At 40.4% G+C, this 57,671-nt stretch carries 48 protein-coding genes (1 of these 48 running past the window's edge); 22 read left to right on the forward strand and 26 right to left on the reverse strand.

The features are described from left to right. The 4 genes from C4F40_RS21570 to C4F40_RS09705 form a co-directional block, all read left to right on the forward strand. The coding region (locus C4F40_RS21570) for a hypothetical protein (protein ID WP_231389984.1) at positions 1-254 on the forward strand (254 nt) is incomplete at its 5' end. Between the two features lie 134 nt (positions 255-388). Further along, positions 389-937 (forward strand): dihydrofolate reductase family protein, encoded by a 549-nt coding sequence (locus tag C4F40_RS09695; protein WP_196939120.1) that lies wholly within the window; start codon positions 389-391, stop codon positions 935-937. A gap of 559 nt (positions 938-1,496) precedes the next feature. Further along, complete coding sequence (locus C4F40_RS09700) at positions 1,497-2,954, forward strand: DUF6794 domain-containing protein (RefSeq protein WP_196939121.1); 1,458 nt, start codon at positions 1,497-1,499, stop codon at positions 2,952-2,954. Positions 2,955-3,092: 138 nt separating this feature from the next. Then, positions 3,093-3,446 carry a hypothetical protein gene (locus tag C4F40_RS09705; RefSeq protein WP_196939122.1) on the forward strand — a complete coding sequence of 118 codons (354 nt, stop codon included), beginning with the start codon at positions 3,093-3,095 and terminating at the stop codon, positions 3,444-3,446. Between the two features lie 34 nt (positions 3,447-3,480). On the opposite strand, the gene C4F40_RS09710 is transcribed toward C4F40_RS09705, so the two are convergent. Then, positions 3,481-4,344 carry a hypothetical protein gene (locus C4F40_RS09710; RefSeq protein WP_196939123.1) on the reverse strand — a complete coding sequence of 288 codons (864 nt, stop codon included), beginning with the start codon at positions 4,342-4,344 and terminating at the stop codon, positions 3,481-3,483. A gap of 111 nt (positions 4,345-4,455) precedes the next feature. Continuing rightward, positions 4,456-4,821, reverse strand: a complete 366-nt coding sequence (locus tag C4F40_RS09715; protein ID WP_196939124.1) for a winged helix-turn-helix transcriptional regulator — start codon at positions 4,819-4,821, stop codon at positions 4,456-4,458. 145 nt (positions 4,822-4,966) lie between these two features. Between C4F40_RS09715 and C4F40_RS09720 the strand changes: the two genes are divergently transcribed. After that, positions 4,967-5,647, forward strand: a complete 681-nt coding sequence (locus C4F40_RS09720; RefSeq protein ID WP_136819998.1) for a YceI family protein — start codon at positions 4,967-4,969, stop codon at positions 5,645-5,647. Positions 5,648-5,761: 114 nt separating this feature from the next. On the opposite strand, the gene C4F40_RS09725 is transcribed toward C4F40_RS09720, so the two are convergent. Next, positions 5,762-6,748 carry a quinone oxidoreductase family protein gene (locus C4F40_RS09725; RefSeq protein WP_196939125.1) on the reverse strand — a complete coding sequence of 329 codons (987 nt, stop codon included), beginning with the start codon at positions 6,746-6,748 and terminating at the stop codon, positions 5,762-5,764. A gap of 155 nt (positions 6,749-6,903) precedes the next feature. Here C4F40_RS09725 and C4F40_RS09730 point away from each other — a divergent pair, with 155 nt between their 5' ends. Both C4F40_RS09730 and C4F40_RS09735 read left to right on the forward strand, forming a co-directional pair. Continuing rightward, on the forward strand, positions 6,904-7,239 hold the full coding sequence (locus C4F40_RS09730) for a winged helix-turn-helix transcriptional regulator (RefSeq protein WP_231389985.1): 336 nt from the start codon (positions 6,904-6,906) through the stop codon (positions 7,237-7,239). After that, entirely contained in the window at positions 7,239-7,592 is a 354-nt protein-coding gene (locus C4F40_RS09735) for a hypothetical protein (protein WP_196939126.1), read from the forward strand. Before C4F40_RS09730 ends, C4F40_RS09735 begins: the two co-directional genes overlap by 1 nt. Before the next feature lie 176 nt (positions 7,593-7,768). Here C4F40_RS09735 and C4F40_RS09740 read toward each other — a convergent pair whose 3' ends face one another. From C4F40_RS09740 to C4F40_RS09780, 10 genes are all read right to left on the reverse strand, one after another. Continuing rightward, positions 7,769-8,620 carry a nucleotidyl transferase AbiEii/AbiGii toxin family protein gene (locus C4F40_RS09740; RefSeq protein ID WP_196939127.1) on the reverse strand — a complete coding sequence of 284 codons (852 nt, stop codon included), beginning with the start codon at positions 8,618-8,620 and terminating at the stop codon, positions 7,769-7,771. Further along, positions 8,617-9,255, reverse strand: a complete 639-nt coding sequence (locus C4F40_RS09745; RefSeq protein ID WP_196939128.1) for a type IV toxin-antitoxin system AbiEi family antitoxin domain-containing protein — start codon at positions 9,253-9,255, stop codon at positions 8,617-8,619. The genes C4F40_RS09740 and C4F40_RS09745 overlap by 4 nt, the downstream gene beginning before the upstream one ends. Before the next feature lie 532 nt (positions 9,256-9,787). Next, complete coding sequence (locus C4F40_RS09750) at positions 9,788-10,327, reverse strand: dihydrofolate reductase family protein (RefSeq protein ID WP_196939129.1); 540 nt, start codon at positions 10,325-10,327, stop codon at positions 9,788-9,790. 71 nt (positions 10,328-10,398) lie between these two features. Next, the gene (locus C4F40_RS09755) at positions 10,399-11,133 is read right to left on the reverse strand and encodes a helix-turn-helix transcriptional regulator (protein WP_196939130.1); all 735 of its coding nucleotides are present in this window, start codon (positions 11,131-11,133) and stop codon (positions 10,399-10,401) included. Between the two features lie 114 nt (positions 11,134-11,247). Continuing rightward, positions 11,248-11,697, reverse strand: coding sequence for a putative polyvalent protein kinase domain-containing protein (locus C4F40_RS09760; protein ID WP_313785381.1), 450 nt, complete (start codon positions 11,695-11,697; stop codon positions 11,248-11,250). Beyond that, on the reverse strand, positions 11,691-11,852 hold the full coding sequence (locus C4F40_RS21575; protein ID WP_231389987.1) for a hypothetical protein: 162 nt from the start codon (positions 11,850-11,852) through the stop codon (positions 11,691-11,693). The genes C4F40_RS09760 and C4F40_RS21575 overlap by 7 nt, the downstream gene beginning before the upstream one ends. Positions 11,853-12,839: 987 nt before the next feature. Beyond that, positions 12,840-13,346 carry a hypothetical protein gene (locus C4F40_RS09765; protein WP_231389988.1) on the reverse strand — a complete coding sequence of 169 codons (507 nt, stop codon included), beginning with the start codon at positions 13,344-13,346 and terminating at the stop codon, positions 12,840-12,842. A 12-nt stretch (positions 13,347-13,358) separates the two neighbouring features. Beyond that, complete coding sequence (locus C4F40_RS09770; RefSeq protein ID WP_196939132.1) at positions 13,359-13,826, reverse strand: DUF5367 family protein; 468 nt, start codon at positions 13,824-13,826, stop codon at positions 13,359-13,361. Next, positions 13,771-14,613 carry a Rossmann-fold NAD(P)-binding domain-containing protein gene (locus C4F40_RS09775; protein ID WP_196939133.1) on the reverse strand — a complete coding sequence of 281 codons (843 nt, stop codon included), beginning with the start codon at positions 14,611-14,613 and terminating at the stop codon, positions 13,771-13,773. Before C4F40_RS09775 ends, C4F40_RS09770 begins: the two co-directional genes overlap by 56 nt. Before the next feature lie 74 nt (positions 14,614-14,687). Further along, positions 14,688-15,566 (reverse strand): helix-turn-helix domain-containing protein, encoded by an 879-nt coding sequence (locus C4F40_RS09780; RefSeq protein WP_196939134.1) that lies wholly within the window; start codon positions 15,564-15,566, stop codon positions 14,688-14,690. 321 nt (positions 15,567-15,887) lie between these two features. On the opposite strand from C4F40_RS09780, the gene C4F40_RS09785 reads away from it, so the two are divergent. Then, positions 15,888-16,877, forward strand: coding sequence for an aldo/keto reductase (locus tag C4F40_RS09785; RefSeq protein ID WP_196939135.1), 990 nt, complete (start codon positions 15,888-15,890; stop codon positions 16,875-16,877). Positions 16,878-17,009: 132 nt separating this feature from the next. Continuing rightward, a complete protein-coding gene (locus tag C4F40_RS09790; protein ID WP_231389989.1) occupies positions 17,010-18,251 on the forward strand; it encodes a YaiO family outer membrane beta-barrel protein in 1,242 nt (413 codons plus the stop codon). Here the strand turns inward: C4F40_RS09790 and C4F40_RS09795 are convergent. The 4 genes from C4F40_RS09795 to C4F40_RS09810 are packed head-to-tail and all read right to left on the reverse strand — an operon-like array spanning position 18,248 to position 27,009. After that, the gene (locus C4F40_RS09795; protein ID WP_196939137.1) at positions 18,248-21,670 is read right to left on the reverse strand and encodes a sulfatase-like hydrolase/transferase; all 3,423 of its coding nucleotides are present in this window, start codon (positions 21,668-21,670) and stop codon (positions 18,248-18,250) included. The genes C4F40_RS09790 and C4F40_RS09795 overlap by 4 nt on opposite strands. Further along, positions 21,667-22,740 carry a HEAT repeat domain-containing protein gene (locus C4F40_RS09800; protein WP_196939138.1) on the reverse strand — a complete coding sequence of 358 codons (1,074 nt, stop codon included), beginning with the start codon at positions 22,738-22,740 and terminating at the stop codon, positions 21,667-21,669. The genes C4F40_RS09795 and C4F40_RS09800 overlap by 4 nt, the downstream gene beginning before the upstream one ends. Further along, entirely contained in the window at positions 22,740-23,096 is a 357-nt protein-coding gene (locus C4F40_RS09805) for a response regulator transcription factor (RefSeq protein WP_196939139.1), read from the reverse strand. Before C4F40_RS09805 ends, C4F40_RS09800 begins: the two co-directional genes overlap by 1 nt. A 1-nt stretch (position 23,097) precedes the next feature. Next, positions 23,098-27,009 carry a response regulator gene (locus C4F40_RS09810; protein ID WP_196939140.1) on the reverse strand — a complete coding sequence of 1,304 codons (3,912 nt, stop codon included), beginning with the start codon at positions 27,007-27,009 and terminating at the stop codon, positions 23,098-23,100. A gap of 497 nt (positions 27,010-27,506) precedes the next feature. On the opposite strand from C4F40_RS09810, the gene C4F40_RS09815 reads away from it, so the two are divergent. The 9 genes from C4F40_RS09815 to C4F40_RS09855 all read left to right on the forward strand — a co-directional run bounded on the left by C4F40_RS09815 (position 27,507) and on the right by C4F40_RS09855 (position 34,871). Continuing rightward, positions 27,507-28,088 carry a Crp/Fnr family transcriptional regulator gene (locus tag C4F40_RS09815; RefSeq protein ID WP_196939141.1) on the forward strand — a complete coding sequence of 194 codons (582 nt, stop codon included), beginning with the start codon at positions 27,507-27,509 and terminating at the stop codon, positions 28,086-28,088. Positions 28,089-28,182: 94 nt separating this feature from the next. Further along, positions 28,183-28,362: a hypothetical protein gene (locus C4F40_RS09820; RefSeq protein ID WP_196939142.1), complete on the forward strand. Its 180-nt coding sequence runs from the start codon at positions 28,183-28,185 to the stop codon at positions 28,360-28,362. Continuing rightward, entirely contained in the window at positions 28,359-29,234 is an 876-nt protein-coding gene (locus C4F40_RS09825; RefSeq protein ID WP_196939143.1) for a pirin family protein, read from the forward strand. The genes C4F40_RS09820 and C4F40_RS09825 overlap by 4 nt, the downstream gene beginning before the upstream one ends. An 89-nt stretch (positions 29,235-29,323) precedes the next feature. After that, positions 29,324-29,623, forward strand: coding sequence for a GNAT family N-acetyltransferase (locus C4F40_RS09830; protein ID WP_196939144.1), 300 nt, complete (start codon positions 29,324-29,326; stop codon positions 29,621-29,623). A gap of 75 nt (positions 29,624-29,698) precedes the next feature. After that, complete coding sequence (locus tag C4F40_RS09835; RefSeq protein ID WP_196939145.1) at positions 29,699-30,613, forward strand: pirin family protein; 915 nt, start codon at positions 29,699-29,701, stop codon at positions 30,611-30,613. Between the two features lie 77 nt (positions 30,614-30,690). Continuing rightward, positions 30,691-31,716 carry an Atu2307/SP_0267 family LLM class monooxygenase gene (locus C4F40_RS09840; protein ID WP_196939146.1) on the forward strand — a complete coding sequence of 342 codons (1,026 nt, stop codon included), beginning with the start codon at positions 30,691-30,693 and terminating at the stop codon, positions 31,714-31,716. A gap of 336 nt (positions 31,717-32,052) precedes the next feature. Beyond that, a complete protein-coding gene (locus tag C4F40_RS09845; RefSeq protein WP_196939147.1) occupies positions 32,053-32,424 on the forward strand; it encodes a hypothetical protein in 372 nt (123 codons plus the stop codon). A gap of 50 nt (positions 32,425-32,474) precedes the next feature. After that, on the forward strand, positions 32,475-33,485 hold the full coding sequence (locus C4F40_RS09850) for a TQO small subunit DoxD (RefSeq protein WP_196939148.1): 1,011 nt from the start codon (positions 32,475-32,477) through the stop codon (positions 33,483-33,485). Positions 33,486-33,605: 120 nt separating this feature from the next. Next, entirely contained in the window at positions 33,606-34,871 is a 1,266-nt protein-coding gene (locus tag C4F40_RS09855; protein ID WP_196939149.1) for a hypothetical protein, read from the forward strand. Positions 34,872-34,965: 94 nt separating this feature from the next. Here the strand turns inward: C4F40_RS09855 and C4F40_RS09860 are convergent, their stop codons facing one another. The 3 genes from C4F40_RS09860 to C4F40_RS09870 all read right to left on the reverse strand — a co-directional run bounded on the left by C4F40_RS09860 (position 34,966) and on the right by C4F40_RS09870 (position 38,802). Then, a complete protein-coding gene (locus C4F40_RS09860; RefSeq protein WP_196939150.1) occupies positions 34,966-35,904 on the reverse strand; it encodes an endonuclease/exonuclease/phosphatase family protein in 939 nt (312 codons plus the stop codon). 97 nt (positions 35,905-36,001) lie between these two features. Beyond that, a complete protein-coding gene (locus C4F40_RS09865) occupies positions 36,002-38,503 on the reverse strand; it encodes a phosphocholine-specific phospholipase C (protein ID WP_196939151.1) in 2,502 nt (833 codons plus the stop codon). Positions 38,504-38,529: 26 nt separating this feature from the next. Next, on the reverse strand, positions 38,530-38,802 hold the full coding sequence (locus C4F40_RS09870; RefSeq protein WP_196939152.1) for a SusD/RagB family nutrient-binding outer membrane lipoprotein: 273 nt from the start codon (positions 38,800-38,802) through the stop codon (positions 38,530-38,532). Positions 38,803-39,002: 200 nt separating this feature from the next. Here C4F40_RS09870 and C4F40_RS09875 point away from each other — a divergent pair, with 200 nt between their 5' ends. Beyond that, positions 39,003-40,028 (forward strand): energy transducer TonB, encoded by a 1,026-nt coding sequence (locus tag C4F40_RS09875; protein ID WP_196939153.1) that lies wholly within the window; start codon positions 39,003-39,005, stop codon positions 40,026-40,028. On the opposite strand, the gene C4F40_RS09880 is transcribed toward C4F40_RS09875, so the two are convergent. After that, positions 40,020-41,384, reverse strand: coding sequence for a tetratricopeptide repeat protein (locus C4F40_RS09880; protein WP_196939154.1), 1,365 nt, complete (start codon positions 41,382-41,384; stop codon positions 40,020-40,022). The genes C4F40_RS09875 and C4F40_RS09880 overlap by 9 nt on opposite strands. A 61-nt stretch (positions 41,385-41,445) precedes the next feature. Then, a complete protein-coding gene (locus tag C4F40_RS09885; protein ID WP_196939155.1) occupies positions 41,446-47,364 on the reverse strand; it encodes an alpha-2-macroglobulin family protein in 5,919 nt (1,972 codons plus the stop codon). Between the two features lie 154 nt (positions 47,365-47,518). On the opposite strand from C4F40_RS09885, the gene C4F40_RS09890 reads away from it, so the two are divergent. Together C4F40_RS09890 and C4F40_RS09895 are read left to right on the forward strand one after the other, a co-directional pair. After that, positions 47,519-48,481, forward strand: a complete 963-nt coding sequence (locus C4F40_RS09890) for a helix-turn-helix domain-containing protein (protein ID WP_196939156.1) — start codon at positions 47,519-47,521, stop codon at positions 48,479-48,481. An 89-nt stretch (positions 48,482-48,570) separates the two neighbouring features. After that, positions 48,571-49,776, forward strand: a complete 1,206-nt coding sequence (locus C4F40_RS09895) for an MFS transporter (RefSeq protein WP_196939157.1) — start codon at positions 48,571-48,573, stop codon at positions 49,774-49,776. Position 49,777: 1 nt separating this feature from the next. On the opposite strand, the gene C4F40_RS09900 is transcribed toward C4F40_RS09895, so the two are convergent. The 3 genes from C4F40_RS09900 to C4F40_RS09910 all read right to left on the reverse strand — a co-directional run bounded on the left by C4F40_RS09900 (position 49,778) and on the right by C4F40_RS09910 (position 53,918). Continuing rightward, positions 49,778-51,952: a hypothetical protein gene (locus tag C4F40_RS09900; RefSeq protein ID WP_196939158.1), complete on the reverse strand. Its 2,175-nt coding sequence runs from the start codon at positions 51,950-51,952 to the stop codon at positions 49,778-49,780. A gap of 41 nt (positions 51,953-51,993) precedes the next feature. Further along, positions 51,994-53,478 carry a glycoside hydrolase family 76 protein gene (locus tag C4F40_RS09905; protein ID WP_196939159.1) on the reverse strand — a complete coding sequence of 495 codons (1,485 nt, stop codon included), beginning with the start codon at positions 53,476-53,478 and terminating at the stop codon, positions 51,994-51,996. Positions 53,479-53,621: 143 nt separating this feature from the next. After that, complete coding sequence (locus C4F40_RS09910; RefSeq protein ID WP_231389992.1) at positions 53,622-53,918, reverse strand: DUF3823 domain-containing protein; 297 nt, start codon at positions 53,916-53,918, stop codon at positions 53,622-53,624. 498 nt (positions 53,919-54,416) lie between these two features. Here C4F40_RS09910 and C4F40_RS09915 point away from each other — a divergent pair, with 498 nt between their 5' ends. Further along, positions 54,417-56,894 carry a Kelch repeat-containing protein gene (locus C4F40_RS09915; protein ID WP_196939160.1) on the forward strand — a complete coding sequence of 826 codons (2,478 nt, stop codon included), beginning with the start codon at positions 54,417-54,419 and terminating at the stop codon, positions 56,892-56,894. A gap of 215 nt (positions 56,895-57,109) precedes the next feature. Here C4F40_RS09915 and metA read toward each other — a convergent pair whose 3' ends face one another. Further along, a protein-coding gene (gene metA / locus C4F40_RS09925) for a homoserine O-acetyltransferase MetA (protein WP_196939161.1) crosses the window boundary here: on the reverse strand, positions 57,110-57,671 show its 3' portion. 383 nt of this gene lie beyond the right edge of the window; the window shows 562 of its 945 coding nt (coding positions 384-945); its start codon lies beyond the right edge, outside the window; it ends in the stop codon at positions 57,110-57,112.

Consider the following 57,671-nt stretch of genomic DNA (forward strand, 5'->3'; position numbering starts at 1 on the left):
AACTTAATAAATATAAAAGGCGGTATTTTGGATATATTGACGCAAACGGAGATAAGATAATTTTTGTTAATTGCTTGTGGGAGAAGAAAGCAGTCCGTGATTTCACTGATAAGATATTTCACAAAGCATCTGATGATACAACGTGGAAAACGGATAAAAAAATTGTTTTGGATGGCTGTAGTTATTATTGGAATATTAAGGTAAATCTTACTTCGAAAGCTTTATTTGATCTTTACGTGAATGGGCTTGGATAGAGATCAAATAATCTAGTCTCAGGCGCTATTATCAAAACTCTGATAATCTATCTAAAGTAAAACAATTTAGATTATTGTTTACTAATAATATAAAGTATAATACTAATAAGAAAAACAGAGTAAAAAAAGAAAATATGAAAAAAGTAATTGCAGCAATGAATATGACGCTTGACGGGTTTTGTGACCACACCTCAGGTGTGCCCGACGAAGAAGTACATCAACATTACGCTGATTTGTTGAGAAGCGCTGATACCGCTTTATATGGCAGGATAACCTACCAGCTTATGGAATTTTGGCGAACCGTGCTGGAAAATCCTACAGGCGATAAAGCAATGGATGACTTTGCAGTCGCAATAGATAATACTCCGAAGATTGTTTTTTCCCGTACCTTGCAAAATGTAGATTGGAAAAGTGCAAAATTAGCTAGTCAAGACCTGGAGAAAGAAGTTTTAGAACTCAAACAACAATCGGGTGCACCGGTTTTTGTGTGCAGTCCGAGCTTGATTGTAGCTTTGACGAAACTTAATTTAATAGACGAATATCAACTTTGTATTCACCCTGTTATCGCAGGAAGCGGTTTGCCGTTATTTAAAAACATCAGCCAAAAAATTACGCTTAAACTCATAAAGACCAAAACGTTTAGCGGTGGCGCTGTTATCCTTTATTATGAACCAATATCATAAAACATTTCGAACGGCTAGCTAACAAGGTAAAGTCAAAATCGTGGCAAAACGGTTTATCCTTAATTTAACTGACCTCAATATGAAACAGTCCTATCTACTGTAGGGTTTCCCGTGAAGCCCCCTCCTATCCGATAAATATATTTCATCCGAATAATTGTTCTTTAACAACGATGAAGCTATCAGGTTTATTCATCCCTTAGTATGGTAGTATGGTCTGAATAAAACCATGATGGTTTCCTCTATAAATAAATTCTCAAAGGCTGAGGAGAGAGCGATCAATTTGCATCTGTGCAAATCGATCTAAGTTTGAAATAATTTCAAATTTACCGCATGTACTTAACTATGTCAGTTGCATTTATCGAAAAACAACTTTATATTAGTGGAACAGTTATTAACTATAAACCCGATGAATGACACAACAGCATATCATGAGAATATTCCGCAAGAATATATAGAGGAAGAAAGCTATCCTAGACTTGGTATAAGAGTTTATAGGACTTCGGGACCACCGAAGCGATGTAGATAAATGTTTGGGGATGAAATCTAATAAAAATAACTCATGAAATTCTACTACCTCAGCATTCTTTCTTACCTAATTTCCATAAATGCGTGCCTTGCGCAATACGGTTTTTCTAATGGGACCCTACAAATAGGAACCGTCAATTCCCAAAACAGGATATTTAAAATTGTAAGCATGTCTTATGATGACCAATTCCCAACTACGAGAGGGAGATCCATCATTTACAAAAATGACAAAATACTATATGTGATACCGCGATCGTTTGACATCCTCCCGAACAATCCAAATAGCTACTTAGCCATATCAAACGATGGATTGAATATCGTCTATCTCGTCGCAAAAAGCTTTTTAGAGGATGATGAACACAAACATGTGACCCTCTACCATAAAGGGAAATTAAAAAAAGCATATACATTAGACGAATTTACCGGATGTAACTCGGCTATAACCGAATGCAGTTTGTTTTATAGTAGTTATAATGAGACTATCAATCCTGTAAAAATAACGGAGGGCGATAATCTATCAAAACAGACACTTGATGAAAATTACGTTGCCGAAGAATTATTATTGCGCAAACAACCTGTGCTTATTAAAAACGATACGCTGTATTGCACGGATTCTAAAAAAAACACCACCGTATTAGATCTTAAAACAGGGCAAATTATCGGAAGGGGCCCTTTTTCTTCTTTTTATAATGCGATAAAGGATCAACCTAAAGATCAGGTTGAAATCGTACGCCATGACAAAACATATATCCAAATTAACGATTTTTTGAACCAGAGATCGGATAAAAAAGTATCTGAGGAAATAGCTGACCTATTGAACATGAGATATATTCATTTAGACTCTTCCAAAAGAAATGTATTCAAAGAGTATAATGTAAGCGTAACGGGATTACTCGGTCAAGATGGCACATTTGAAATAGAGCAACTAACGGCGGAATCGCCTTTGAATAAAAATCTGATCGCAGATTATTTCAAATCGAACATATTCAAATCTGATTTCGTGAAAAAAGAAATCGGAAAAGAATACTTCAAATACTTCTTTGGCACGTATAGGAATGTCGATGAATCAATGGCAAAAAAAGAGCGTACCACGGAAAGGATAGAACAAGAAAAAATAAAACAGGCTAACTTAATTGCTGATTCTATAGGTGATGTATATATTCCAAAAAATTTGGAGGAATGCTTCTCGCAGCTAAATATAATCTTAAAACCTGTTGATCTAGAAAAACTCAAATCGTCCGCAGGAATAAATTACCATATGGGATTAGGGATGTGGATCCGAAATAACTGGGGGCTCTGGGGAGCATCACGTCTTCAACAATATTTTATAAAGAGAGGATACAGTGATCCTGACAGCATATCTTCCGTTATCTTGGACAACTACATCAGTTGGCTCAACGGCGAAACTGATATTGCAGAGGCTTGGGAAAAAAACAATGTACCGAAAACATCAATCAGGAATTTACACGTGCCAATTATGAAAAAACGGTAACTTTTATTTCCGTCGATCTTGTTCTTAACGATATTCTTTTTAACAACAACGATAGGTTTCGCGCATATTTACTATATGCTATACTCGCCAACGTCGACAGTCATAGTTCCCGCTAATTATTCGGGTAAAATAGACTTGGTGTTAGCTGATATAAAAGAAAATATTTTGACGGTTGACACGAATGGAATTGGTTATATAAACCAATGGATATTCGATAAAACCTACACAAGACCAATAGTTATAGATGGGAACGGTAATAACCTTGACAGTTTACTAGTTGATTTTACCCCAACTGCATTCTGGGGGGTAGGAAAATCTTGCTGTATTGATAAAGAACAGGTCTATTCCATAAGTTTTAAAATTAAAAGAAATAAAACAGAAGAGATATTTAAATACAGAAGTTTAACAGACCTTGTTGATAGAAGAATCACAAAGAAAATGAAGCCCGACAGATACACAATTATTCAGACAGAGACGACGGCAGAAAACTAATGGCTGTTGCCATATGAGGGTTTTGTTTAGTTGTTTATTCTTTCAGACGAATGCGCTTACCATCCCAAGAATAATTCTGTCGATGTTTAGTCTCCGAATATTGCAACTCCTCCGCTTCATAATCGATGATCTCTCCCTGCACAATATCTTTAATGATTAGTCCAGCTTCTAAGTGATGCTCTATAGGAAACAGTATCTTCTCTTCATAATAGCTTACGCCGGCATCACTCACTGAACTTTTAGAAAACATATCGACAAAATTTTCACCGTTCCATCCAAGATAATAGTGTGTGGTAGGAATTCCACATGCCTCACCATAGAAACCAACCCGGTGAATATACCGTAGACCTTCCAACCCCATATCTGGCAAAAGTTTGCTTTCTGTATATGTTTGACCATTCCTATAGACAGGGTAATGACTTCTGCCCATTAACTTGTTATCTGGGGTCAAATACTTCACTTCGCAGATATACGCGTTCCCACCATATTCCGAAGGCTTCTCGTAGCGTAATAACCCGTGGATGAACTGGTTACCTTGATCGTCGATTTGACGTCCTAAAGCGAGCAACCCCAGCCAGATAAATCCTTTTTTTATGTGCCCATTTTTTTCATATTGAACCTCGTGCCAAGGGGCTTCATACCCTCGAATAGTACGTTCGTTATAGCCATCACTTGTTATGAGTAGCATGGTTCCGTGCGTTAATGAATCTAAAAGATTGCCATCCGTATCGGGATAGTCTCGAATATACGCGACATCTGCAAAAACATAAGCTGTATCTCCTTTCTGCTTGTTCCATAAGTTATATCCCTCATAGACCTGATAAGCGGCTGGTGTATCCAGTTGTGCATACGTCGCGAAAGACACCAGCATGGAGAATAGTATGTAAAATCTCTTCATCGCTCAAAATAAATGAAAATATAAAAATAATGCAATAGCTAAAATCCGGTAATTCCACTGGAATGAGCTTATCACAATCTGTGATAAGCGATCCGGTTACAGCTTGCCTTATTAATCGGTCTTGCCATGTAATCTGTTTCTATAGAAAACACCCCAATTTGCGATTTCATCTATGATCGGTTCCATCGTTTTTCCATATTCCGTGACTTCGTATTCGACCGTTATTGGTTTTGTGTCGACGACGGTCCTCGTTACAAGCTGGTTCATTTCTAAATCTTGTAATTCTTTGGAAAGCATTTTGGCAGCAATACCATCAATCTCTCGTAAAAGATCCATAAATCGCATTTTCCCACCTTGCAAAAGCGTTCCGAGAATATGAATTTTCCATTTACCTGACAAGACTTGCATTGTGTCTGTTATTGCCGTTATTCTAACCTTACATTCTAAGGTCTTCGTAACCGTTTTCCTCTTTAACATGCTGGAGTTTTTTTCAAAAATAAACAAACGAAAACTACTTACCAATTGGAAACTAGTTTCCAATTGGTAAGTAATGCATTTTTTAAACCGACCTTATATTACCTTTGCAGCGCTATTTAGACATCAATAACAGTTAAATAAAAAAATGAGAAAACTATCAGCTTTAACAATCGTTGCCGCGTTAGCATTGGCGGCTTGTGGAGGTAATTCCAACACAGACAAAGTACAGACATCAACAGCGCAAGAGGTTGCGACGGAAAAAGGCACCGTATTCCAGCTTGATCGTGCGAACAGCTCTATAAAATGGAAAGCATACCATAAAGGTGGTTTCGATCCGCGGTTTGGAACACTGGAAAGTGAAGGAATCCTGACACTGGAAAATGATGTGATTGCAAGTGGCAAATTTACCATCGACATGAATTCTTTGCGCACGGATGATGCTGCTGTAGATGTAGCGAAAACAGACGGAAAGACAGCTGCTGATTTAGATGGACACTTAAAAAACGAAGACTTTTTCGAAGTTGAAAAATATCCTACATCGAAATTGGAAATCACCTCTGTAAGATCTTTTGATCCTGCAAAAGATCAAAGTGTACTGGCGGATGCAACAAACGTTATTAGTGGTAATCTAACAATTAAGGAAAAAACGGTAAATATATCTTTCCCAGCGAAAGTATCCATCAATGAAAACGAAGTAATTGTACAATCGAAATTCACCATTAATAGACAGGATTGGGGCCTTACTTACGGAACGGATGGCGATCCTAAGGATTGGATGATTTCACAAGAGGTGGACTTGGAATTTGATATCACCGCAAAAAAATAAATATCGCTGTTCACTAGGTAGCTTCAATGCGAAATACCATCTACGTGAAAGCAGAGAGGCGGGCATCTTAACATGCCCGCTTCTTCGTTAGATTTTTGTGCTTATACAGCGAAACTACGGTTTCAATATCACACTGCCTGTCGTTTTTCTGGATTCTATATCGGAATGAGCATGGGCTGCGTGGCGCAATGGATAAACAAGAGGGGCCTCCAAAATAATCTTGCCATTCGTCAACAGATCAAATATCTCCGTTAATCCTTTACCGCTTTTGTCCTGGTATAACGGGTAGTTATTCAGCGCATCAAACGCAAATTTGATATTTCTGCTGTCAATCAGCTCTTTATCAATCTCGGGCATCCCAGAAGACCATCCATACAAAACGGCGCTACCACCATCTTTTAATATAGATAGGGATGTTTCGAAAGTGGCTTTACCGATACCATCATAAAAAACATCTATACCTTTTCCATTGGTATATGAATGAACAGCCGTTACCAAATCTTCTGAACTTAAATCAATCACCTGTGTAAAACCTCGTTTTACCGCAATCTTCTTTTTCGCTTCACTTCCTACTGTTCCGATAACAGTTGCTCCCAGAGCTTTCGCCCACTGACTTAAAATACTGCCCACACCTCCGGTCACACCATGAATCAAAACGACTTCAGCAGGTTTTAATGCATGACTTTGTTTCAGCAACATATGAGCCGTAAGCCCTTTTATCATGACCGAAGCCGCTAAGTCAAATGGAATTTCACTAGGTAGCTTGAATATCTCATGTTGATCGATATTTCTGCTTTCGGTATAAGCACCAAATGTTTTATAATAGGCAACATGATCGCCCACTTTATAATCGACAACCTCAGGACCTATCTCTTTTACTATACCTGCAGCTTCAAATCCAATAATGACCGGGTAATTTTCTACGGGAAAAGAACCGTTTCTGTAGTAAATATCGAAAAAGTTTACGCCAATGGACTGCTGAACAATCTGTACTTCATTTATTTTGGGACGCAGTAAGTCTCCGTGTTGGTATTCCAATACTTCCGGCGCCCCAGTTGTCTTTATTTGTACAAAACCTGTTGTTTTATGATCGTGTTTCATAATATTGTATTATAAATTTCTGATACAATATTACCGCGTATCATACATATATGCAGTATCACTTTCATAGGGGGAAGCACTTCCCTCGAGGAAAGTTTTTGTAAATTTGGAGTATGGGAGAAAAACTGGTCAACGGAAAAATATCAAATGAATGTATGCAACATTTCAATTCTGTGAAGGATGCACTTTATGTTTTGGAGGGTAAATGGAGCGTACTACTGATAGCAGCCCTTGCCTCCGGTAAAAAACGCTATCTCGAATTGCAGCGCATGGTTGAAGGGATCGGCCCCAAAATGCTTTCTAAAGAATTGAGCAAGTTAGAATTGAATGGTTTGATCAGCAGAACGCAGCTCAACACCAAACCTATAACAGTTGAATATGAGTTGACTGAATATGGGAAGTCATTACAACCTCTTATAGACGCTATAGGGGAATGGGGAAAAGAACACCGTGAAAAAATCAGGAAAGAGATCTCGGCATCAAGAAAGTAGTGAAATTAAAGCCTGGGGATATTACGTTGAACGATGGAAATTCTTTGCCGCTTTTAGGATTCGAAACTTATAAAGCGAGTAAAGAAGAAGCAATCGAAAAGCTAATCCAAAATGCAAACATTACCTTGACAAACGGAAATGAATGGCTATGGAATTGCTCAGAATGGCCCCTGCTGACGTCGGAACCGACTGAAGGAAACTCTGCGGAACAAATCTTTCCGGTGCCTCGATATAGAGGTCACGCCGACACCTACGGTAAGTGGTGCAAAAATAATACACTGAGTTATTGTAAATGGGTAGTATCTGGCGGTCGGCGCTGCTCCTGCATAGGTAAAAAGGGAGAACGGTTTTGAGGTTGTTAAGTTTTGTTAAACCAGCTATGGGTTATAAATTTTGGCATTTTGTTTGCGACGATATTATTATTCATAATTTAGGTTAATAATTGGTTAGTTAAAAATCCTGAAGCTCCCCGCTTCAGGATTTTTTTGTGACAACACCCTCCAGCTTGAGAAACAAACCCATTTCTTGTTTAGCTGAATTTCAATCTTTGAATAAGATCTAAAAAATATTTTTGACTCCAAATATCAAGCGCATCATCATTGGGTATAAACCGAACAACATCGTCTTTAATATGCTGCACACTAATTCCATTTATCTTTTGTGTAAGTAAATCAAGGACTTCAATTTCAGAAATATCATCTCTATTCCAGTCATTGGTATCTTTTGCCCGAAGGAGAAAATGTTTTAAATCCAAAGCAATTCCTTTTTTAATGTACCATTCCAGATCAAACCAATCCCTTCCTTTGACACGGTTTTTCCATTTTCGAAATAATAGGGCATGCATTTTTCCAGCAAAAAGACTTTCTTTTGTAAATGTCTTCACATAAAAAGAGAATGGTCGAAGAAGCAATTTCTCCTCCGTTTCAAATCCGAGAGGTGGCTTTCTGTCGACTTCAATCTTTATTTTCATATTAGGCATCGTTCCAACTCCTAGCTGGGGTGCTATATCTTCCAGCACCAATTCTCTCCAAACGGTATCTGATTTTAAAAATGCAGATTCAACATTAGATTCTATCGATTTATTTTTCTCTTTAATATTTACAGTGATTCCTAAGGCAGCAAATTCTGACTTAATGGACTCGAAATAGGGTTCAAGTGAAAAATCAGCATTTGATTCTAATAGTGAAAAATCCAGGTGTTCTGAAAACCGCTCTAACCCATAAAAAACACGAAGTGCAGTCCCTCCATAGAATGCAGCTTTTTCAAAAAAACCAGATCTATTTAACCCTGCTAATGCAATTTCTTGCATTATTTCTCTCATTGCATCAAAAGCTTCCTGATTACTTTGTGGATTGTATTCCTTTAACCAATCTTTTATCATAGTTCGCTAAGCGTCTTTGTTAACATTTTTAAACTAGAAGCTTTGGGAGCAGCTTCAATCCAACTATCGATACCATCAATATCCAAAGCTCTCAATCGATCAATATCAATACGAAGGTCGTCTATAAGAAACGATCGCACCTGAACAATGCTTCGCAGATGTACACCTGAAGTCATCACAATTTTGTCACACAGTGCCTTCTCTGGAGAAGCCATCAAAACGACCTGTCTTGGAGTAAGTTTTATACTTTCAAGGCCAAAAAAGTAATATGGAAGCGATGCTTGTCTGTAGGTAAAACGTCCAACTTTCGTATTAACAGTTTTTGATGCCTTAACAGTAACAGAACTAATTTCATATACGCGTTCGGGAATCAATCCATGGTAAGATAAGGCGGTTTCTAACGAAACATAGCTCGGCCCCCATAAATGGTTTGCTATAAGAAATGCTTCTGGCTTTTTGGTTTTACTCTTCGGACCCGGCACATACAATCCTTTCTTTATAGTCGTCAGTAGACCTTCCTTTACCAATTCCCCTATCTTGTCATTAGGGCGTTTATAATCTTTTAATAATGATAAGATTATTTGTCTAGTAAGGGGTTCCTCAGCATAGTTTTCTACTAATTCACCAAAACTCATATGTAAAAATAACAATAAATAATCGGAAAATATCCGATTTTACTTAAAATATTTTACAAAATCATATTATTACTTCGTTACGTGGAGCAATTACATCCCATCGCCTTCTGCTTAGCAAAAAAAACAACGGCCTTGGTTAGTGGCTTCCTAGAGGTGTTCGGGAAATGGAGGAAGCACGGGCGGAAGTACCGTACTGACATCTTCGGTATGCGGTGCAAAAAATAAGACAGAAAGTTATTGTAAACGGGTACTATCTGGCGGTGGACGCTCCTGGCAGCATAGGTAAAAACGGCAGGCGATTTGCCGCTGTTAAGTTTTTATTAAATAGCTATCGGTTGCAAGATTGGCATTGTGTTTGCGACAATATTAGTATTCATAATTTAGGTTAATAATTGGTTAGTTAAAAATCCTGAAGCTCCCCGCTTCAGGATTTTTTTGTTTGATACTGGAGCATGCTGACCCCCGTCGTGTGTTTTGGTCTATTTTGGATAGTTCGCATGCATTATTGCTCTTCAACAAGAATCTAATTATCTTAGATGAAAGGTGTTCGCTTGTAATGCAGTTGTGTCAATCCTGTTTCAAACGTTTTGACTTTGATAAAGTCAAGTGTTTGCTCGGGTCTGTCGTCTTTGAAAAGTCTTGTTCCACTACCTAATAAAACGGGTACGATCGAAATTATAAACTCGTCTATTAAGTCGAACTTTAAAAGTTCATTTATTACCTCCGCTCCACCGTCGCAATAAATATTTTTACCTTTTTCAGATTTCAGTCGTCTCACCAATTCAGCCAAGTCTCCAGTATAGAAAGTCGTTCTACCTACTTGCGGCCTTTCCGTTCTTGTAAGGACATACACATCTCGTTGTCCGTTGTCGTAATGAGATGAACCGACGTTTTTAAGCACATAATCATAGGTTCTTCTGCCAACAATCAAGGTGTCAATGTTGTCGGTAAATTCTCCATAGCCATAGTCTTCTCCTGCTTTTTCAACGAGTTTTAAGAAAGTAAGGTCGTCATTAGGTTTTGCAATGTAGCCGTCTACACTCATTGCAATGAAAAGTGATATTTTTCGCATTTGTTTTAAAATTAATGTTTCTGCAAAGTTAGCTTTCAACGGCAGTTTTCACTTTGGAAAAATGCGACAATTTAAAGTTGCGAGGGCGAAAGTCCCGTATTACGTTTGATTTCATTAGTAAGATGCGAATGGTCATAATAGCCACATTCAAAAGCGATATCTAAAAAACTTCGATTTTCATCTGAATTTTTGATGATATTTAAAGCATTTTGAAAGCGAATGATATTTGAATATTCTTTCGGGGATAGGCCGACAAACTTTTTGAAATTCCGCTCTAATTGCCTTACTGTTGTAAAATTCCGTTTTGACAGTTCATAAATACTGATTTGTCCGTTTGTAGAATGAATATCCTGAATAACCGATTGCAAGGGGCTATTTTTCATTTTTATTCTGTCGGAAAGAAATCGATTAAGATAATCGAATGGTGTGTCAAGGATTTTATCGACATTAAATGAATTGGATTTTTCGAATTCCACGGTATCGTTCGTCAATTCATTTTGTGAAGCATAATGATAGAAATTTGCAAAAGTTGCGGGTTTGAGGCAAACGCCCAACAAGTGCGTATCACTATCAATAAAACTTTCTTTGAATGAAGTCATCGCACCAACTATATACGTTTTTCCAAACTCCAGGGAAAGTAAGCCGTTATCTGTCAAACAAGTAACTCCCAAATTCATCAATATACCCGCACAGCCGTCTGGAAAAACACGTTCCCATTGTCCTTCAAGTTTGTTCCCCTTTAATTCCCAATAAAAATGAATTAAGGGTTTTAAGTCTTTGCAAGGTTCTGTCTTTTTGTACTCCATTTATTTTTTACGCGTTTCTACAATGAACACTACCGTGCTTATAGAAATGGGTGGTATTATGAAGGTCGGCGCTGCTGGCAGCATAGGTAAAAAGGGAGATTTAAAAGTTCTTACTTAAATAGAACACTGTATCAATGAAGTAGAATACCCCATCTTAAAAAGAACATTTTCATCATGTAGGTCTTCAAGAATAATTCCATACAGTTTGCTCTCGTAATCGTTATTTCGAACATTACTGAATGTATTATATACCATAAACTGTTTTAGAAGAGCTAAATCTGTGACTTCGTCGGACAAAATAAAATCCTGCTTAACAACAGCGACCAAGCTGTCATTATAAAATCTAAATCCCAAAAATTCGTAAGATGTTGAGGAGAAGAAATAATTGTGAATAAGAATGCTATTAAAATAATCAAACCAGAATTCGTAAAAAATACCTGAATTCAATTTGATCACAGAATATCCGTCGTGACGATACACTCTTTGCTCCGCACCTTCACTAATAAATAAGCTTTCGTCTATATCCTGAGCATAGAAAAAATTGGATTTCTCCGCAGCTACGATAAGCTTTTCTTCTTCACTTTTGAGACGCTCTTGTTTTTCAGATCCTTGACCTGAGCACGCATAGCCTCTAAGGAAATTTTGGATTTTTCGGAGTTGGCTTTGATCGCCAATCTGTCCATTTCAATAAATGATATTTTGTAATTCTGATTTAACATATCTCATTTATATTAATTGTGCACAGACAAATATACAAATTAAAGGAGGTATTTCAAAAGCCAACAATTCGAATTGGAGTATTGCCTAGCTGATTTCTTATCATATTCTTATCTCGGTCTACAGCCTTTAGACATCCAGAAGCTATCGTTGTAATCATTGTTCTGCTTTCATAAAACATGTAGTATATAACAACTTGTGATCGCTACTAAAGGCACTCTGCTAACGGACCCGCGCTATACGGGAAACCGTAAAGGGGGAATAGGTATATCAGAAAATGTAGTAAGCGCAGGCGGAAACAGCGGCAGACGTACCCCGCCGACATCTACGGTAAGTGGTGCAAAATAATACATTGAGTTATTGTAATGGGTAGTATCTGGCGGTCGGCGCTGCTCCTAGCATAGGTAAAAAAAGGGAGAACCGTTTTGAGGTTGTTAAGTTTTGTTAAACCAGCTATGGGTTATAAATATTGGCATTTTGTTTGATACGATATTAGTATCATAATTTAGGTTAATAATTGGTTAGTTAAAAATCCTGAAGCTCCCCGCTTTAGGATTTTTTGTTTGATGGGTGTTCGCATGTTGCTTTTTAAACGCCCGTTTGTTAACTTTATAGGAATAAACCAAATTACTTAACACCGATGATTTCGACAACTCTCATCTACGCATCGATCAATTTAACGGTAATTAAAACATTTGACAGCAAATAGGGAGACCTACTGTTCGCTGTTTGCGATTTGCGAACAAGAAACAAATCTTCTGATTTCTTACTACCAGAAAAGAGACTGCAATCTTACCTGCCATTATAGGTAACCGCTAACTTATGTAGTTAACTGCGTCAGTTGCATTCATCGCTGCCATTCCCACTCTACATTGCTTGATAAAAATAAATTAAACGCTTATTATAAAAATAACAGAAAATTAGAACAGCACAGCGACAAAGGATACCGCCATAACATATTCTACAGGGGTAGTAAGTGTGTTATAACACTAAGATGGTGATTTCCCAAAGGCTTTTTTGACATCTTTTAATGATAATTGCTGCGATCTCTTTGTAACGTAGGGCGATGACTTGTAACCATGTGTGATATGGAGATAGGGACTACTAAAAAGCATTGGCGTATAATAGAGATAAAGAAAACTATCCCCTAAATCAACTTTAACCTGCCTTTCGTCCTTTGTATTAAAGCCGTCTAGTATAATATCGTATAGCTTGTCGAAATCAGATTGGTCGGAAAGTAATATCTCTGCGAAATCCAATTTCTCTTCTGTGGCTGTATGATAAAAAAATAAAATATCGCCATCGGTGAGCCGAGCTGCTCCCATTTCGTACACCGTCCCTTTATTGAGCCTACTGATATATGATTCTGTCTTATTGACGATAACTTGAGAAAAAGCATTACTGTGTAAAATACATAGTATTGGTGTCCATAGTAGTAGAGCTAGTACTTTCATCGTTTCTCCAATTTGCACTAAAATAGTCTTTTTTATTGACATCTTTTTCCAACTTTAAATTCTCTTGATTTTTAGTTTCCAATACAAATATACTGTTGTAATATTTATTAAGGCAAGGAGCCAAAGGAGAGGGAAGGAATAAAAACTTTGATAACTTCCCCCTTTAGGTATTTCTATGAACGGAACCGTAATCAAGGCATCTAGAGACAAGGCTGTGAGTGCCATAATGACTCCTACGGTTATACCTCTTTCTTTGTTGCCATTCTTGTAAAAAATAGATGCTCCAAATATGGTAAAAGGTACGATCAAAATACCTACAGCTGATGCCTGTAAATATAAGGAATCTTTTATTAAAGGGACGATTCCCAATATTGCGAACGAGATAAATAATAATCCCCAAACCATTGCACCGATGGAAATTGCTCGAAAATATTTCATTTGAAGTTTTTTTAAGAAATCATTAATCTCAAACGCCTTGGGTAGCGCTATTCCACACACCTGTTGCGGCAGTTGTTTTTGCATATTCCGAAAAGTCAGTGGCTTTTCTCCCTAGTACTTTTTCAATATCAGAGGATACTGTTGAATTTCTTCCGTCTAATACTTCTTCGAAAAGGTAGTTAACCAACCATATAAAGTCTTCAGGTAACTTAAAATTTCTTAGATGCTGCACGTATTCTTCCAAAGTAAGGGGATGAAATTGAATATTTTTACCACAGGCATCAGCTATTTCGGCAACGGCCTGGGGTATAGTCATAAGTCTGGGGCCTGTCAATTCATAGATCTGACCGTGATGTTTATCATCTATAATAGCCTGTACTACGACATCAGCTATGTCGTTAGCATCTGTAAAAGGTTCTAATGCTTCCGCTCTGGGCAAGGCCACGTGTCCAGAGAGAATTGGGTCGAGAAATACACTTTCGCTAAAATTTTGATTGAACCAACTTGCTCTTATGATCGTCCATTTTTGGGCTGTTTCCATAACCACCTGTTCGCATAGTTGGGCTTCTCTCTCACCCCTACCAGACAGCAGAACCATTTTTCTTACGCCATTATCGGTAGCAAGACGTGTAAACCTTTTAATGATATCTACTGCCGACGGAATGGCCAAGTCGGGCTGAAAGGTGATATAGACAGTGTCTACGTCTTTTACCACTTCAGACCAACTGCCTTGGTTTTCCCAATCAAAAGCCGGAATTGCACTCCGTGAACCAATGCGGATATTGGTATATCCCAAGTTGCGTAATCGTTCAACAACTCTACTTCCTGTTTTTCCTTTTCCGCCGAGGACTAAAATTTTACTCTGTTCCATGATAAACTCTTTTTGTGAATTGATAATGATACAAAGGTGCGATGGCTATTTATTTTTAATTTGTTTGAAAAGGATTAAGATTTGTTTGAAAGGAATTGTTGTCTGATTTCATTGGGTCTAACACCAAATTTACTTTGAAATGCATTGGAAAATGAGCTTAAACTATCATACCCTACATGCCACGCCACGTCTTGAACGCCTTCGCTACTCGTGCTTAACATTTCGTATGCTTTATTTAAACGTTCTTCCTGCAAAAATTTAAAAACGGGAACGCCAAAAAGCTCTTTGAAGTTTTTCTTTAGTTTATTGTTGTTGAGACCTATGAGCTTCGATAATTCACTTAATGACGGTGGGCTGGATATATTCTGCTCCATAATTTCTTTCGCCAAAAAGAGTTTTGTTCTATCTTCATTAGATAGACGTTCGTTCTTGTCAGTGCCAAGGAAAGCAAAAAAATGTGAAAGCAACTCATTTACCTGACTCTTTAAGAACATCTGTCTGGTGATTCCTTTGTATTTAGTTGACATGATCTTGCAAACAGCTTTTTGCATATCAGGGGTCATGTAAAAGCTTGGACCTTCTACAAAATCTTCCTTTGGATTAATTAATTCGGGCAAAAATTCTCTAAAAATTTCCTGTTCATCCTTAGGTAATGTATTTAGGTGTTTAAGTTTTGAAAAAACACTAATAGATTGAAGCGGTTTCTCTGGACCTATTTTATGCGCAAATTCTACTTTATCATTTCCAAAAAAAGAAATGGCGGTTCCAGTTGTGTTTGTTACTATTTTAGTTTGATCCTGGTGTTTTATTTCCAGTTCTACATTGCCAGAACTATAAAAAGCAAATCCTACAGCATCTCCATCTATTGCACATCTCTGTACAATATCCTTCTGGGCATTAGATTGCTCTATTAAAACAATAAAGTTGTTTATTTCTACAATATCGGTTGTCATTTAAATGAGTGTTATATTAGTCCAATTGATTGCTAACGATTAGGCTTAGTCAGTTTGTCACGAACTTCTTTTTGCCGCAACCGTGTGTCGCCAAACATTACTACGGCGATTTACTTAAGCGCCTCTTGTAAAAATAGTAAATTTTATAGTATAGCAAGTCTTCAGCAAACTCATCCTTTTGTGCTTACCAGCTTGGCACAGCTTGGCATAGGAAAGCTGTGCCAAGCTGGTAAGCACTTTAATCGGGTTTTAAACAGTTTTGCTTATGTATTGTTATGCTAACAAGACGCAAGATCATCAGCAAACTAAAAATATAAAAAAATGAGTGATAAGATTTTAAAACAAGAACACAAACTAGGACTTGGAGGGGTACCGATCGGTACGGCTTTTGAAAATATTACCGACGAGCAGTCTCAGAAAATTTTGCAGGAAGCCTGGGATCTAGATATCCGGCATTACGACACTTCGCCATGGTACGGACTTACAAAAAGTGAACGAAGGTTTGGCGAATTTCTGAAAGACAAAAACCGTGAAGATTTTATCTTTTCTACCAAAGTCGGCCGTTTGTTTACACCGGTTTCCAAATCGGAAGTGCCGCTAACGATGTGGAAAAATCCGCTAGATTTCGACTACAGACATATTTACACCGCTGATGCGGTTAAAAAATCTATTGAAGATAGTTTAAATCGGACCGGGCTTGGTCATATTGACATTGTTTACGTCCATGACTTATCTGAAGATCAGGTGGGCGATCGCTATGATTACCATATGAAACAAGCTAAAGCGGGTGCTTTTAAAGTGTTATCAAAACTTCGTGATGAAGGCGTAATTAAAGCTTGGGGTATGGGTGTGAATAAAATTGAACCGATTCTGGATTGTATAGAAGCTGCCGATCCCGACATCTGCCTTTCGGCTACACAATACTCTATATTGGAACATGAAGATGCAGTGGATCGTTTGCTTCCTGCCGTTAAAAAAGCTGGCGTGAAACTGGTATCCGGAGCTGGCTATAATTCTGGTTTTATTGCCGGAAGAGCGCGTTACAATTATAAGGATGTAATCCCAAAGGGAATGACCGAAAAACGTGATAGGATTGCGGAAATCGCCAAGAAATATGATACCGATATAATTACCGCAGCAATGCATTTTATATTGGCTTCTGACGAATTTGTGGCTATTATTCCAGGCGCAAGTTCAACCGATCAGATCAAGAGCAATGTGAAAGCTTGGAAATCTGAAATACCTGCCGATTTTTGGAACGAACTGAAATCAGAAGGTCTTATTTACGAAAAAGCACAAATTCCAACATAATGGTGGAGTCTGTGACCTCTTAGGTAGAAAGATCAGACTAGGCACTATATACGCTGATGAACCGTTTGGATATAAAATCAAATTTATTTAAGTTTAGGTAATATTATAAGACGATTGCAAATGGCATCTACTATGAAGATTTTATTTTATGTTTTTCTATATATTTGTGTACTTCCGTTTACCTCGATAAGTCAAGAAAACGAGTTTACCGCCGACGAACTTTTTCTAAAGGCACGTCAGCAGGCATTTGAACAAAAAAAATATTTAGAAGCCATAAAACTAAGTAAAGAGGCGCTGCAGCAAGCTCCAGAATACACGGATATCAGCATTTTTCTTGGACGCCTATATACCTGGTCTGATTATATAGACTCCGCACGAATGGTTTTTACAAATCTGGATAATAGAGATGTACAGGACGAGGATTTCTTCCTAGCTTACGCGTCCCTTGAATACTGGAACGACCAATCGACCCGAGCTAATGAGATTGTCGACAAGGGAATTGCGTTACATGCTAATTCTCAAGATCTTTTGCTGCTTAAAACTAAAGTAAACTATAGTAACAATAACTATGAGATAGCCGAAAACTCGGTAAACCGCTTGTTGGAACTAAACCCCAAGCATACGGAAGCCCGCGCACTGATCAAAAACATTCAAGAATATACAGCTAAAAATGCCGTGGGTATCTCATATACCTTTACCCATTTTGATAGACAATTCGAAAATGACTGGCATATAGTCGGTCTGAGCTATAGAAGAGCTACACCGATCGGATCTGTGATTTTTCGGACAAACTATGCCAATAAATTTGCAGACAATGGCCTGCAGCTCGAGTTGGAAGCGTACCCTCGACTTTCGAAAATGTTTTATCTCTATGTCGGAGCAGGCTACTCGGATAATGTCGGAATATTCCCAAATTACAGAACCGGTGTATCACTGTACGCAAATCTCCCCCAAAGTTTTGAGGGGGAACTTGGTTATCGCCAGCTGTATTTCAACGACCACATCTGGATGTATACGGCTTCCGTGGGAAAATACTACCAAAACTACTGGTTCAATTTCCGCACTTACCTCACGCCTGGTCAGGAAAACATTTCTCAGTCTTACACAGGTACCGTTCGCTATTATATAAAAGGCGCAAATGATTACCTGGGATTTCTTGTTGGCACAGGCTTAAGCCCGGAGGAGAATCGCAACAACTTACTCGACAATGCTTCCTATAGATTAAAAACATTTAAGGTGGGCGCGGAGTATAATTTCTCTGTAAATCGTACCAACCTTTTCTCGGTATCTTCAACTTATTATAACCAAGAATTTAGACCCAACGAAAAGGGAAACCAGATAGATATTACTGTGGGTTACATTAAAACTTTCTAAGGTTTGCCTCCATCGAAATAGCCTCTGTAGATACTATCGGGTAGAAGCTCTTTGTTGGTATAGAATAGTTTGTTTTTACGTTTAAAGGCATCAAAACGGTGTAATAACAGCTCGCTCGCGGAGGCATCTGTAATAGGATCCGCATTTAATCGCCTATCTAATTTGTAAAGTTTTCCGTCGGACAGGTGATAATTACGGTATATAAAATCACTTAGCTGATTTTTACTTTGCATTAGCGCGACGCCATCGCCTTTCTCAGATATCCCTTCTGCTAATCCGCGACCAACCCACGTGACCTGACTCGGTGTATACAGGTTAAAATTCTCTCGGTAATACGCCAAAATAGTAGGAGCTATATCGAAATGACTGACCGTATTTATAAAAGTGTGTGGCGCTGTCAATAAAGGTGAGTAAATTATGAGTGGAACATGATAACGATCTATTTTACTTTGCAAGGGGATCTCCGGCATGGCATGATCTCCTGTTATTAAAAATATAGTGTTGCCGAAGTCGGCCCTTTTTTGATACGCGTAAAAAAATTGGCGTAATGCGTCATCTAAGTTCAAGACAGATACTAGCTGCTTTTTATTCTCGAGTGCCCATTTTTTATTCTCGGCGGGTAAGCCTAGATTCGCTAGTCGTTGGTCGAAAAGTTTGTGGTAATACGATGCATTATTAATCAGAAATGGATTATGTGTAGACAAGGTCAGCACAACATGAAAATAGGGTTTCTGTTGTACACTCTGCAGTTCTAGAAATTTAGTAAAAACGGCTTGATCTTCGTACCCCCAGCTTTCCCCCCCTTGCTCAGGAAGCTTTTTGTAAGGGGGTGAAAATGCATTTTGATCGACAACCGTGTCCGCTCCACTGTAAGTGATAAACTTCTTCATGTAATCAAAGTTCGAATCGCCACCGTAGAAAAACCCAGTAGAAAATCCGTTTTTTTTCAGCACATTAAACAAGTTGAAATGTGGAGGCAGGCTGTCTTGTTCTAAAAAGCCGTGCGGTCCGAAGGGCAATGAACCGGTTAGTGTCGGTAAAACGGCAAACGTTCTTCCCGACGAACTCAGATTGTTTTCCCAATGGAGAGACCGCTTAACTAAGGAATCAATAAACGGGGTAAAATTACCGATGTAACCCGACGGTGAGCTGTAGGCGCGTCCAAGCCCTTCCACGACAATGAACACTAAGTTGGGTACGGTATCTGTTTTTTTGAAAAAACTACCTAGAATATCTTCTGTATCCTCATTTCTAAGAAAGGGAAACCGATCGTCGTGATCCGCAGAATCAGAATTATCATCCCGCCACCTATCAAAAATGGCCTGATGCTCTCCGATGTAGTTCGTAAGATTAGATGTAAAAAAATATCGCCATTTACTTCGTCCTGCATTTTCTACGAATAAATCTCCTTTAGCAGATGAAAACAAGAAACTATCTAAGGACACAAAGCTTGAAAAAAGGCCGAGTAGCAATACAGCTAAACCTATGTAAATCGTGGACAGAGACCGCTTACTAAAAATCCAAAATGGCAGGTAAGATACCAGTACGAGAACCGTAAGCAACGCAATATTAGTGAAGCTTAACATACCACTGGTGTTCAAGATCTGTTTCATCTCTTCGATATTGTAATAAAAAAGATCTGCCCCAAGTAAATTACGTGACTCCGCATAGTACAAAAAGAGAATGTACTGCATGATGACGATGAAGGAAAAGGAAAACGTGACCAAAGCGGTTGCCCACCACCGACTAACAAATTGTAAGAGCATGTATACGACTCCGCCCCCTAAAAGCACTTGGAATGCAAAGTAAAGATTATCTAAAAGTAATTGACCTCCAGTATTTGCTTCGGCAAGTTGCGTAAAACTATGGCGATACCACCACCATTCTGCGCCCACCGAAATCATATAAAGTATAAGGAAGACAAGCGCTACTACGCCGAAGTTTTTCAGCGCAAACGCTAGCTGCCTACCTAAGCGTTTCATCAGGGGTTCTTCAATGGCAGTTTGTTGAAAGCCCTGGCGGGTCATTTCTCCCCAACCGTGCTTTTTCCGAAAATAGTCAACCACACCCCGAACGCCTGCTCCGACTACGGTAGGATGAAAATAGAATGGCTCAAGAACAGCCGTAACAATTAGCTTGGCAAGGTCCTTTTTCTTACTATATACCTGATGACTTACGAGATCGACCAGGATTGCATAGATAGAATATAAGATACCCGACGATATTACGAGCGCAAATAATGCGAAGAAAAAGGGCCAGTTAATGATTCCGAAAAATAAAAAGAGCAAAAAAACAAAGTAACCGGCAAATTCAATTAGCGGCCCTAAGAACTCAAAGAAAAACCAATATGGAAGACTTACTAATCCTAATCTTCCATACCTTGGATTAAACATGAGCTTACGATGCTTCCATAGTGTCTCGATGGTACCCCGCATCCAGCGGTTACGCTGTTTCTTGAGCACCTCCTTGGACTCGGGTACTTCTGTCCAGCACAACGGATCTGGAATATTTACGACCTCATAAGGTTTACCTTGCTCCTCCATATAGCGCCGCATCCGCACTACCAGCTCCATGTCTTCGCCAACAGTGTTGGTGTCGTAGCCCCCGCAGGCTAAAACGATCTGTTTATCGAAAGCACCAAACGCTCCCGATATTAGAATTAGTCCTGAAGCTCTTGACCAAGCCATACGACCCAAAACAAAAGCCCGTATATATTCCAATGCTTGCATTCGTCCCAGCCATGATTTTGGCAAGTTAACCTCCACTACCTTCCCGTTCTCAATTTTGCAATTATTGGCCAAACGAATAACGCCTCCGCAGGCTATAACCTGCTTGTCAGTCTGTTCTAAAAAGGGTTTTGCCAATTTCAAAATTGCGTCCTGCTCGAGAATGCAATCCACATCAATACATACGATATAGTCGCCTGAAGATATATTCACACCTACATTCAAGGCATCGGCCTTACCTCCATTTTCCTTATCGACAACGATTAACTTTTTAAAGGCTGGATTTTTACTCTTGTAGATACCTCGAATTTCTTTTGTTTTGATGTTCCCCTGAATGAAAAAGGATATGGCCTCAAGGTTATAGGCTTCAATCAGCTTCTGCATAGAATCGTCCCGGCTACCATCGTTAACGATAATAATTTCCAAGTTGTGGTAATAAATTGAGAGTAGTGAACGCACATTTTCTACAATGGTCATACCTTCATTAAACGCCGGGGCAATCAAGCTGAAGGTGGGGGCATCGGCGTTTGTCGCTATAAAGTTATACTCGGTAAATGTATTTTCATGGTTATAGCGTGATACAGCACCATATGCATATAATCCCACCCAGATATAGATCAAAAATACAGCTGCTGAATAGAGGAGAAATAACCAGATTACGACCTCGTAAACAATATGTGCGAATTCTATCATGTTTTTTCCTGTAACGCGTGTTTGATAACTTGTTTAATTTCTTCAGGCACTGTTTCATCTGTTGCTATACGCTGTAAGTATCCGTGTTGTTTCAACGCAATTAGCACCTCGGCAGCGGCAATCTTTATTGAAATCGCAGGATGGTGCCATAGCTGCTGTTGGAGGAATGATTCACTTTGTGGGCTCCGCGATTTCTTAAGAGCTCGTAAAATTTCTATCTGTGCCTCGATTGGTTGCGTAAAAAAAGCAGCTATCAATTGATTGACTGTTTCGTCGTTTTCTAGGGCTGCAATGGTACGTATTGCTTGTACTTTAACGTTAACCGCAGTATGGTCAAATAAGTTGATGACGTCGGCATAAAAGGGCAACAACTGAAATTTTCGTATAAGACGAAGTGTAAAAATGATAACTGATTCGTTTGAACTTGATAGCCAATTTTTGACCCATTCCTCGTGTGCAGCGGGCAACTTTCCGATAGAACGTAACAAACGCAATTGCTGCCAGTCTGACAAGGGTACTACAAGCGTATTTAGAAAATCCAAGCCGTCGAACCCTTTAAAACTTACTACAGCATATTGCGCTTCTTGATAGACCTGCCGCTTGGGGTGTTCGAGGAGAGAGGCTATGTCAGGAAAAGCACGTTCCACTCGCATAACTGCTAACTCCAATATCCCACCTGCGACGAGATAGGACTTCCTTTGCCGAAGTTTTTGCCAAGCGGCATCTTCCATCTTGTAGATTTTAAAGAGGTTATTTACTTCATTACGAGCTCCGCCTGAAAATTTTTGATCAGAGGCCACCAAAACACTCAAAAAAACATTACGAAAAGACGGATTACGGAGTCTAGTTATAAATTCTTCATCAACTCTACTTATCTCTTCACCGCTAACAATAGCTTGTATCACTTTCTGCTCGCTCTCCTGTAACCAAATTTGTCGTTGATATAGCACCTTATACTTGTAAAAACTATAAAGTAAAACCAACATAATCAATAAAAAGACCAAACTCAGCACAACAACGATTGCGATTATAAGCTCGTGGATGGTAACCCGATGGAATATGGAGTCCATTATTTGCCGGCTAAGCGTTTAATCCTCAAAATCAATTCGTTCGGACTAAAAGGTTTAACCATAAAGTCTGACGCCCCTAAGTCGAAGGCGTCTGCAACGACCTCTTCCTGTCCCATACTCGAAAGAACTATGACGGGCAACTCCTTCTCAAACGATCGTATCGCAGATAATATTTCTATGCCAGAGGCAAAAGGCATCATGATATCCGTGATGACGAGGTCTATCTCCAGCTCTTTAATCTTCTCTATGGCCTCTTTGCCGTTACGGGTCAAAATGGTCTGATGTCCTTCTTTTAACAATTTATGTTCGACCGTCCGTAATATCAATTCATCATCTTCAGCTATTAAAATTAACATGTTATTGTTTCTTTAAAAGTTCAGTAATTAAATTTATTCCAAGTTCAATCTCCTGCTCAATATCTATCAGTGCAATTTCTAGATCAGTATTGGACGACAGGTTATTCTCCAGTTTAGATGTAAGTCTAGCTAGCTCGATTAGCCCAGCTGTAGAGGCAGTGCCCCTAAGCTTATGCAAAACTTCGTTTATACGTTTAAATTCGCGATCATCCTTCGACTGTTTTAGGTTAATTTTGACATTCTTAAGTTCCTTGACGATCAGATCGAGGAAGAACAATCTGAATGCGGCATCGTCTCCTACCTGCTGGTCTAGCGCCAGTATATCCAAATGTTCATCCAGTTTCAGGGTACGTATGCTTTGGGTTGGCTCTGCTACAAATCTTCTCAATACGGTATTCAGATCGTGCTGCCGTATTGGCTTTGGAAGGAAGTCGGACATCCCGGCTGATAAACATTTTTCTCGCTCACCCAGGACATTTCCGGCTGTGACACCGATTATTGGCGTGAGCTGGTAGCCCGAGAGTTGGCGAATCTGCTTTGTTGCTTCTATTCCATCAACCTGTGGCATTTGGACATCCATTAGTATCAAATCAAAAGACCGATCTAAACATTTCTTAACCGCGTCCGCACCATTTGACACATCAACCAATTCGGCATTCGGCATAAGCGAGGCCATCATTCTTAGGTTCAAAGCCATGTTTACTGCATTGTCATCAGCTAATAAAACTAGAGCGGGCTGCTCATAGATATCTGATTTAGGAACCGCTCTTTTTAATTCTGTTTGCGCTCCATTTTGTTTATTTTGCTGGACCACCCGCCGCAGCGCCTGGTACAATTCGTTTGATTTAATAGGTTTTAACAAAAGGGACAAATCGCTTTCTTGACGGCAGTTAGACAAAACTTCGTGTTCCTCTGAAGATGTGTGCAAAACGATTAACGGAACAACTTCGCCCTGCTTATAGAACAGCTCTCTAATTTTATCTATTGTTGCCAATCCCGATAGAATAGGCATATGGTAATCCATTAAAATAACATCGAAGCGTTCTCCTTTTACCAGTAATTGCAATGCCTCCATTCCGTTCTCGGCAAGAACGGCCTCTATATTCTTATAGCCTAGCATATGTTTTAGGATGATTCTATTATTCGCATTGTCGTCTACGACGAGCACCCTACTTAAGGGCAGTTCTCCTTTGTTTTCATCACTCCCTTGCTCGTACATTACATCAATATCAAAATAAAACGTCGACCCCTCTCCCAATATGCTTTCGAGATGAAGCTTACTACCCATATACTTCAGCAAATTATTTGATATGGTTAGCCCTAACCCTGTACCCCCGTATCGTTTGCTCACCGAACTGTCTTCTTGTGTGAAGGCATCAAAAATACGCTGCTGCTTGCTCAGCGGGATGCCAATACCGGTATCGCGTACAGAAAACCGTAGCGTAAGTGTGTCATTATTGCAACTTAATTTTTCGATCTTGAGCTCGATTTCTCCCTGTTCAGTAAATTTGACCGCATTCCCCAATAAATTGATCAAGATCTGCTTAACGCGAGGTTCGTCGATCCAAATAAAGGTCGGCAATCCCTGTTCTATATTGAGCAAAAGCTCCAACTCTTTACGCTGCGCCTGGTAAAGTATTACATTAATAACTTGATGAGCCAAGTCGTAGACATTAGATCTATCAACAAAAAGTTCTAATTTACCCGATTCGATCTTAGAAAAATCCAGAATATCATTAATAATATTTAACAGACTATTTCCAGATTCGTTGATATAATTAAGGTATTGTATCTGGACTTCATTAAGCGGTGTCTTTAGCAACAGGTCGGAAAAGCCTATGACACCGTTTAACGGTGTCCGTATCTCGTGGCTCATATTTGCTAAAAACTCTGATTTTGCTTGACTGGCTAACACAGCGAGCTCCTTTGCTCTTTTAAGTTCCTCGTTTATCATAACCGAGTCCGTGATATTCTGGGTAAAAATTATGATTCCACCGATACTACCATCAGAAATATGCCACGGCCGAACCTCCCAATTAAAATGTTGTGGAGCTGGCATACCCTCCGGTTGAATTATCTCATCAACATTTTTATAAGGCTTGCCTTCTAAGGCTTCGAGGTATATCTGCTTCCGTTTTTCGGGAATATGCGGGAATAAAGTAAACAAATTTTGATCTAACAAATCAGCTTTCCCTTGATGAAAGTCGTCGACCCACTGATTGCTGACGGATACATAATTAAGGTCTCGGTCAAACATGGCGACAGACGCTGGAACGTAATCTACAAAAGCCTGTAGCATCGCCTCTTTTCTTTCTAGCTCCAAAAAAAGCGACTTGCTCTTATCTATATCTTGAATAATGCCGAATACCCGTTTACATGAACCGTTTTCAAGTTCTGGTATTCCTTTTACGCGCACCCAAATCACATCGCCTTGCTCTTTACGAAGCCTCAATTCGGTATCGTAGGGTATACCGTCGTTTATTGCACGTGCGAAGATATCCTTTATTTTTTCTCGGCTTTCTGGTTCAAAAAAATTGATGGCATGCTCAATATTCGGGACAAAGTCTCGATGTACGCCATGAATCAGCTTGGTAGAATCTGACCAGTAAACCTTATCTTGGATAAGATCTACCTCCCATCCGCCTACCTGTGCTACGGCATTCGTCTGTTCTAAGATCTGCTTGGTATGCAGGAGATCCCGCTCTAACTGCATGCGTTCGGTCATATTCAATGCGGTACTAACCACATATGGTTTACCTTCGGTGTCGGTCTCAAGCATATTGTGATACAGCCAATAAATCTTCTCTTCGTCTTTCGTCTGCAAAATCATCATACCGGAGTCTTCGCCGACTCGAGCAATTCGCTCTAAATATTGTTCCATATTTTCTAAATGACGAGACGGTACCAATTGCCGGAGGTTTAGATCTTTTACCTGATTTTCGGAATATTTTAATAGTTCACGTCCTTTTTCGTTGACGGCAAGAATATTGCCATCCAAATCGTGCATACTCATAAGCCCAATAGCGTTCTCAAAAAAATTCCGAAATCGACGTTCGGAACTCTCCAACTTTAGCTGCTCTGCCCGTTCCTTGGTTACGTTTCTGCCAAAGGCAAATATCTCATATTGGACAGGGTGGTATTTGAGATGCCATTCAATGATAATATCATTTTCCTCAGCTATTTTTGTGACGGTGGTGAGCTGAAGCCCCCGATCACTTTCGGACACCTGCTCTAAAGCCAACAATAAACCTTCATCGCTACTACTGATGACGTCGTGAAAAGACTTGTCGATTATCGAAGTTCTCGACATTTGCAGTACTTCTGTGAATGCAGGATTTGCTTCCTTGATTCGAAATGAATCATCCAGCACGCAAATTATATTATTTGTAAGGTGAAATATCTCCCCAAAATAGCCTGCCTGTACTTTTCTTTTTTTCGCAAGAAGAATTTTCGTGACCGCCTTGCCCAATTGCTCCAAAGACATTATCTGCTTGTCAGAAAGGGATTTTGGCTCAAAATCAATCACGCAAATGGTGCCCAAAATAATCCCATCATCATCTGCTAGGGGTACCCCAGCGTAGAATCTTATGTTTCCTTCCCGAATTAAGGGGTTGGAAGATGATCGCCGATCTTTAAAGGTATCTTCGATAACAAGTACCTCTTTCGTCATAATGGTATATTGACACAAGGTACTCCGTCTGTCGACAGATTCGAAATCGAGACCTACGCAGCTTTGAATGCGTTGTGTATCCTCCTCCATCATCGCAATGAGCGCAGCTGGGCAGTCGGTTATTAGGCAGGCAGCCTGCGCAAACACATCAAGATCAGGATCTTTTCCAAGTCCCAGAAGTTCGTAGGATTTCAACCTTTGGATACGCGCTAATTCATTTTCTGGGATCGGGAAATTTTCCATGGAGGTTCTATATAAAGTTGTTTTTCACGTTTGAAATTAATAAAAAATTTCGCGAATGCGTAGTCGATTAGTAATTTATCAGTTCTGCTTTCCTCAAGTTGTTATATTACAAACAATTTTAAAGCAAAATGGTTCGTAGAAGTTTTCCGTGGAGCTTGCTTTTCACCACCTGGGCCCTTTCGACCGAATCATCATTGCACACTCTATCAACAATAACTTAAACTAATCAGCAAAGATGGATACTGTCCGCATTACAAAGTCAAAAAAGTTGGTAGACCGTCTTATGCCGGTGATTTTATCGTTAACTCAAAAAATTAGCAGTCTCAAAGCTCAGTATCCCGAAAAAGCACAAATTCCAACATAATGGTGGAGTCTGTAGTACGTAGATGGCTTATCATTTCCCATCGTTACTGAAGTTCAGGAGCTCCCAGCGTACCTTTGTCAGAAGGAAAAGATAAAACAAAAAATACTACCTTTGAATATTTCAATTCATTCGCATGCATCCACTATTCAAGTATATTAACAAATACGCTTCAACTTTAATTTCCGAAAAAGATTTTGAGGTTTTCCGAAGCCATTTTAGTGAGAAAAAGATAAGAAAAAAGCAATATCTACTGGAGGAAGGAGAGATCTGTAAATACTTCGCCTTTATCCTAAAAGGTGCCATGCGCAAATATTACATAGATGAAAAAGGTGTTGAGCATGTCGTAAATTTATATATTGAAAACTGGTGGGCAGGTGACCGCGAGAGTTTCGTGATGTTTACTCCTAGTATATATCACATAGATGCGTGGGAAGATTGTGAGCTACTTCTAATTACAAGAGAAAGTATATTAGAATTGTGTCGTCAATTCCCTGCTTTTAATGAGCTGCTATTGAAACTTGATGAAAGAAATAATATTGCTACACAAAGAAGAATAACCTCTTCGATCAGCTTTACTGCGGAAAAACGCTATGCAGATTTCGTCGACTGTCATCCATATTTTCTCCATCGTTTTCCTCAACACATCATCGCCTCTTATCTTGGCATTACGAAAGACACGCTAAGTCGGGTGCGCAAAAAAGCACTTAAAAAATAAGCTCTGATGCTACTTTTTTTATATTCATAGACATTTGTCTACGTTTTTTCTTTCCGTTTGATGCAATTTTGGTTTAGTAATTAAATCAACAAAAATGGAACAATCTCCTAAAATCGGTTTTCAAGACTTGCTTCGCCCAGAAGACAGTGCCGTAATGCTAAACGTACGCCAACCTTATGAGTTTGCCAATTTGCAAAGCCGTGAATTCCGTAAGGTTATCAAAAATGTAGTTGGTCTTGCGAAAATAGCTGCAATTAAAAAAATCAAGAGATGAACAAGAAAACCAGTTTTTCAACAAAAGGACAAAGAGCTGATATAGGCGACTTAACAATTTATCGCTTATTAGCGAATAGATATACCGACGCTGTTGGCCCATTTGTATTTTTAGATCATATCGTTCCGAAAGTTCTTGCGGCGGCTATGGCCAGCGGGACAGGGGGACATCCGCATCGCGGCATTGCTACATTAACGTATATTATTGAAGGAGAAGATGAGCATTTTGACAGCGCCGGCAATTATGCAAAAGTTTATTCTGGAGGTGTACAATGGATGAAAGCCGGAAATGGGATTCTGCATGACGAGACGTTAAATATTGATTCCAGCACTGGAACCAATCGTATACATGCTTTTCAGTTTTGGGTTAATCTTCCTGCAAAAAACAAAGCCGAGAAGCCGGAATATTTGGCGATTCAAAGCAATGAAGTGCCTCAAAAATCATTACCAAATGATAGTGGATGGATAAAAGTAATAGCTGGCGGCTATGAAGATCTGAGTTCTAGAATACCAAATTATTCGGAACAGTTTTTATATCATATCCATATTGAAGCAGGCAAAAACTTTACTATCTTTATTGAGGAAAAACTTGAAGTTGCTGCCTTTTTACCCAGCACGAATGCGATACTTAACGAGGCCGAATTTCAAACAGGGGAATTTATAGAATTCGACAGAATTGCCGGTGAGATAATTATTGAAAATAAATTGCAGAAGGCGACGGACATCATTTTATTTGGTGGCGCCCCCTATACGGAGACGATTGTGGCTGAAGGTCCGTTCGTCATGAACAGTCGGTCTGAAATAGCAGATGCTTACCGCGACTTCTATGCTGGAAAATATGGCGAAATCAATAATCAAAAAGGTAGAGTATAAATTTAAACAGCAACAAGATGAAACTTACGCCCCTTAATTTAAAGATCCGGAGCACTAAGTATTAAAAAAGAACCCAATAATTTTGAACCATGGAAGATACGAAAGTAGTTTTTAAAGACGACAATGTTTACGGTGAAGTCCAACTGTTTTCAGATGATAAAAAAGCTGGAAAAATGGACATTTCCGTTACAGATGAAAAGCTTCGGGTGTACCATACCGAAGTTAATCCCGAGTACGAGGGAAGAGGTTTTGCGAAATTATTGCTTCATCAATTAGTCGGTTATGCTAGGGATAATAATTTGAGAATCATACCGCTTTGCCCGTATGTACTCGCACAATTCAAACGACACCCAGAAGATTATGCGGATGTCTGGTTAAAAAAAATGTAAATGAACTAATTTTAAAAAACCCGGTAAAAGGAACTATAGGTACCCAAAAACACAGAATTTATTTAAAAATTTATTATGCTTGATATCGTTATAGAAGCCAGACGCGCTGAAATTTCCACAGGCTTTGCCGTTAAACGCATCCTCCCCTATCAGCTCCGCAGGATGGTCGGGCCATTTATTTTTATGGACCACGGTGGCCCCCTAAATATCCCTGCAACAACGCTAAGTAACTTTGATGTATTGCCGCATCCACATATCGGTCTTTCCACGGTCAGTTATTTGTTTAGTGGGAATGTAACCCACAGGGATAGCCTCGGAATAGAACAAGTGATAAAACCTGGTGAGGTCAACTGGATGACCGCCGGAAAAGGCATTACACATAGTGAACGTTTCGAAGATCCGGCGATGCTGACTGGAGGCGAACTGGAAATGATACAGACATGGGTAGCTCTTCCTGAAAAAGACGAAGAAAGCGATCCGTCCTTTGACAACTATAAGCCTGATCAACTGCCCGTTTTTACGGATACGGGTGTTTGGATGCGTTTGATTGCAGGAGATGCTTATGGATTGAAAAGTAATATCAAAACACATTCCCCTTTGTTCTATGTGCATGTTATACTGGAGCAAGGCGGTCGGTTCGGTCTACCTAATGGTCATAGCGAGCGGGGTGCATACATCGTTAAGGGCAGCGTCGAAGTGAATGGAACCACTTACAAGGCAGGACAACTGCTGGTATTCACCAAAGGGGTCGATCCGTTGATTATAGCGAAAGAACAGACCACGTTGATGATGCTTGGGGGTGAACACTTGGGAGAACGGTACATCTGGTGGAACTTTGTGTCCAGTAGAAAAGATAGGATCGAACAGGCCAAAGAGGACTGGAAACAAGGACGTATTGTTTTACCGCCAATGGATAATGAAGAATATGTGCCCTTACCTGAAGGAAAAAGTAAACCAGCGGGAGGCCCTCCCCCGAATGCGCTTTCTTGATCCGATGAAGTACATATGAATGAAAACGATGCCCGGCGCCCAAAGACGGTATAAAGGCTCCTTATTAGAATAAAAAAATGGAAATAGGAATTGATAGTTTCGCATCCGCTATGTACGGAAGTAATGCACTCAATAGTGTAGACGCCATGGAACAGTTGCTGGAAAGAATCGTTAAAGCCGATGAGGCAGGACTTGCTATTTATGGTATCGGCGAGCACCATAAGAAGGAATTTCTGGACTCCGCTCCGGCGGTAATCCTTGCCGCCGCAGCAGCGAGGACAAACAACATACGCTTGACTAGTGCGGTTACTGTGCTGAGTACGTCAGATCCGGTACGGGTTTACCAGAGCTTTGCCACCTTGGATCTGATATCCAAGGGACGGGCAGAACTTGTTGTCGGCAGAGGGTCTGCAATAGAAGCCTATCCGCTGTTTGGATTTGACCTGAAGGACTATGATGCGCTGTTCAAAGAAAAACTGGAACTCTTGTTAAAAATACGTGAACAGGAATTCGTTACCTGGTCCGGAAAATTTAGACCCGCATTGGAAAACCAACCTGTATACCCCAGATCCAGTCAGGAGAAGCTCCCTGTTTGGCTTGGTGTCGGAGGAACTCCTGAATCATTTGTCAGAGCCGGAACCCTGGGGCTGCCGCTAATGGTTGCCGTTATTGGTGGAGAAACAGCGCATTTTCGTCCGTTGATTGATCTATATAGACAGGCAGGACATCGGGCTGGCTTTGCTCCAGAACAGTTGATGGTAGGCTTGCATTCACCGGGTTACGTTGCTATGAGCAATGAGGAAGCTATTGCTGATTACTACCCCGGTTACGCTGAACTCTGGACCCGGTTGGGCAGGGAACGTGGCTGGCCTCCGGTAACAAGAACCGGATTCGATGCATTAATAGCCCCTAAAGGCGTATTGGTGGTCGGCGGTCCCGAACAGGTGGCAGCAAAATTATTAAGACACAGCGAAGCATTGGGCGGTGTCGACCGCTTTACCTTTCAGATGGACAATGCAGGGCTTAATCATGAACAGTTGCTGCGTTCCATCGAAATAATTGGCACGAAGGTCATTCCTCTAGTCAATAACGCGCTTGGGTAGTTTATCTATTTGCATCGTGTCGTATTACTAATCGCGCTAACTTAACCGGATTGTACAACAAAGGCACAGAAATTTTAACTCAAAATAGTGTTCATAATTCAGGCTAATAATTGGCTGGTTAGTAGAAATCTTGAAGCCGGGAGCTTCAAGATTTTTTCATGACAGGTGGGTGGATCCAACGAAACCCCCTCAAACCTCTAGTTATAAATGGAGTGCGGCTATTGCTTTTTAATAAAATCTACTTATCTTAGATGGATAGCGATTAAATTTGAATTCTGAAATTCCGTTAGCGATAGTTACTCGGACCAAAGCGCAAAAAGTATATATTTGTAATCCATGTCGAAAATATCGGGCTATATAAGAAATACCAGACACATCTTAATGATGTGGTTCGTGTTATTTTCGTTAAGTCCCTGTATCGTTAAAGAGGCACTATTCAATATTGCACCTGCAGGCTATGCTAAGCCACTAAACAAATCAAAGACTAACTCGCAAACAAGTTCTTGTCTATATTCCCAAAATAAACAACAAATCTCTACCGGAAAAGAGCAGAAAAGCAAAAAGCAGACCGAACCTGTTGATGTGTACCTCAATCGGAATGTTGTAACACGTTCTTTCAAAATACAAGGCAAATACTCCCGCACTTTCTCAGGCAACAGCCCACCGAAGTATATTTTATACAAACGTCTGAAATTGGACATAGCGTAATTTTTATTACGCTTCTATATCATTTTCACGTTTATTAAAATATAAAATTAATGAAACATCACATTAACAATGCTGCCAATAATATGGCAGGGCTTTTTACATTATCCTTGCGTTGGGTAATCGGTTGGACATATTTTTCGGCTTTCTGGAGACGACTTGTTTTGGAGAACAAACTTATCCCCGAGGAAGCCGGTTACATAGGAGAAAAATTCAATCACTTCCTTCCCAACGCTTTAGGCATTAAACCTATTATTGAATATCTGGTTTCCAATCCCGAAGCCTTGCAGGTCTCCATGATTATCTTCACGCTTGTAGAAGCCCTTGTCGGCTTATTCATTATTATCGGACTGTTTACTAGATTGATGAGTATAGGTGTCTTTTTGCTTGCAATGGGCATTCTATTGGGGTCGGGCTGGATTGGAACAACCTGTCTGGACGAATGGCAAATTGGGGTATTAGGTATAGCGGGTGGTTTTACACTATTCTTAACGGGAAGTGGAGCTTATTCGTTGGATAACTTTATGATGCACAGACATTACGCTTTCGCCCATAAAAAATGGTTTGCATTTTTTGGTTCGGGGATGCTTCCTATAAAAAATATTCGTCCGAAAGTTTTAGTAATGTCTATACTTATTTTTGGGCTTACTTTATTTACCAATCAGTATTTTCACGGAGGTGTTTTTGGTACACTTCATAATAAATCTGTAAAGCCAAAAGTCGAAATTTCAAATATTCGGCATAATGGTTCACAATTAACTTTTCAATTGTTCAGAGTTGAAGGTGCAGATGTTTATGGTTCGTTTTTGATCGGAATAGAGATTTTGAATGAAAAAAATGAGGTAATCAAATCCATCGATCAAAACAAACTGGCTCAATTTCCAAAAGATAATATCCACAATCATTATGTAGCAAAAATCAAACCTGGAAAACATAGCCTGATTTTACCACTTGGCGCAAAAGCCGATTTGACTCTAGAGTTAGACGAAATTCAAATAAAAGAAAACTATTACTTAAAGCTCATTGATATCAGCGGCATAGAATGGGTGGAACAGATAAAATAAGAGGTACATAATTTAGGTTAATAATTGATTGGTTAGTAAAAATCCTGAAGCTCCCTGCTTCAGGATTTTTTCATGATAGCTCGGCGGTTTTCAAAATTTTCATTAAATTCATAACCGTAAATGACCAAATCTTTAATTATGGATATGTTTGTAACAGCAACCACTTGGACTTCGACCACTAAATTTAGCTTCCGTTTTTCCTTTATTTTTATCTTGTCTTTTGTCTTCCTAAAAAATAACGGTGCTTTCCCGTTGCTTCAATATATCAATAAGCCATTCGTTTTATGGATGCAAAAGCTTACACCCTGGTTTTCAGAACATATCTTACACTATCGATATGACTATAACATTTTCACAAATGGAAGTGGCGACACGTCGTATGACTGGATATCCTTGTTCATCCTCTTTCTTGTCGCACTAGGCGGGGCTATCCTTTGGACGCTGCTTGACAAGAAAAGCGAAAATTATAACCGGTGCTATTATTGGCTAACTGTGATAGTTAGGTATTACATCGCGTTGATGCTGATTAACTATGGTGCAATAAAGCTTGTGCATGCCCAAATGCCTCCTCCGGGCTTAACACGACTTATGCAACCCTTAGGTGAATTTTCACCAATGGGTCTGGCGTGGACTTTCTTAGGTTTCTCAAAAGGATATAATATTTTTATGGGTATAGTCGAAATATTATCTGTATTACTCCTTTTTAGACGAACGGCGGTACTCGGTGCGCTGATAACCCTAGCTACTTCTGTTAATATTATGACCATCAATTATTTTTATGATGTGCCGGTAAAATTGGTTTCTACAGCGTTATTTTTGCTCTCTTTGTTTTTGTTGTTGCCTTATATAAAAACGCTCTATGGATTGTTTTTTGAAGAAAAGTATGTGAGACTACCCTTGATTAGAAGACCCGCATTTAACGCGGTGTGGAAACGGAAAAGTGTATTATTCTTCAAGATTGCGTTCTTAGGTATCTTTGCTTTTCAACAGTTCTCATCTCTATTAACGGTACAGAAACAGATAAGCCTGTATTTTAAAAAATCGCCACTGTATGGAATTTATCAAATTGATCGCAGTGATGGACCGCAAACTACTCTACCAAAGGATTGGCATACTATAATTTTTGAATATGGGGAATCCGCAACTATCAGAGATCAATACTACCAACCGGTAAGGGAACAGTTTCAATTGGACACATCAAACAGCACTGTCACTTTAAATCGATATGTTTTTGATTATAAGGTGGCGGAGAATGGCGATGTTAACTTGAGCAGGGAACTGAATGGCAAAACCGAAGAAATTAGATTTATCAAGCGTGACCCCGCAACATTCGAGTTGAAGAAACGAGGCTTTAATTGGATACAGGAATACCCGTACAACCGATGATCTTTTGCCCATTCGACAAAGGACGTGTATTTATGTTCTTTTATATCGTTACATCAGATCAACAGGTCATCATAGATTGTAGTCTAGCTGAGCGCTATGCGATTTCTTCTTTCCACTCCCATTTAAAACGCATGGACACAGCTAGATGATCTGATAATGGTTCACCCGACGGAGCAACAAATTTTTTGTCTTCAATATTATAGTACTGTGCCGTAAATATAAGATGTTTGCTACTCCGATAATAAATCTTGTCTATACTTTCATTGGCATTGGTCAATTCCAACATAGGCAAAGGCATAAAATGTTCATCGACATCAGGATAATGTCCATCCTGCACTAAGTCTACCCAGCCGTCATAAAGACCAGTTTCTTTGACAAACAACGGTAGATTGTCTAGCTTAAAAGCATAATGTGCATTGAAGTCGCCTAATACGAGTAACGCCTGATCTGCCGAATGATCATAAATATACTGCTTCAGCTGATTGATGTTGCGCCGGCGTGCGTAGGATGCGTTGGGCGCATAATGAGAATTTGCATGCACGTTATATACATCTATATAAATATTCTTAGCTAGCTTTATTTTGGTATAGGTAAACCCTTTTGGTGTAAGACAATCCGAACCTGTACAATGTCGCCAAGGGATACGTCTGTATTCGAGTATAGGATAATTGGATAGTGTATTCAGACCATCTCCAAAAGGCACTTTACCTTTGTGTTTTGTTCGATATAAATGTTCGTTTTTTTCATACAGAAATCTATTGTAGTTAAAATCTTCTTGAACATGTACAATATCAAAATCAGAAATCAATTGTCCAATCTGAATCATGCTTTCGCGTCGTGGCGTAAGTGCACTGGATATGCGCTCGGGAAGTCCGGCGACATTATAGGTCAAGAGACTGAATTCTCCCTGTAAAATGACATCCATATCAATTTTTTCCAATACTCTTAAAATCTTATACCTTCTTAATAGCGTCAGCATGAGAAACAGACCTATTATCAATCCCAGAATAGTATAAAAAAGTATTAAAAACATACGGCTAACCTTAACGTCTATGCAAAATAAAGATATAAACTCAGAATACTCCCCTAATGAGTCAATATCCTATTCTTTTGACTAAAATATATACAAATCATGATATGAATTTGGTCAATGCATCCGGGGTCTCTCCACCCATCAATGAATCTGTTCGGCTGGGTTTTCCTATATCAATATGTCCCGCAAAGCGATAGGATAAATTAGACCCGCCTTCTGTCGTGAGCGAAAAATCATACCAACCATTTGTTTCAGTACAATCGACCACATACCGATCGGCACCGGCAGTTTTTTTAATCTGCACTTTGCTGCCATAAGAAAGATCTCGTATTTGCCATGCTTGCGCTGTACCTCTCAGCTGCACATCTAGCACTTGCTGCCCTAATTGTGGACTTACCTCTACGGCGATTCCCCTATCTTCATTCGTCGTTCCACAAAATGACCGAAAGAATCCATTTGGCCCATGCACATCCAATCGATATACGCCATCAACAAAATGGGATAACGGCCAGCGAAAGGTTATAGGTTCCTGATTTTTTACCGTAAAATTCCAAGTACCTGTATGTTCTTCGTGATAACGATATGGTGCTAGGGCACGGACGATAAGCGGTACAGCCATCTCCTTTTTCGAAGTCAATAAGCGTCCGTGAAATAGAAAATATAGTACGAGCTCATTGGTATCCGTGTCCACGGAAGCATTTACTTCGATATCATAAGGTAGCCCACACGCAGGTTTTGTTCCTTTCTCTTGTACAGGCATCTGTCTTAGTCGCTCTCCCCTAAGCACGGCTTCCAATTCTTCGGACTCAAGCCCCACAAAATTACCGGGAAGCTCTTGATCTTTCGCCGCGTAAATACGTGCGACCTCTTGGTCCCTATTCACTAACTCTACACTTGGAAGTTGCTCTAATGATTCTGCGGGCTGGAATACCGAGGTCAGGTCTCCACAAACCATCCTTCGCCAAGCCGACAAATTGGTTTCGCGCACGACCTTTCCAAATTTTTTCTCGATAAAATGTTCCAAAAATTGGAGGTTGGATGTCAGATCCATCACTTCGCTATTCACCCATCCGCCTTTGCTCCAAGGTGAGGCCACGACCATCGGCACGCGAAATCCCAACCCAATGGGGCTATCCAAAGTCGCTTCCGGATTATTAGTGCGTATCCGTTCCTGATCACGTGTTACATATTCCGTACGGGTATCAATTCCATCTGGATTCAATCCACTAAAGGGCCTGTCCGAATGGGCCGGTACGAAGGGTGCAATATGATCAAAATAGCCGTCATTTTCATCATAGGTCAAGATGAAGATGGTCTTCTTCCATATCTCCGGATTTTTGGTTAATATATCCAAGGTCTCCGATACGTACCACGCACCAAACCAAGGAGAGCCGGGGTGATCCGAAAAGCGACAGGGTGCTACCAACCAAGATACCGCCGGCAATTTATCGGCGTCTACATCCTGACGGAACTGATGAAAAATATCGCCTTTTGGCACCTGAACAATCTTCTCTCCTTCTTTGTCCCGATACGACAACGATGTTAAGTTATGGTAATCCGGATCCGCCGTATTGGTAGCGAATGCTTTTTGATGAATTTTTTTGGTAAAATCATCCAATTTATGGAAGTTTTCTTCGCTATAGGTCTTGAGGTCGCTTTCTAACTGCTGCAATTTCGTCTGAAGGCTGCGATATGTTTCCCCTGCCGTATCCTTTTCTTGCGACATCTGTTGACGCAAACCGTCTACAGTCTTTTGCATCCACCGACGATGTGCCGGATGAAAACGTACCTGATATTGCTTGTAAAACTCAAGATTATTATCGGTAAAATTAGATAACCAGTCTTCTTCCTCGTCTTCAAACCCTACCTGAAGGCTCAACTCATTCTGATAGACCCGCCAGGATATCCCCTCTTTCTCCAGCCGCTCCGGATAAGTAGTCCAATTGACATCTTTATAATTGATCTGCCCGTTGTCGACATGCGCTACTGACTCCGGATCATGCGGATTCTCACGGATCGCACCGGCCCAAAAATAGGATCTATTGGCACTTGTACCCGTAAGGGATGAACAAAAATGTTGATCACATACCGTAAATGCGTCTGCAAACGCGTAATAAAAGGGGATATCCTGCCGATTATAATAGCCCATCGTTAATGGTATATGCTGATAAGCGTGATTACCCGCTTTTTTGGCTTCCAGCCAGGTATCTAATTTACCATTATTACGTGCGGCCACCATATCTTTCCAGCCATGTGGCAATGATCCCATCCATGTCGCATTGGTGTTTTCAATATCGAGACGGAAAGGAATGTGTGCCTTATTTTGGGCGTTCTTTTGGATCCAGACCGGTAGCCCATCTTCTTGAATAATCGCCCTGGGATCGTTAAAACCACGTACGCCTCGTAATGTACCATAACAGTGGTCGAACGACCGATTCTCCTGCATCAGGAATACGATATGTTCGGCATCCAGATAGGTTGTTCCTTCGGCAGCCTTTATGGCCAATGCTCTTGCAATAGAAGAAGGCAACAGCTGAAATGCTGCTGTTGCCCCTGCTAGCAGAGAGGCTTTCTTTAAAAATGCTCTTCTACTTTCCATAATTTCGTTTATTCAATTATGTATAATTACTTAACCCACCAGGTGGCATTTTGGATGATATCATTGCCGTTAAATTGGCGCTGAATCGCATCTTCCACATGCTGTGTATTTTGATTGTACTCTTTCTGCGGATACATCCATCGATAAGCTATATTTACGTTAGACGCTTTTCGAAATGTTGGATACCCTGTTCGTAAATGATCGAAATAACTTGAGTATCCGCCTTGATGGAAGGATCTCAAATACTTCTGCATCATGATACGGCTGATTTTTTCTTCGGCCGAAGACACCTTATCCAAGTCGACTATATCTTGTGCAAGATAGGCTTCTATCTTATCCTGTGCAAAATAATGGCTTAAATTTTTAGCGTATTTATTATAGAAATTGCCTTATCGTTCACCCGTGCATATGGCACAATGGGATCATATTTATAGCTTGCAAAGAACGATAAGTTTAATTAAGTTTGTGATAAGCAATATCAGTATTACCAATTAACAACATGAAATATTCTCTTTCCCATCTAGTTAGGCACACAGCATACCTGCTGTTTCTATGCTTTAGTATGCCTTTAAGCGCGCAGGAAACGATTGTCACCTATATCAAAAAGAACGGTGGCTATACCGCAGACAAGGATTCAGCTACTTATACAAGTATATTGCGCCTTTTACCAAACGCAAGTGGACTATATGAACTGAATGACTATTACACTACGGGAAGCCTGAAGCGACATGGATGGGTCAAGACTTCCGATCCAAGGCGGCTACGATTTGAGGGACTGGTGGAAACCTATTATGACAATGGTACCTTAGAAGCTGCTACCAACTATGCCGACAATAAATTGATAGACACCACAAAAAGATACTACAGAAATGGCGTATTGAAGGAGACTATGATTTATTTGAAATCAATGGATTCCTCAGGTGAGTTTCCGCTTTCCGACAAGGACAGTCGGCTCGTTTACTATGCAGATTCTGCGGGCAATGTTCAGGTAAGAGACGGGAATGGCACAATTGAGAGGGTTTCTCACGGAACTGATATTGAACGAGGGAATTACACTGCGGGGCGTCGCGAAGGCCGTTGGGAAGGAACGTCTCAAAAAGGAAAATATCGGTTTGAAGAATGGTACGAAAAGGGCATACTAAGTAAAGGTATGAGCACCGATAGCCTCGGAAACGAATATCCCTATCAGCAGCGGGATGTACAACCAGAATACCCCGGTGGGATACAGGGACTAAGAACATTTGTCGCACAAAACTACCGGTACCCGCCAAGAGCGATACACGCAAAAGTGGTAGGACAGGTGGTCATAAGCTTTGTAGTGGAAAGGACAGGCAGGCCATCCGATTTTCAAGTGGTGGATGACCTTGGATATGGAACTGGGGCAGCTGGGATTGACGCGATTAGGAAAGCGCAAGAGTGGACACCTGGATATCAGCGAGGTGTACCGGTTCGCGTGAAATATTCTCTCCCGATTCGGTTGAATTTAGCTTCTCATAGCCAAACTCGAAAATCTACTTCACCATAATCGTGCTTGCATCTGTTTCAAAGCATCCCGCATTTGTTTGTGACGCTGTTTGTTGTATTTATAACATGCAATAGCCCGTTGTTGTTCGACTTCTGCTTCAGCATAAAAACCAACACGGTAGAACAACTGCGCTAGTGTATGATGGTATTGCCCTCGCCCTGGATACTGTGCAATAGCTTTCCGCTGCCATCGAATGGCATCGAATAAGGCGTCAGGATTGTTTCTTCCAAACGATAGAAGTTGACGGGCACCGAAACTTAAACTCCGTGCCTGATCTTCCTTATACCACTTACGGCCTTTCTCAATCCAATGCTGAAAATGTACGTTCTGAGCGCTATCCAACACATGCCCGTATCGGTGGATCTTAATCTCTCGATCATGTGCAAAATCTAGTCTCGCCATGGAATCTGGATCGACACGATAAAAATAGTTATTATAATATTTCTGTGCCATCGAGAGATAAACCGAAGTATCTCTCAGAAGACGTTTATACTCCATTGGATGAAAGTTACGCGCGATATCTCCACGCAGATAATTCGGCTGCCACGTTTGACTCGCAAAATGACCTATTTCCTGAGCCAGAGAATAATTTTGTTTGTCTAATGCCTCACGGAAAGTTTGCCGGATAATCCTATTGTTTATTTCCATCCGGACTGGTAAAGGCAATCTCGTATACAGGCTATCTACCATTTTATTATTGGTTCGTGCCAAGAGATATGTCTTGCTATTGTACACAGGGCCGCACTTCAACAGAAATATCACTGTTTCAAAGTTATTCAATTCCTGAACGGTAAGCTGAGCGAGATAATCATTCAACACTTGTTGGTCGGAATATTGCCCAAATGCTTGGTATTGCTTGAGCAGATTGGTCAACAGTGATCGGTTGCGGATACCTTTCTTATATTGCTTTACTAGCTTTCCCATGGTCTCGCCTTTCACAATCTCATTGACCGAGTCAACCAAACTAATTAGGGTGGCTTCCTCTTTTATGGCTTGGTTGTAGCGCAACAAGGGAAACCCTTCACTATCGGTAAAAAGATATATTGGGGTGCTGAGGAGGTATGTCTTGTGAAGGGGATGGTGGATGTCATCATGGTCAAGCTGAACCACACCCGAAACGAACTGTTTGTTGAGGATATCTTTTACTTTTTGAGAGAGAGGTGAGGTAAATGGAGAAAACAGCTCATCGCCTTGATGAACCACAAGAAACATAGGCTTATTATGTTGCTTCGCCAGAACCAATAAACTATCATATCCGCTATCTTGCGGAAATTTCGATTGAGCTGCTAAAGGAAGGCCCATCAACCAGCCTAAGAAGGATATAAAAACAAATTTGGAATAAGACTTAATGTTCATCTGCTACGCTTGATATGGGTTACTTTTCGACAAATAAAAATATAATCGATTTGACTTCTCCTTAGTCCTCAATCCGTACTTTTGTATTCTCCGATCGGGCATTTACCGTCGGATCGTACATGCATTCGATTTGTGCGATACCACTACTGAACACGCCATTGTTATTGGTTTTCACCTCGTATTCATAGACGTGACGACCTTTCGGTAAATAATCGAAAAAATAATTGGTCGAAGCGTCTTTAATGGTGAAATAATAGCCTTTCCAGAATTGATAGCCCGAAGATTGGTAGACCGGTTCAAATCCCGCTGCTCTTCCATCACGAAGGTGAACGTAGTTTAGCGGTTCGTTATTAATGATGGTCAGTTGGATTTTGATCTTGTCACCTGTTTTAAAGGCAGTGGTTTCGACCCATTCCGCATTCTTTTGAACAAGTAGTTTCTTGGAAACAGATAGCTCTTTTTGCTCGGAACGGATATCTTCTAATGGTACAAAATACTGATGATAAATTCCGCCGTAGATTTTTCGGTTATTGTTATTGGTTACCTGGACAACCTTGTCTGTGGCCAATTCCTGCGAAGGTAACTCTTTGCCAATCTGACCTAGTACCTTGTCATCGGTCGCAACGACTTGACGGTCTATGTGGATAGCGACCGTATTATCCAATACAAAATCCTTTGGATTGTTTGCCAGGAGTAAAGCATACACCGCGTCGACCGTATTCCATGTGGTTTGCCAATGATTGTGCTGTTTACTATAATAAATCCATTGGGTGATTAGGTCTAATTTTGTCGAATCGAGTTGCTTGTAAGCTTCGACCATATAGCTTTGTAGGCTCATACCGTTGTATCGACTCGCATTACTTTCCCAATACATGCCGCGTTCTTGGTCATAGATGACTTCCTGTGTTATTCGGTTCTTAACTTCGATACTGGCAATACGGTAATCGTATAAGGCATTGACCAACCAGGCCTTTGCCGCTAAACCTGCCGGTTGATCGGCTGTATAGGATGCGGTAAGGTCGATATGCTTGCGCAATTGTTCCGTTTTTACTGCAGGCAGCACATTTCTGTCATTCCATAAGGCGCGTACGTAAAGGTAATCTAACACTAAACCAGTAGACGCTTTACTTCGATAGATGGCAGTATCTTGATCCAGAAAATGGATCAATTTATCACTGATGTTGGTGATCTCGTTTTGGATAAGGGATTGATCAAGTTTACCCACTTTTCCGAAAATCTCCAAGAGACGAAGAGACATGTGCGTATCAGCCTTCCCTCCCTCAAACCAACTGAACGCCCCATTTGCGAGTTGCGCCTTTTCGAGCTTTTTTTCCAACGCACTAATCTCGGAGCTGAAATTAGCTTTGAACAGCCTAGCTAGGGATTTAACCCGTTGCTTATCATTTTGAATCTGTCTAACCCACGGCATTTCCTCCATGAGAAGCTCGCTCAGTTTGCTGCTTTCTTCTAATTTTGAATCCACTTCATCTGGGTTGATATTGTTGAAATAGGTACTGATTGCCGGATAGTGCTTTTGGATATATTGCAACATTTTGAGCCCGTACCACTTGCTGGCTGTTTGTTCGTTGCATTCGTATGGATAGTTTTTCAGATAATCCAATGCGGAGATAATTTCTAGTATTGGGTTGCTTTGTACCTGTATCTTGGCTTGCAGGTTGTCCTTCCCTTTAGAATGGATGGTGAAGGTTTTGCTTTGTCCAGCGTCCAAAACAATCTTTTCTGTATCGGTAAGCAAGATGCGGTTGGGCAATATGGCTAACTCATGGATTTCTCCGTCCGAAAATTCGTCGGTTGCTCCGACCACTTTAATCTGTACGGTTGGATAGCCTTTTGGTATATGCAGTGTCCACGACACCGTGCTGTTTCCTTTGGTAGCCACCGAAAAACCCCGCAAACCATTATCTGCAAAGAAGGCATGAGAGATCACTTCGTTGTTCTCCGGATTGATAATTTCTAATCGTGCGGTACCACTTTGTACCGTATCACTCAGGTTTTGGACTTGTGTCTTGATAACGACCTCATCCCCCTCGCGCATGAAGCGAGGTAAATTCGGACGTACCATCAATTGCTTCTGTGTTTGGGTGAAGAACGATGCCGTACCTGCTTTAAGGTCCTCAGTATGGGCAAACAGCATCAGCTTCCAACGTGTCAACGCCTCCGGGCTGTCGAATTCGAAAGTGACATTACCTTCGTTATCCGTCAACAGGTTTGGATAGAAAAATGCGGTTTCCTGTAGATTACTGCGGGCCTGGACTTGATTTAGCTGAGCCAACTTATGCGCTTCTTTGGTGGTGACGAGAATAACACCATTAGCTGCTTTTGAACCATAGAGTGCGGTAGCTTCGGCATCTTTTAAAATAACTATTTCGTAGATATTGTCGGGAGCTAATTGCCCTTGGTCAAGGTTTTCCATCACTTTACCGTCTATTACATACAGCGGCGGCTGATTGCCTAAGTCAGCCCTTCCTCGAATAGTGATGTCCTCGACTCCATTGGTACTACCGATCGCCGATCCTGAAACCTGCTGTATTGTGTTGCCAGAACCCTTGTACGCGACTTCTTCCACAGCTCCAGTTACCACCATTTCCTGTAGTGTGTCGAAACTATGGAAAACCCCTTGCCTCGCAATTCCGAAACTGAGAAGTACAGGAGGATTTTCAAAAATATTATAGCCGTCTATAGGTCTGGAGAACAGTGTACTGCTTGACTTTTGATTGTGAAATGCATGAGAACTCCATCCCGAATAGATTCGATACCAACGACGATACTGTCCTGTTGCAAAGCTGGAAGGAAAGTTATTACGCGCAAACTGATCCAATGCCGTATCATACATGGAAGCTAATACTTCCCCATGTGTGGCTTTATCTTTATTCTTGACCGTAAAGCTCCACTTCTCTTTCTGTCCGGGTGTAATCTTGTCGCGAAACGTACGAACCTGGATATCGAGGAATTTGTCGGTTCTCACAATGGGGATATCAAGTCTTCGCGTTACGATTTTATTTTCCTGTACCATCATTACTTCGAACCAGATTTTGCCTTGTATGTCGGCTTCGGTTATCTTGTGCGTGTAGGCAGCATATCCCCTTTTAAAATGAATAAACTCAACAGGGCTTTTGGTATTGCCCCGCACCTTCCATAGGTAAACGCCAGTTGCCTGTTTAAAATCTGTCTGGAATCCGATAATGGCCTGGTCTCCGAGCGTATAGGTAGACCTATCTGTGCGAACGTTCAGAAAGTCTTTGTTCGATATTTTATGATCTTCTTTTGAACGCACTTGGATATTCTGGCTAGCTTTAGTGGTGTCTGTGCCCATTGTCGTATACGCCTCAATAAAGTACGCACCATACGCATGCATGTTTCCAATCTGAACCGTATCGGTATCATTACTATCAAATGTTAAGGTACCTACTAACGTTTTTGGTCTTTCCGTGATTAAATCCAACTTATCAAAGTACCAAGGAAAATACTTTTGATAGCTGATGGTATCCAAAATATGGTATTCAGCGTGAAAATCGAAAATCTTGCGCTCACCCTGGATAATATTGGGATTCTCGTATTTGTAGATGTTAATTATTCCCTTGGCCGCTAGGGGGTGACCATTGGGATTGCTTGTCTTAACGACCAAATTATTCCATTCTCCTTCTACCACCTGTCCGGAAGTGACTATCGCTACACGTAAGGGCTTATCTGAATAGCTGTAAGAACCTGAGCTGGTCTGGATTTCGCCAGTTTCGTTAAGGGCTTCAGCTTGGAATTGCAGGGTAAAGTCTGATTGGTCCCTAAACACGGTATCCATAAGCGGGATACGGAAGGTGAACTTGCCCGTGGCATCAGTCGTTGTAACCGTATCTAAATAGTTGATTTGGCGATACGTCCGAGTGTCGTAAAAAGACACGTTATACTTGACAGAAATATTGGATAAACTTGCCCCGGACAGGCTTTCCGCTGTACCCGTGAAGATAGCCGTATCTTGCTTGGTATAGGTTTGTTTGTTTTCGTCAAAACTTACCTTAAAGGTTGGTCGCTTATACTCTTCTACCGAAAAAATCTTTTCTGCCAACCGGTTGTTGCCAGTGTATATTTCTAGGCGAAACGAACCATTTAATGTCTTTTGTGGGATCCGAAAGCTGCTATTTACCGATCCGAAAGCATTGGTTGTAAGATCCAGCGTATCGATGGATTGACGATTAGCGTCTTTTAATATTACTTTTATTAGTTGACTTGGCACGACCATCCCTTTCAATATATCTTTTGTATATACGATCGCTTTAAAGAAAACTTCTTGCCCTGGTCGGTATATCGCACGGTCTGTAAATAGCAAAGCATCGTTTTGGAGTTTCTCTTCGTTGTTCTTCTCGCGTATATGCTCGGGTATACCCTGTAGATGATCCAATGGGATCAGGTGATTTTCGTCGGGAATAAACAGCAACAACTCGTCTAGATCGTACCTATTTTCATCGTTATCTGCTAGGTAATCAAACTGACCGTTCTTGTTGGTTCGTAATGATCCTACTTTCGCCAGTACGTCTTCTTCAAAATAATAGAGATCCAATCGTTTGTTGTTATAGGGCGAACCATTTTTGCGGTTTACCATCAAGGTGGTGTAGCGGTAATCGATGGCATGAAAGCCCTTGTCCTCAATTGTGGGCGAAACAAACACGTCACTTACGACAAGATCTGCCTGAGATACGTCCAAGTCCTGCCCATTGTCTTTGAACTGGGGATTGTTGGCGATTAATATAATATAGTTTCCGTAAGGTAAGGGGTTGATTTTAAAGTTGGTACTATGGCTTTGGTAATCAACAAAGGCCTTTAAAGCTATTTCTTCTTCGTAAACCAGTACGGCATCTAGATTTACCTGTTGCGTAATACTATCGTAGACCGTAATGTATTCCTTGAAATCTTGGGGTGTATTGGTGGTACGGTAAATCTTTATGAATGCATTGTCTGCATTCAATGCGTTGATCTTAATGGGTATATATTGTTCGCTCGGTGCAAAGCTTGGCACATCAAGAGACAGGGTCTTTTGGGTCAACTCGCTGTACAATTTTTTGACCCCATCTAACCAAGGAGAATTTGGATACGCATCAATGGCTTTATCTAAATATGCGACGGCTTCTCGGTTTTTATTTCCCTGTTGTTTTTGGGCGTTGGCGAGAAGAAGCAAGATATGGGCGTTGTAATCAGCATGTTGTTCCCCTAACAGTTTTTCAATCTGCTTTTGATGATTCAATATTTCCCATATACCATTGCGGGTATACGGACGGAAAATAAGATAAGCATATGCGTCGCTATAGCCTTTTTCCTTGTTCGTTTCTTGTAAAGACCGGATAAAATGCTCGTCTTTATTTTTTTCTTGGGGATAAAAGGAGTCTAAAAAATCCAGGTAATTGTAAGTCAACAGATGACACAAGGTGGGAGCCAAGGTTCGGTTTTTGAGATCAGATACCATGGTTTTCCATCTATCGATGGGTTCCTCAACAAGAAGGGGTTTATCATTCAATGATGCCCTGAAAATGGAATCAATATGCACTTTTCTTTTGTCAGGTTCCCAAGCTAGAAAACCATTGGTAGACTCGACGCGACTTTGATAAAGGTGCTGAGAAAGAAAAAAAGCATACATATTTTGCAGTACTTTCTTTTCCGAGCGCGTGGCTTTTTCGATATGAGAAAGTAGATGCTGTTGGATGTGATAAAAAGCTGAATCATTGCTCATGTTGATTGTTAAGGCATAACGTTCTGCCAGTACGGCCCGTACCCATTCAGGGCTGTTGTTTTCGGCTTGGGCCTTCGCTTTTATGGTTGCGATAAGGTGCTGCGTCTGTTGATAATTTTTGATGCTTATCAAGCGGTCTATTTCTTCCCATTGGGATTTAAAATCCTGACCAATACCGATAAAAGGGAGCAACACCAAAAGAGCTATAACGATTCGTTTCATAATTGCAGATACTAATTCCATACAAAGTACTTAATATTTAGGAAGGGGATGCAGATAAATTGAAAATTCCATAAATGTAGGTAAAAATGTATCCGCTTCGGCAACTCAAGAAGCTCTTCGCTATCAAATTAATAAAATCTACTTATCTTTGATTTGTTTAAGTTTTTTCTTCGATATGGAAGCAGTAGAATCAATTCTTCAATATTACCAAAACACCAATAAGGAGATACCTACGGATATCTTATTGCCTAAGCGGGAAACAAGCCATTTCAATATTTTGGAATCCATGAACTGCTTGCTGACTTTTCCTTATATGCGCCGGGATTATTATAAAATTTGTTTAGTCGACAATTCCTTGGTTTATCAAATGGGCGACCGTAAGATAGAGATCGATGGTCCCTGTATCGTGTTTTCGAATCCTACCCTGGCTTACAGCCTCGAACGTAAATATGAATGCAATCGACGAAAGGGATATATCTGCTTATTTAACGAAGATTATTTGACCGGAGATTTGAAGGCAGTCCTACTTAAATTGAATGCTCTTTACCAGGACAACGTTTTCCCGTACATTAAATTGACAAATGAAGAGTATGAGATGTTCTCCTTGTATTTCAGAGGACTCCGAGATGAATATACCGGAAGTTTTGAATACCGAAAAGAGATTATTGTTAATCTCTTACGTTTAATTATATACCTTGCGATCAAGATCCAATTACAACATTGCCCAGAGCTGAAGCAGCAGGATTTTGGCGATCGCCTGGTTCGGGCATTTATGAAATTATTGGACGGACAGTTTCCCGTGGATTCTCCAAAACACAGTATTCATTTTAAGACACCTGCAGAATTTGCGGACAAGTTAAATGTGCATGTAAACCATTTAAATCATAGTCTAAAAACAGGTACAGGAAAGTCTACCACACATCTTATTCAAGAGCGAATTGTTACTGAAGCAATGGATCTGTTAAAAAACACAGATTGGAGCATTGGAGAAATCGGAAATAGTCTGGGATTTGAATACCCTCAGCATTTTAGCTATTTCCTAAAAAAACAGACCGGACAAAACCCCTCTTTTTATAAAAAAGGTACTATTTTGAATATTTTCTCTGTAAATAAATTATCAAATATTGAGGAGAGGTAGATACATTTGAATTATGTAAAAACTTATTTGAAGTGAGTATATAGGAATCCATCTGCAGCATCTAATTTTGCTTGTATTAAAATCCGTATATGAAACTCTTAAAAAAAGAACATGAACACATTGCTAGTGTTTTAGCTTTTGCATTAATTCCGATTTCTGGGTTAGCGATGGATGTTTACCTACCGTCATTTCCCGATATGGCATCGGATCTTCAAACTTCCGCTTCCAATATAAAATTAACACTGAGTATTTATTTAATTACCTACGGTATATCGCAATTGTTTGTCGGCAGTGTGGTCGACAGTTTTGGGCGATATAAGATCAATATACTGTCAATATTGGTTTTTACGATTACCTCGATGGCCATTATATTTGCTCCGAATATATATTGGATTTTTGGATACCGCTTTCTACAAGGTATCGCAATTTCTTTTATCGTAGTCTGTAAGCGTTCGTTTTTCATAGATGTGTATACGGGTGAAAAACGAAAACATTATACGAGTATGCTGACAGTCGTATGGGCTACGGCACCAATATTAGCCCCATTTCTGGGGGGCTACCTTCAGGAATACGTGGGATGGCGGGCAAATTTTTATTTATTATTCTTTTATGGAATAATTATGCTATTGCTGGAAATTCGGTATAGCGGGGAAACAATCAAGATTCGACAACCCTTTGATTTCAAAAGCATCATTAAAGTTTACAAAATGCTGTTGTCACATGTAGATTTTACTGTTGGAATAATCTTGTTGGGATTTAGTTATACTATGGTGATGGTATTCGGAATGAGCATCCCGTTTATTGTAGAGCATTCCTATCATTTAAGTCCAATCGTCTCCGGTTATAGTGCTTTGTTATCTGGTGTCGCCATATTTCTAGGCGGAATTTCGGGAAAATTATTGATCAACAGGCCTTTTTATCAAAAGCTCTTTGTCGCCAATATGATCCAGATGATTACCGCTTTACTGATGTTTCTCAGCGCAGATCTTTCCATCGGTCTCCCTGGTTTATTATTGTTTGTATTTATTATCCACCTGTGTCAGGGTTTTACCTATAATGTCTATTTTACCTATTGTATCACGCGGTTTCCTGAGAATGCAGGTACGTCAAGTGGAATCGCCAGTGGAGTATGTTATATCATTTTCTCCTTTTTGAGTTATTTGATAGCCAATTTCTTAAATGTTCAGGATCAATCTGGGCTCTCTATTTCCTATATGTTTTGTATAGGCGCCATCCTACTATTGCTGTTGATATTTAAACCAGCACTAAGTAGACAGGTTTCACCCCTATCGTAAATTACCATTGGAACACAACGGAAACACCATCTGGGTTATTCTCAAATCCCAAGAGGTAAGTCTTTGTGTGCGGATCCCAATTCTTCTCTTCCAATACCTCCTTATGATTGACCCTTAGACTTTTTGGTTTTTGGGGTAAGAGTACCCTCGATATATTGGTGGTATTAATCGGGCTCTTTGCTAAGTACGCATAGGAATTAGCTGTGATGTTCTCCTCATATTCCCTCGAGGCAGCGGCCAAAACCTGAGGTTTTTGCTTGTCTTTCACCCGGTCAATATTCAAAAATAAACACTGCTCGCCCGGTTGAACCTGTTTTGTTTTCAGGATGGGTAGTTGCGGATCATATAGGTCTATTAAGTTTCCACTGATACTATACGGTTCATTACTTATGCTCTCTTCCAATACAGCTACTAAATCGTACACACCACGTTGTAGATAGAAGCTATTTTTAAAGATCAATTTACCCGCTTTAGCCTGTTTTTCATACAGATCTTTTACAACATCCAACAACTGCTGCGAATTATCTGCTTTGATGACGAAATCTTTGGGATCTCTACGGATAATAGCGACCGTACCTTTTCCATACTTATAAATGCCTTCTTTTGCTGCGACTGGAATGTTCATGAGCTCAAACAGGTGATCCGAAGGACTCGTATAGTTATTTCCCTTGGTATTCCACCATTCCTGTACAGACTGAAAAGGGTCTTGATCGGATCCGCTATACACCAAAGCTCCTCCGGATTTCACCCAATCTGCGAGATGCTGATGGGATTCCATCTCCATCGGCTTCATATTGGCATAGGTCATCAAAAGTACCTTCGTTTCGGCCAAAGCTTCTTTATATCCTACATTTTCCAGATGAACCGTTTTTATCGGAACCCCTCTTTTTAAGAATGGCAATGCCTGTCCGTAAAAATTGGCCAATTGCGGATCATCATATCCTGCATGCGTCGGAAAGCGTTGAAACATTAGCGAGTTTGACATCAACACACTAATACCGCTTGAACCGGAAACCTTCGTATCGGACTGCGGCATGGTGTTCAGACTGTTAATCATAACCTGCATTTGCGTAGAATAATGTCTTGGTATATGCTCTTTCGTATCACTATTTGCACTGGTTTTGTAGAGTCCTTCATAGATACGCTCGGGCCATGGCATTACTTCATAATCTGCTATCTTGGGATATAATAGCTGCGCCGTGAAAGTCGCCTGATAGTTTTTCTTATAATCCGCCCAGTCCCTCGGCCAATCTTCGATCGGATCGGTAAGGAAAAACATTTTGCGTCCGGTAGGTGCTGTCATCGACTCCATCGATCCATATTCTAGAAAGGCCGTTTCAAAAACTCTTTCTTTTTCCGTTCCATTGAAGTAATTGGGTTCGCGGGAGGTACCTGTCCACACTTGGGCAATGTAGCCATCAACGCTCGGAAGGGAGGCTAGACTCGCCTCAGGACTCACAATCATCCATTGAGAGTAGTTTACAAGCGAATGAGTAGGTACATAACATTTGACATCCATCCCCTTTGTTTTCCCATACTCTTTGGCGTAGGTAAATACTTCATTCAGGGCATTGTAATACAGCCAATATTTGAGTTTATTGGAGAGATAGGTATTCTCGGGCGATTCATGTTGTGGCCTCCAATCGAATCCATAGAAATTCTTCCATTCTCTTTTAAAAGCTTCACTGTACCCGGCACGGGCCCAGAATTCAGGCTCTTCCATAAAAATAGCGTCAATGCCGGCGTCGATCACTCTTTTGACGTGATTTTCTTTCAGATATTTTAGAAAATTCTGGGTAGGTACAATATAGGGAACCATGCGACCATGCCATATGGTATCCCCTTTTACCGTGACCTGCCCCTCATCAAGATGCGCTTTGCCGTCCCATTCGCCTGTGAAATAATCCTGGTATTCACCCCAGGCTATCCCGGTCATAAAATGGGTAATGTAGCCTCTATCCTTCCATGATTTCACTCTTTCTTCAAATGGAATCCGCTTCGATTTGTCGGAGGGATTGCCGCCTACTCCGTATACCATGACCGCATCTGCGCGATTGTCAATAGTAGGTCTCCATTCTCTCGACGTTTGAAAAGTCGTTTTCACCTTATCCTTGACCTGCGCATGTGATTGTCCGACTATGCTTAAAAGGCATAAAAAAGTTAACAGTTGTTTCATGGGTTTAAATTTCTTTTACGGTGACACATTCGATCGCGGTGCTATTTCTCCAGTTCAAATTGAGATAAAACCGCATACTGAGCAGCATAGGCAAACATAAACATGGCCTCTACATTATTTTTGTTTTGATCTTTATCCCAGCCTGCTAATAAGTTGGTTGGCAAATATCCCTGATACAGATGCTTATCGTAACCGTAGTCCAGATTTTTCTGAAAAGCCCCGAGATAAGTGGCCGTGCCTTTGTGTAAGGGTAAAACGTCCATATATCCACGCATCAACACACCATTAAACCAGTTGTTGAACCCTCTACTCGTAAAGGTATACTGATCTGGAACGATTGTGCCAAGCTTGGCAAAATGTTGAAAACTGTTATCGGACAATTTACTGATATCTGCTAAATAAGCCTTATTCTTAGTAACCCGATACAAGTCTGCACCACCCGATAGCATTGTACCGCTATTGTAACTGTAGGCAGTTCCGACGGGGTCGGTCAATTCTGTACTTGCTCTGTATTTTACGCCGTTTACGGTTTCATATCTTATGTTACAATCCGGTTTACATCCGCCCATCATATCCGCATACACTCCTTGTGCTGTAAGCAAATGCTGCTTTTGCCAATCGTAGATTTTTTGTGCAAAAGAGAGATAATAATCGCTCTTTTTCTCGCTTTTGGCCTTACGTGTTTTTTTATCTTTAGCGTCGATATAGCGGTGTTCGATCTTATCTGGTTTCCCCTTATACAATTCATGGAGCCACACAAGCGGACTGATCATCGGCCCATTGCTACACGCATGTTTCGTGACATAGCCCGGCCCCCACGGTATACCTCCCAGCTCATTTCCCGCGGCGTCGCGTCCGCTGTCCCACCCATCGAGCACATAGGCCGTAAGATATTCAGCATGCGCTAGGTAAGACTTTTGCCCTGTTAGCTTATACGCTTCTATAAATTCGCGTATGAGCCACATTTGATCGTCGTAAACGTTCAATACACCGGTCACGTTGGCTTTCCCTTTTTCATTGACCCGGTCCACAGCATAGACGGTCCATTCCTTCGTTTGTGTGAAAGAGACAAGGTCAAAGGTTCCCAGATAGTATGCTGCATTGTCATACAATTGGCTTAATATCATAATATACCTACTGTAATGTTTGTCGTACAGCACCGAGTTCCCTTTTTCCTTTTGGGCTTTAAGGCTTTTTAGAATGGTGTTGACTGCTTCGATAGAAGCACCGTACATCCATACGCTTGCCCTCTCGGACGAACGTACTTTTGTAAAAGGGTTGTAAAACCGTCCCATTTCCATCTCTTCGCCTTTAAAGTGGCTCCCTATCGTCTGATCCACCAACTGCATGGCACGGTTCAAGTTTCGTGTAGCAAGGTCTTCCTGAGTTATTACGGAAAAGGTGTCGTCCGATACCGGGCCTGAGATTATGGTAAACCCGTAAACTCCAATAACTGTAGCTACAGTTGCGATAAAAACAGAACATACACCAAGACCGCCTCGTAACTTATTTGATTTCCTTTTCATCTGTAAATAATATTCATTTTAATAATTGCTTTTTGGGGCGTTATTCATCATTGTATGTTCTCAATGGAATGAATGAGATCGCTTCGCTAAGTATACCCTCTAACTCAGTTCCGTAGCCACTGAGTTAGCGGGCAAAAAAGATGTTACGGCACCATTACCTCAAGCGGTTTATTGTAATTCCACCGTCTGGTTCCGCTACCTTTAGGTGTATCGTAATTGATACGGGCTGCTGCGCGGATAAAAACGATACGACCAGAAGGGATAGTTCCATTTGATTCAATCGTAATGGTTTGCCCTAATAGGCTATTAAATGACGACCCCGTATATTCCAGGACGCTCGACCAGCGTTCATCCCGTGCACGATAGCCTACTGTAGAGGAATAGCTGACAAAAAGCTGTATATCGGTGACGTTCTGAAAGCTGCTGCTGTAGCCGCCCATTGGTTCTATTTTATCCCGAAATTCGTTTTCCGAAACTCCGCGCGTTACGCGTACTTTTTTATTTTAACTAAAACGAATTAGTAAAATTAAATACGGGATCCGATAAAATAGAACATAAGCTGTTTCGCAGCTTATCTGTTTTTTCCTCATATCATAAAATTTATAATTCGTATGTTTAGAAGGATTAGCGATCCTTCAAATCTAGTCACAATATTAGATACACCTGATTAAATTCAGGGTTAAAAATGGGTTAAAATGAAAAATAAAAACGATAACCCTATATATTTTTTTGATATTTATCTCTTTTATCACCTTTTTATATCCATTAAAACAAAATCCTTTTAGTTTCAAATAAACTTAATTTTGTATATTTTTACATGCTGAATATCTTGTTATATTTAACTGGCAACGGTCACAATGTACTAATACGCGGCATGGAAAGTCGGAATTTCGTTTTTTTGGCTATATTCTTAGTTACTTTTTTGCTGTTTCCTTGATATGAGACTATTTTTTTCACTCTGCATACTTTGGTTAATTATCCCTAGCTCATCATTATCTCAGGGTTTGAAATTTAGCGGCGGGCACCAACCTATCGAAAAACGAACATCGTGTGATGTATTCGCCCGTGAATACACTGATAATTTTAATATAGATTTTGATCTTTCTTTATTTCCACCCAATCCAATCGGTTATATTCTGCGGATAAAAAATGAAAAGAGCAATCGCATTTTTAACCTTTTTTATGACGAGGAGCAGAATTATTGTGTGTTTAGATTGAATGAGGAAGGCAAAAGCAGTTTAATTACCGCACGAATAGACCGTGATCAATTGGCAAATCTCACCTGGTTTAAAGTCAGCATTAAAATGAATCTGCTACTTAACGAGATCAGGCTGCATGTCCATAATACGGAATTGGTAGCGAAAGGTCTCGATTTGCCCCATACATACCATCCTAAAATCACATTTGGTAAAAGTGACTATTTAATTGACCTTCCTAACTTTGCCATCAAAAACCTGACAATAGGCAATACTATGGACAAAATCGTCATCCCCTTCCGGGAGAACGAGGGAAATGACGTACACGATTTGGAGGGGAATGTTATTGGTGAAGTATCCAATCCGGAATGGCTGATCAACGATGCTTATCGGTGGAAATTTGTAGCTTCCTCGGTCTCTCCTACTCAAGCAGGATCGAATTATAACGATGTCAAAAAGGAGGTATACTACTTCAACAGGGACTCCATACTCGTCTATAATGTCAAGAGCCAAAAATCAAAGACCATCAAGTATACATCAAGATGTCCTGTAGATCTTGTAGTGGGCACGAGTTTCATCGACCAGGCATCCAACAAACTCTATGTCTATGAGATGCACCATGTAAATCCTTATGATGGACCCTCAGTCGCTAGCCTAGACTTAGATACCTATACCTGGAAAGTAGAAAACTATGATCAGTTAGACAATGAACTGCATCATCACGGATATTTCTACAATCCTACAGATCGTAAGTTTACTATTTTTGGAGGCTACGGGCAAATGCGGTATAGCGACAAATTCTACAGTTACGACCTCGACGTCGCCCGTTGGACAGAGGAAGGCAATTTCAAAGGAGAGGCTATTTATCCACGCTACTTTCTTTCTATCGGTTATTTAAAGGAACGTAATATTGCATATATTTTTGGTGGCATGGGGAATGAGTCGGGCGAGCACATTGTTGGAAGGAAATATTTCTACGATCTACATAAAGTAGACTTAAATACAAATCGAATTTCCAAAGTATGGGAGATTCCGTGGACATTGACCAATATTGTTCCGGCTCGGGGAGTTATTATTCCCGACAGTTCCCATTTCTATGCGTTGGGCTATCCGGAGCATGTATCCAATTCATTTTTCAAACTGTATAAATTTTCCATTAAAGACGGCAGTTACGAAATTTTGGGCGACTCAGTTCCAATCTATTCGGATAAGATCACAACCCGGGCCCAACTTTATTACGATACGCAACTAGGCAATCTCTACGCATTAGTGCAAGAGTCAACGGACGACATCTCTTCTAGTCTTAAAATATACAGCCTGAATTTCCCTCCCATATCATCGTCACAACTGAGTGATTATCCGGAGACTACGCTTCGAAAGAACGTTTCGATAGCGATTGTACTTCTTTTAGCTACCATCGTGTTGATCTATTTCATTTATCGGATCACGAAACGTAAAAAGCTACAAACAGAACTCCCGCTACCCAACCAGCGGACAGCCCCCCCCGTACCTATAGATCGACCTAACGCCATCTATTTGTTCGGAGAATTCAAGGTAGTGGACAGGGCCAACAAAGACATCACCCACCTCTTCAGTACCCGACTTAAACAAACATTCTGTCTGATACTAGAATACAGTGTTGCCGATGGTATTACCTCTAAGCACCTCAGTAGCGTATTATGGCCAGACAAGCCTGAAGATAAGGTCAAAAATTCCCGAGGAGTGACGGTTAATCATTTGCGCAAAGCGTTAAGTGAGTTGGATGGGATAGAGTTGGAATTTGAAAAAGGTAAATTTAAAATCGTGCAGACCGAGTCATCGTATTGCGATTATACAAGGTGTATCGAGATTATCTCTACGGATGTTAGCAGGTATAGAGAGGAACTTATTCAAATAGTGAGTCGGGGCTATCTTCTTCAATCTTCTAATGATCCTTTATTTGATGACTTTAAAGCCCATCTTGAAAGACTGTTAGAACCTGCATTGCGCGCCGAAATAGAAAAAAGCGTCGTTGCACAAATGCCTCAGATAACCATAGCCCTTGCAAATACTGTTTTTAAGGTAGACCCACTAAACGATTACGCCCTTTCTTCCAAAATAAAAGCGTATAGGGCATTAAAATTGGAAACAGAGGCCCGTTCAACTTACCAGTCTTTTATTGTAGAATATAAAAAACTAATGGGTGAGAATTACCCCTATTCTTACCAGGATTTAGTATAGGTAAACCCATGACAACGATGGGGGTCGAATGGAGTCAACTACGTATTCGACGGCGTCATAATGGAGCAGGCTACTTCTTTGGCTATACCTTTAGCCGATTTATGGGTCTAAGCAAAGTCGATGCCCGCACGCTCGCCTTTAAGGTGGGTTTACAAAACGGTAGTATGGCGACCGGCCTCGCCGGCACAATGGGCAAACTGGGGACCGTGGATCAATTAACTATGATGCTTTATTTCACCTAAATGCTGGACATCTTTCAAATCAAATGGCGTCTCCTGATATACAAAATAATTCAGCCAATTGTTGAACAATAAATTTGCATGGCTTGTCCACCGTACCAGTGGGGGATTATTGGGATTATTGTCAGTATAATAATTTTGAGGAATTCCTAGTGAAAGACCTCTTTCCAGATCTCTCGTATATTCTTCATGAAGCGTAAGCGGAGCATACTCTGAGTGTCCGGTAAGATAAAATTCGCGACCTCCCCTGGAAGATAGAATTGCGATGCCTGCCTCTTGCGATTCGGATAGAATAGTGATTTCTTCCGAATTTTCCAGATCTGCCCTCGACATGGTAGTGTGTCTACTGTGGGGGATAAAAAATTCATCGTCAAAACCTCTAAACAATGGATCTCTCTTTTCGATGGCCGTATGTTTAAAAACACCAAATAGCTTTTCGGTTAACGGTATTTTTTCCACATCGTAAAAATGATAAAGCGCTGCTTGAGAAGCCCAACAAATATATAATGTGGAAGTAACATGCTTTCTAGCCCACTCG

It is taken from the genome of Sphingobacterium pedocola (assembly GCF_015209965.1).
In the GTDB taxonomy this organism is placed as follows: domain Bacteria; phylum Bacteroidota; class Bacteroidia; order Sphingobacteriales; family Sphingobacteriaceae; genus Sphingobacterium; species Sphingobacterium pedocola.

What these genes read in the sequence shown, in the direction of transcription:
- C4F40_RS09695 (WP_196939120.1), top strand. Translation starts at nt 389, where the DNA reads ATGAAAAAAGTAATTGCAGCAATGAATATGACGCTTGACGGGTTTTGT.
- C4F40_RS09700 (WP_196939121.1), top strand. Translation starts at nt 1,497, where the DNA reads ATGAAATTCTACTACCTCAGCATTCTTTCTTACCTAATTTCCATAAAT.
- C4F40_RS09710 (WP_196939123.1), bottom strand. Translation starts at nt 4,344, where the DNA reads ATGAAGAGATTTTACATACTATTCTCCATGCTGGTGTCTTTCGCGACG.
- C4F40_RS09715 (WP_196939124.1), bottom strand. Translation starts at nt 4,821, where the DNA reads ATGTTAAAGAGGAAAACGGTTACGAAGACCTTAGAATGTAAGGTTAGA.
- C4F40_RS09720 (WP_136819998.1), top strand. Translation starts at nt 4,967, where the DNA reads ATGAGAAAACTATCAGCTTTAACAATCGTTGCCGCGTTAGCATTGGCG.
- C4F40_RS09725 (WP_196939125.1), bottom strand. Translation starts at nt 6,748, where the DNA reads ATGAAACACGATCATAAAACAACAGGTTTTGTACAAATAAAGACAACT.
- C4F40_RS09730 (WP_231389985.1), top strand. Translation starts at nt 6,904, where the DNA reads ATGCAACATTTCAATTCTGTGAAGGATGCACTTTATGTTTTGGAGGGT.
- C4F40_RS09740 (WP_196939127.1), bottom strand. Translation starts at nt 8,620, where the DNA reads ATGATAAAAGATTGGTTAAAGGAATACAATCCACAAAGTAATCAGGAA.
- C4F40_RS09745 (WP_196939128.1), bottom strand. Translation starts at nt 9,255, where the DNA reads ATGAGTTTTGGTGAATTAGTAGAAAACTATGCTGAGGAACCCCTTACT.
- C4F40_RS09750 (WP_196939129.1), bottom strand. Translation starts at nt 10,327, where the DNA reads ATGCGAAAAATATCACTTTTCATTGCAATGAGTGTAGACGGCTACATT.
- C4F40_RS09755 (WP_196939130.1), bottom strand. Translation starts at nt 11,133, where the DNA reads ATGGAGTACAAAAAGACAGAACCTTGCAAAGACTTAAAACCCTTAATT.
- C4F40_RS21575 (WP_231389987.1), bottom strand. Translation starts at nt 11,852, where the DNA reads ATGTTAAATCAGAATTACAAAATATCATTTATTGAAATGGACAGATTG.
- C4F40_RS09765 (WP_231389988.1), bottom strand. Translation starts at nt 13,346, where the DNA reads ATGTCAATAAAAAAGACTATTTTAGTGCAAATTGGAGAAACGATGAAA.
- C4F40_RS09770 (WP_196939132.1), bottom strand. Translation starts at nt 13,826, where the DNA reads ATGCAAAAACAACTGCCGCAACAGGTGTGTGGAATAGCGCTACCCAAG.
- C4F40_RS09775 (WP_196939133.1), bottom strand. Translation starts at nt 14,613, where the DNA reads ATGGAACAGAGTAAAATTTTAGTCCTCGGCGGAAAAGGAAAAACAGGA.
- C4F40_RS09780 (WP_196939134.1), bottom strand. Translation starts at nt 15,566, where the DNA reads ATGACAACCGATATTGTAGAAATAAACAACTTTATTGTTTTAATAGAG.
- C4F40_RS09785 (WP_196939135.1), top strand. Translation starts at nt 15,888, where the DNA reads ATGAGTGATAAGATTTTAAAACAAGAACACAAACTAGGACTTGGAGGG.
- C4F40_RS09790 (WP_231389989.1), top strand. Translation starts at nt 17,010, where the DNA reads ATGAAGATTTTATTTTATGTTTTTCTATATATTTGTGTACTTCCGTTT.
- C4F40_RS09795 (WP_196939137.1), bottom strand. Translation starts at nt 21,670, where the DNA reads ATGATAGAATTCGCACATATTGTTTACGAGGTCGTAATCTGGTTATTT.
- C4F40_RS09800 (WP_196939138.1), bottom strand. Translation starts at nt 22,740, where the DNA reads ATGGACTCCATATTCCATCGGGTTACCATCCACGAGCTTATAATCGCA.
- C4F40_RS09805 (WP_196939139.1), bottom strand. Translation starts at nt 23,096, where the DNA reads ATGTTAATTTTAATAGCTGAAGATGATGAATTGATATTACGGACGGTC.
- C4F40_RS09810 (WP_196939140.1), bottom strand. Translation starts at nt 27,009, where the DNA reads ATGGAAAATTTCCCGATCCCAGAAAATGAATTAGCGCGTATCCAAAGG.
- C4F40_RS09815 (WP_196939141.1), top strand. Translation starts at nt 27,507, where the DNA reads ATGCATCCACTATTCAAGTATATTAACAAATACGCTTCAACTTTAATT.
- C4F40_RS09820 (WP_196939142.1), top strand. Translation starts at nt 28,183, where the DNA reads ATGGAACAATCTCCTAAAATCGGTTTTCAAGACTTGCTTCGCCCAGAA.
- C4F40_RS09825 (WP_196939143.1), top strand. Translation starts at nt 28,359, where the DNA reads ATGAACAAGAAAACCAGTTTTTCAACAAAAGGACAAAGAGCTGATATA.
- C4F40_RS09830 (WP_196939144.1), top strand. Translation starts at nt 29,324, where the DNA reads ATGGAAGATACGAAAGTAGTTTTTAAAGACGACAATGTTTACGGTGAA.
- C4F40_RS09835 (WP_196939145.1), top strand. Translation starts at nt 29,699, where the DNA reads ATGCTTGATATCGTTATAGAAGCCAGACGCGCTGAAATTTCCACAGGC.
- C4F40_RS09840 (WP_196939146.1), top strand. Translation starts at nt 30,691, where the DNA reads ATGGAAATAGGAATTGATAGTTTCGCATCCGCTATGTACGGAAGTAAT.
- C4F40_RS09845 (WP_196939147.1), top strand. Translation starts at nt 32,053, where the DNA reads ATGTCGAAAATATCGGGCTATATAAGAAATACCAGACACATCTTAATG.
- C4F40_RS09850 (WP_196939148.1), top strand. Translation starts at nt 32,475, where the DNA reads ATGAAACATCACATTAACAATGCTGCCAATAATATGGCAGGGCTTTTT.
- C4F40_RS09855 (WP_196939149.1), top strand. Translation starts at nt 33,606, where the DNA reads ATGACCAAATCTTTAATTATGGATATGTTTGTAACAGCAACCACTTGG.
- C4F40_RS09860 (WP_196939150.1), bottom strand. Translation starts at nt 35,904, where the DNA reads ATGTTTTTAATACTTTTTTATACTATTCTGGGATTGATAATAGGTCTG.
- C4F40_RS09865 (WP_196939151.1), bottom strand. Translation starts at nt 38,503, where the DNA reads ATGGAAAGTAGAAGAGCATTTTTAAAGAAAGCCTCTCTGCTAGCAGGG.
- C4F40_RS09875 (WP_196939153.1), top strand. Translation starts at nt 39,003, where the DNA reads ATGAAATATTCTCTTTCCCATCTAGTTAGGCACACAGCATACCTGCTG.
- C4F40_RS09880 (WP_196939154.1), bottom strand. Translation starts at nt 41,384, where the DNA reads ATGAACATTAAGTCTTATTCCAAATTTGTTTTTATATCCTTCTTAGGC.
- C4F40_RS09885 (WP_196939155.1), bottom strand. Translation starts at nt 47,364, where the DNA reads ATGGAATTAGTATCTGCAATTATGAAACGAATCGTTATAGCTCTTTTG.
- C4F40_RS09890 (WP_196939156.1), top strand. Translation starts at nt 47,519, where the DNA reads ATGGAAGCAGTAGAATCAATTCTTCAATATTACCAAAACACCAATAAG.
- C4F40_RS09895 (WP_196939157.1), top strand. Translation starts at nt 48,571, where the DNA reads ATGAAACTCTTAAAAAAAGAACATGAACACATTGCTAGTGTTTTAGCT.
- C4F40_RS09900 (WP_196939158.1), bottom strand. Translation starts at nt 51,952, where the DNA reads ATGAAACAACTGTTAACTTTTTTATGCCTTTTAAGCATAGTCGGACAA.
- C4F40_RS09905 (WP_196939159.1), bottom strand. Translation starts at nt 53,478, where the DNA reads ATGAAAAGGAAATCAAATAAGTTACGAGGCGGTCTTGGTGTATGTTCT.
- C4F40_RS09910 (WP_231389992.1), bottom strand. Translation starts at nt 53,918, where the DNA reads ATGGGCGGCTACAGCAGCAGCTTTCAGAACGTCACCGATATACAGCTT.
- C4F40_RS09915 (WP_196939160.1), top strand. Translation starts at nt 54,417, where the DNA reads ATGAGACTATTTTTTTCACTCTGCATACTTTGGTTAATTATCCCTAGC.